Origin of the sequence: Thiohalobacter sp., assembly GCF_027000115.1 — a bacterium.
GTDB lineage: Bacteria > Pseudomonadota > Gammaproteobacteria > Thiohalobacterales > Thiohalobacteraceae > JALTON01.
In genome coordinates this window covers 1-54,109 of sequence record NZ_JALTON010000032.1, presented here as the reverse complement: position 1 = coordinate 54,109, position 54,109 = coordinate 1, and the positions used below count along the sequence as shown (strand labels likewise).

At 67.7% G+C, this 54,109-nt stretch carries 56 protein-coding genes, 1 tRNA gene, 1 other RNA gene and 2 riboswitches; of the genes, 20 read left to right on the top strand and 38 right to left on the bottom strand.

Annotated features, from left to right (window positions below; genetic code table 11):
* Positions 1 to 2,054: efflux RND transporter permease subunit (locus MVF76_RS05180; RefSeq protein ID WP_297527731.1), on the bottom strand; the 2,054-nt coding region annotated here is incomplete at its 3' end.
* A 6-nt stretch (positions 2,055 to 2,060) separates the two neighbouring features.
* Positions 2,061 to 3,230 carry an efflux RND transporter periplasmic adaptor subunit gene (locus tag MVF76_RS05175; protein ID WP_297527730.1) on the bottom strand — a complete coding sequence of 390 codons (1,170 nt, stop codon included), beginning with the start codon at positions 3,228 to 3,230 and terminating at the stop codon, positions 2,061 to 2,063.
* 129 nt (positions 3,231 to 3,359) lie between these two features.
* Between MVF76_RS05175 and MVF76_RS05170 the strand changes: the two genes are divergently transcribed.
* From MVF76_RS05170 to MVF76_RS05145, 6 genes are all read left to right on the top strand, one after another.
* A complete protein-coding gene (locus tag MVF76_RS05170; protein ID WP_297527729.1) occupies positions 3,360 to 5,726 on the top strand; it encodes an LPS-assembly protein LptD in 2,367 nt (788 codons plus the stop codon).
* Positions 5,727 to 5,745: 19 nt separating this feature from the next.
* Positions 5,746 to 7,035: a peptidylprolyl isomerase gene (locus MVF76_RS05165; protein ID WP_297527728.1), complete on the top strand. Its 1,290-nt coding sequence runs from the start codon at positions 5,746 to 5,748 to the stop codon at positions 7,033 to 7,035.
* 41 nt (positions 7,036 to 7,076) lie between these two features.
* Positions 7,077 to 8,072: a 4-hydroxythreonine-4-phosphate dehydrogenase PdxA gene (gene pdxA, locus MVF76_RS05160; RefSeq protein WP_297527727.1), complete on the top strand. Its 996-nt coding sequence runs from the start codon at positions 7,077 to 7,079 to the stop codon at positions 8,070 to 8,072.
* A complete protein-coding gene (gene rsmA / locus MVF76_RS05155; RefSeq protein WP_297527726.1) occupies positions 8,069 to 8,851 on the top strand; it encodes a 16S rRNA (adenine(1518)-N(6)/adenine(1519)-N(6))-dimethyltransferase RsmA in 783 nt (260 codons plus the stop codon). The genes pdxA and rsmA overlap by 4 nt, the downstream gene beginning before the upstream one ends.
* A 140-nt stretch (positions 8,852 to 8,991) precedes the next feature.
* Positions 8,992 to 9,156: a hypothetical protein gene (locus tag MVF76_RS05150; RefSeq protein WP_297527725.1), complete on the top strand. Its 165-nt coding sequence runs from the start codon at positions 8,992 to 8,994 to the stop codon at positions 9,154 to 9,156.
* 153 nt (positions 9,157 to 9,309) lie between these two features.
* Positions 9,310 to 9,759 carry a universal stress protein gene (locus MVF76_RS05145; protein ID WP_297527724.1) on the top strand — a complete coding sequence of 150 codons (450 nt, stop codon included), beginning with the start codon at positions 9,310 to 9,312 and terminating at the stop codon, positions 9,757 to 9,759.
* Positions 9,760 to 9,817: 58 nt separating this feature from the next.
* Here the strand turns inward: MVF76_RS05145 and MVF76_RS05140 are convergent, their stop codons facing one another.
* Both MVF76_RS05140 and MVF76_RS05135 read right to left on the bottom strand, forming a co-directional pair.
* Positions 9,818 to 10,234, bottom strand: a complete 417-nt coding sequence (locus MVF76_RS05140; RefSeq protein WP_297527723.1) for a hypothetical protein — start codon at positions 10,232 to 10,234, stop codon at positions 9,818 to 9,820.
* Between the two features lie 175 nt (positions 10,235 to 10,409).
* Positions 10,410 to 10,625 carry an acetyltransferase gene (locus MVF76_RS05135; RefSeq protein ID WP_297527722.1) on the bottom strand — a complete coding sequence of 72 codons (216 nt, stop codon included), beginning with the start codon at positions 10,623 to 10,625 and terminating at the stop codon, positions 10,410 to 10,412.
* A gap of 140 nt (positions 10,626 to 10,765) precedes the next feature.
* Here MVF76_RS05135 and pgl point away from each other — a divergent pair, with 140 nt between their 5' ends.
* From pgl to MVF76_RS05115, 4 genes are all read left to right on the top strand, one after another.
* Positions 10,766 to 11,512 carry a 6-phosphogluconolactonase gene (gene pgl / locus MVF76_RS05130; RefSeq protein ID WP_297527721.1) on the top strand — a complete coding sequence of 249 codons (747 nt, stop codon included), beginning with the start codon at positions 10,766 to 10,768 and terminating at the stop codon, positions 11,510 to 11,512.
* Complete coding sequence (glk, locus tag MVF76_RS05125; protein ID WP_297527720.1) at positions 11,509 to 12,513, top strand: glucokinase; 1,005 nt, start codon at positions 11,509 to 11,511, stop codon at positions 12,511 to 12,513. The genes pgl and glk overlap by 4 nt, the downstream gene beginning before the upstream one ends.
* A 92-nt stretch (positions 12,514 to 12,605) precedes the next feature.
* On the top strand, positions 12,606 to 12,989 hold the full coding sequence (gene apaG, locus MVF76_RS05120) for a Co2+/Mg2+ efflux protein ApaG (RefSeq protein WP_297527719.1): 384 nt from the start codon (positions 12,606 to 12,608) through the stop codon (positions 12,987 to 12,989).
* A 5-nt stretch (positions 12,990 to 12,994) separates the two neighbouring features.
* The gene (locus tag MVF76_RS05115) at positions 12,995 to 13,831 is read left to right on the top strand and encodes a symmetrical bis(5'-nucleosyl)-tetraphosphatase (protein ID WP_297527718.1); all 837 of its coding nucleotides are present in this window, start codon (positions 12,995 to 12,997) and stop codon (positions 13,829 to 13,831) included.
* An 87-nt stretch (positions 13,832 to 13,918) separates the two neighbouring features.
* Here the strand turns inward: MVF76_RS05115 and folA are convergent, their stop codons facing one another.
* From folA to MVF76_RS05080, 7 genes are all read right to left on the bottom strand, one after another.
* The gene (folA, locus tag MVF76_RS05110) at positions 13,919 to 14,407 is read right to left on the bottom strand and encodes a type 3 dihydrofolate reductase (RefSeq protein ID WP_297527717.1); all 489 of its coding nucleotides are present in this window, start codon (positions 14,405 to 14,407) and stop codon (positions 13,919 to 13,921) included.
* Between the two features lie 93 nt (positions 14,408 to 14,500).
* Complete coding sequence (locus MVF76_RS05105) at positions 14,501 to 15,334, bottom strand: thymidylate synthase (RefSeq protein WP_297527716.1); 834 nt, start codon at positions 15,332 to 15,334, stop codon at positions 14,501 to 14,503.
* A 3-nt stretch (positions 15,335 to 15,337) separates the two neighbouring features.
* Entirely contained in the window at positions 15,338 to 16,150 is an 813-nt protein-coding gene (gene lgt / locus MVF76_RS05100) for a prolipoprotein diacylglyceryl transferase (RefSeq protein WP_297527715.1), read from the bottom strand.
* A gap of 19 nt (positions 16,151 to 16,169) precedes the next feature.
* Complete coding sequence (locus MVF76_RS05095; protein WP_297527714.1) at positions 16,170 to 17,399, bottom strand: class I SAM-dependent rRNA methyltransferase; 1,230 nt, start codon at positions 17,397 to 17,399, stop codon at positions 16,170 to 16,172.
* 32 nt (positions 17,400 to 17,431) lie between these two features.
* The gene (locus MVF76_RS05090; protein WP_297527713.1) at positions 17,432 to 19,027 is read right to left on the bottom strand and encodes an ArnT family glycosyltransferase; all 1,596 of its coding nucleotides are present in this window, start codon (positions 19,025 to 19,027) and stop codon (positions 17,432 to 17,434) included.
* The gene (locus MVF76_RS05085; RefSeq protein ID WP_297527712.1) at positions 19,024 to 19,686 is read right to left on the bottom strand and encodes a TVP38/TMEM64 family protein; all 663 of its coding nucleotides are present in this window, start codon (positions 19,684 to 19,686) and stop codon (positions 19,024 to 19,026) included. Before MVF76_RS05085 ends, MVF76_RS05090 begins: the two co-directional genes overlap by 4 nt.
* A gap of 4 nt (positions 19,687 to 19,690) precedes the next feature.
* Positions 19,691 to 20,413, bottom strand: a complete 723-nt coding sequence (locus MVF76_RS05080; protein ID WP_297527711.1) for a glycosyltransferase family 2 protein — start codon at positions 20,411 to 20,413, stop codon at positions 19,691 to 19,693.
* Positions 20,414 to 20,519: 106 nt separating this feature from the next.
* On the opposite strand from MVF76_RS05080, the gene MVF76_RS05075 reads away from it, so the two are divergent.
* Entirely contained in the window at positions 20,520 to 22,616 is a 2,097-nt protein-coding gene (locus MVF76_RS05075; protein WP_297527710.1) for a thioredoxin domain-containing protein, read from the top strand.
* Between the two features lie 633 nt (positions 22,617 to 23,249).
* On the opposite strand, the gene MVF76_RS05070 is transcribed toward MVF76_RS05075, so the two are convergent.
* The 14 genes from MVF76_RS05070 to MVF76_RS05005 form a co-directional block, all read right to left on the bottom strand.
* Complete coding sequence (locus MVF76_RS05070; RefSeq protein ID WP_297527709.1) at positions 23,250 to 23,474, bottom strand: hypothetical protein; 225 nt, start codon at positions 23,472 to 23,474, stop codon at positions 23,250 to 23,252.
* Between the two features lie 316 nt (positions 23,475 to 23,790).
* Positions 23,791 to 24,279 carry a TIGR00645 family protein gene (locus tag MVF76_RS05065; protein ID WP_297527708.1) on the bottom strand — a complete coding sequence of 163 codons (489 nt, stop codon included), beginning with the start codon at positions 24,277 to 24,279 and terminating at the stop codon, positions 23,791 to 23,793.
* A gap of 9 nt (positions 24,280 to 24,288) precedes the next feature.
* A complete protein-coding gene (locus tag MVF76_RS05060; protein WP_297527707.1) occupies positions 24,289 to 25,227 on the bottom strand; it encodes a carbohydrate kinase family protein in 939 nt (312 codons plus the stop codon).
* 41 nt (positions 25,228 to 25,268) lie between these two features.
* Complete coding sequence (locus tag MVF76_RS05055) at positions 25,269 to 25,634, bottom strand: diacylglycerol kinase (protein WP_297527706.1); 366 nt, start codon at positions 25,632 to 25,634, stop codon at positions 25,269 to 25,271.
* A gap of 12 nt (positions 25,635 to 25,646) precedes the next feature.
* A complete protein-coding gene (gcvPB, locus tag MVF76_RS05050; RefSeq protein ID WP_297527705.1) occupies positions 25,647 to 27,092 on the bottom strand; it encodes an aminomethyl-transferring glycine dehydrogenase subunit GcvPB in 1,446 nt (481 codons plus the stop codon).
* A gap of 71 nt (positions 27,093 to 27,163) precedes the next feature.
* Positions 27,164 to 27,661, bottom strand: coding sequence for a thiol peroxidase (tpx, locus tag MVF76_RS05045; protein WP_297527704.1), 498 nt, complete (start codon positions 27,659 to 27,661; stop codon positions 27,164 to 27,166).
* A 35-nt stretch (positions 27,662 to 27,696) separates the two neighbouring features.
* Entirely contained in the window at positions 27,697 to 29,073 is a 1,377-nt protein-coding gene (gene gcvPA, locus MVF76_RS05040) for an aminomethyl-transferring glycine dehydrogenase subunit GcvPA (RefSeq protein ID WP_297527703.1), read from the bottom strand.
* A gap of 29 nt (positions 29,074 to 29,102) precedes the next feature.
* Positions 29,103 to 29,498 carry a glycine cleavage system protein GcvH gene (gene gcvH, locus MVF76_RS05035; RefSeq protein ID WP_297527702.1) on the bottom strand — a complete coding sequence of 132 codons (396 nt, stop codon included), beginning with the start codon at positions 29,496 to 29,498 and terminating at the stop codon, positions 29,103 to 29,105.
* A gap of 22 nt (positions 29,499 to 29,520) precedes the next feature.
* Positions 29,521 to 30,624, bottom strand: coding sequence for a glycine cleavage system aminomethyltransferase GcvT (gene gcvT, locus MVF76_RS05030; RefSeq protein ID WP_297527701.1), 1,104 nt, complete (start codon positions 30,622 to 30,624; stop codon positions 29,521 to 29,523).
* Positions 30,625 to 30,716: 92 nt separating this feature from the next.
* Positions 30,717 to 30,833: riboswitch (glycine riboswitch) on the bottom strand.
* Position 30,834: 1 nt separating this feature from the next.
* Positions 30,835 to 30,931, bottom strand: a riboswitch (glycine riboswitch).
* 50 nt (positions 30,932 to 30,981) lie between these two features.
* Positions 30,982 to 31,596 (bottom strand): nitroreductase family protein, encoded by a 615-nt coding sequence (locus MVF76_RS05025; RefSeq protein WP_297527700.1) that lies wholly within the window; start codon positions 31,594 to 31,596, stop codon positions 30,982 to 30,984.
* A 100-nt stretch (positions 31,597 to 31,696) separates the two neighbouring features.
* On the bottom strand, positions 31,697 to 32,950 hold the full coding sequence (locus MVF76_RS05020; protein ID WP_297527699.1) for a UbiH/UbiF/VisC/COQ6 family ubiquinone biosynthesis hydroxylase: 1,254 nt from the start codon (positions 32,948 to 32,950) through the stop codon (positions 31,697 to 31,699).
* Positions 32,947 to 34,182, bottom strand: coding sequence for a 2-octaprenyl-6-methoxyphenyl hydroxylase (gene ubiH / locus MVF76_RS05015; protein WP_297527698.1), 1,236 nt, complete (start codon positions 34,180 to 34,182; stop codon positions 32,947 to 32,949). The genes MVF76_RS05020 and ubiH overlap by 4 nt, the downstream gene beginning before the upstream one ends.
* Positions 34,179 to 35,489, bottom strand: a complete 1,311-nt coding sequence (pepP, locus tag MVF76_RS05010) for a Xaa-Pro aminopeptidase (RefSeq protein ID WP_297527697.1) — start codon at positions 35,487 to 35,489, stop codon at positions 34,179 to 34,181. Before pepP ends, ubiH begins: the two co-directional genes overlap by 4 nt.
* Before the next feature lie 53 nt (positions 35,490 to 35,542).
* Complete coding sequence (locus MVF76_RS05005; protein ID WP_297527696.1) at positions 35,543 to 36,109, bottom strand: UPF0149 family protein; 567 nt, start codon at positions 36,107 to 36,109, stop codon at positions 35,543 to 35,545.
* A 123-nt stretch (positions 36,110 to 36,232) separates the two neighbouring features.
* Here MVF76_RS05005 and MVF76_RS05000 point away from each other — a divergent pair, with 123 nt between their 5' ends.
* The 5 genes from MVF76_RS05000 (at position 36,233) to MVF76_RS04980 (ending at position 38,100) form a co-directional block, all read left to right on the top strand.
* Positions 36,233 to 36,442 carry a TIGR02449 family protein gene (locus MVF76_RS05000; RefSeq protein ID WP_297527695.1) on the top strand — a complete coding sequence of 70 codons (210 nt, stop codon included), beginning with the start codon at positions 36,233 to 36,235 and terminating at the stop codon, positions 36,440 to 36,442.
* Positions 36,439 to 36,753: a cell division protein ZapA gene (locus MVF76_RS04995; protein ID WP_297527694.1), complete on the top strand. Its 315-nt coding sequence runs from the start codon at positions 36,439 to 36,441 to the stop codon at positions 36,751 to 36,753. Before MVF76_RS05000 ends, MVF76_RS04995 begins: the two co-directional genes overlap by 4 nt.
* A 36-nt stretch (positions 36,754 to 36,789) precedes the next feature.
* Positions 36,790 to 36,971: non-coding RNA, 6S RNA (gene ssrS / locus MVF76_RS04990), on the top strand.
* A gap of 49 nt (positions 36,972 to 37,020) precedes the next feature.
* A complete protein-coding gene (locus MVF76_RS04985) occupies positions 37,021 to 37,617 on the top strand; it encodes a 5-formyltetrahydrofolate cyclo-ligase (protein ID WP_297527693.1) in 597 nt (198 codons plus the stop codon).
* Between the two features lie 24 nt (positions 37,618 to 37,641).
* Positions 37,642 to 38,100 (top strand): EVE domain-containing protein, encoded by a 459-nt coding sequence (locus MVF76_RS04980; protein ID WP_297527692.1) that lies wholly within the window; start codon positions 37,642 to 37,644, stop codon positions 38,098 to 38,100.
* Between the two features lie 72 nt (positions 38,101 to 38,172).
* Here MVF76_RS04980 and MVF76_RS04975 read toward each other — a convergent pair whose 3' ends face one another.
* A complete protein-coding gene (locus MVF76_RS04975; protein WP_297527691.1) occupies positions 38,173 to 38,772 on the bottom strand; it encodes a hypothetical protein in 600 nt (199 codons plus the stop codon).
* Between the two features lie 64 nt (positions 38,773 to 38,836).
* A complete protein-coding gene (gene ilvA / locus MVF76_RS04970) occupies positions 38,837 to 40,357 on the bottom strand; it encodes a threonine ammonia-lyase, biosynthetic (protein ID WP_297527690.1) in 1,521 nt (506 codons plus the stop codon).
* Positions 40,358 to 40,449: 92 nt separating this feature from the next.
* Here ilvA and rpiA point away from each other — a divergent pair, with 92 nt between their 5' ends.
* Together rpiA and MVF76_RS04960 are read left to right on the top strand one after the other, a co-directional pair.
* Positions 40,450 to 41,106 (top strand): ribose-5-phosphate isomerase RpiA, encoded by a 657-nt coding sequence (gene rpiA / locus MVF76_RS04965; protein WP_297527689.1) that lies wholly within the window; start codon positions 40,450 to 40,452, stop codon positions 41,104 to 41,106.
* A gap of 56 nt (positions 41,107 to 41,162) precedes the next feature.
* On the top strand, positions 41,163 to 41,363 hold the full coding sequence (locus tag MVF76_RS04960) for a DUF2905 domain-containing protein (protein ID WP_297527688.1): 201 nt from the start codon (positions 41,163 to 41,165) through the stop codon (positions 41,361 to 41,363).
* 309 nt (positions 41,364 to 41,672) lie between these two features.
* Here the strand turns inward: MVF76_RS04960 and MVF76_RS04955 are convergent, their stop codons facing one another.
* From MVF76_RS04955 to MVF76_RS04920, 8 genes are all read right to left on the bottom strand, one after another.
* A complete protein-coding gene (locus MVF76_RS04955) occupies positions 41,673 to 45,512 on the bottom strand; it encodes an FAD/FMN-binding oxidoreductase (protein ID WP_297527687.1) in 3,840 nt (1,279 codons plus the stop codon).
* 514 nt (positions 45,513 to 46,026) lie between these two features.
* Positions 46,027 to 47,046, bottom strand: coding sequence for a porin (locus tag MVF76_RS04950; protein ID WP_297527686.1), 1,020 nt, complete (start codon positions 47,044 to 47,046; stop codon positions 46,027 to 46,029).
* A gap of 357 nt (positions 47,047 to 47,403) precedes the next feature.
* On the bottom strand, positions 47,404 to 48,153 hold the full coding sequence (locus MVF76_RS04945; RefSeq protein ID WP_297527685.1) for a VPLPA-CTERM sorting domain-containing protein: 750 nt from the start codon (positions 48,151 to 48,153) through the stop codon (positions 47,404 to 47,406).
* 287 nt (positions 48,154 to 48,440) lie between these two features.
* Positions 48,441 to 48,514, bottom strand: a tRNA-Gln gene (locus MVF76_RS04940).
* A 37-nt stretch (positions 48,515 to 48,551) separates the two neighbouring features.
* A complete protein-coding gene (locus tag MVF76_RS04935) occupies positions 48,552 to 48,761 on the bottom strand; it encodes a four helix bundle protein (protein ID WP_297527684.1) in 210 nt (69 codons plus the stop codon).
* A gap of 166 nt (positions 48,762 to 48,927) precedes the next feature.
* On the bottom strand, positions 48,928 to 49,320 hold the full coding sequence (rpsI, locus tag MVF76_RS04930; protein ID WP_297527683.1) for a 30S ribosomal protein S9: 393 nt from the start codon (positions 49,318 to 49,320) through the stop codon (positions 48,928 to 48,930).
* 49 nt (positions 49,321 to 49,369) lie between these two features.
* Positions 49,370 to 49,798, bottom strand: a complete 429-nt coding sequence (gene rplM / locus MVF76_RS04925) for a 50S ribosomal protein L13 (RefSeq protein ID WP_297527682.1) — start codon at positions 49,796 to 49,798, stop codon at positions 49,370 to 49,372.
* A 283-nt stretch (positions 49,799 to 50,081) separates the two neighbouring features.
* Complete coding sequence (locus MVF76_RS04920) at positions 50,082 to 50,387, bottom strand: (2Fe-2S) ferredoxin domain-containing protein (RefSeq protein WP_297527681.1); 306 nt, start codon at positions 50,385 to 50,387, stop codon at positions 50,082 to 50,084.
* A 104-nt stretch (positions 50,388 to 50,491) separates the two neighbouring features.
* On the opposite strand from MVF76_RS04920, the gene coq7 reads away from it, so the two are divergent.
* Entirely contained in the window at positions 50,492 to 51,136 is a 645-nt protein-coding gene (coq7, locus tag MVF76_RS04915) for a 2-polyprenyl-3-methyl-6-methoxy-1,4-benzoquinone monooxygenase (RefSeq protein ID WP_297527680.1), read from the top strand.
* 24 nt (positions 51,137 to 51,160) lie between these two features.
* Here coq7 and speD read toward each other — a convergent pair whose 3' ends face one another.
* From speD to MVF76_RS04900, 3 genes are all read right to left on the bottom strand, one after another.
* A complete protein-coding gene (gene speD / locus MVF76_RS04910; protein ID WP_297527679.1) occupies positions 51,161 to 51,985 on the bottom strand; it encodes an adenosylmethionine decarboxylase in 825 nt (274 codons plus the stop codon).
* Between the two features lie 39 nt (positions 51,986 to 52,024).
* On the bottom strand, positions 52,025 to 52,432 hold the full coding sequence (locus tag MVF76_RS04905; protein ID WP_297527678.1) for a VOC family protein: 408 nt from the start codon (positions 52,430 to 52,432) through the stop codon (positions 52,025 to 52,027).
* 167 nt (positions 52,433 to 52,599) lie between these two features.
* Positions 52,600 to 53,019 carry an OsmC family protein gene (locus tag MVF76_RS04900; RefSeq protein ID WP_297527677.1) on the bottom strand — a complete coding sequence of 140 codons (420 nt, stop codon included), beginning with the start codon at positions 53,017 to 53,019 and terminating at the stop codon, positions 52,600 to 52,602.
* A gap of 126 nt (positions 53,020 to 53,145) precedes the next feature.
* Between MVF76_RS04900 and crp the strand changes: the two genes are divergently transcribed.
* A complete protein-coding gene (crp, locus tag MVF76_RS04895; protein ID WP_297527676.1) occupies positions 53,146 to 53,784 on the top strand; it encodes a cAMP-activated global transcriptional regulator CRP in 639 nt (212 codons plus the stop codon).
* Positions 53,785 to 54,109: the final 325 nt, after the last annotated feature.

The window sequence follows — 54,109 nt, the reverse complement described above, 5'->3', positions numbered from 1 at the left end:
ATGCCGACCTCGATGTCGGAACCGGCCGGGCCACCCTGCGGGCGCAGTATGGACATGCGCCGGATGCCCGGCACCCGCGCGATGCGATCCCGGATATCGTTGATGATGGCCTCGGTGGGGCGGGTGCGCGTGCCCTCCCGGGAGAAATTCAGGTTGACCACCGGATTGACGAAGCGCTCGATGAAGCCGCGCGGCTTCATCGGCTTGAGGTCGATGATGAGCTGTATGTATTGCGAACCCAGCCGCGATCGGTTGAAGTCGATCAGGGTGACACCGACATTGGTGAGCAGGGTGTCCAGCTCGTCCTCGTCCAGCGCTGCCATCACCACCTGCTCCAGTTCGGCGGCGAGCTGGGCCGTGTCCTCCAGGCTGTAGGTGTTGGGTGCCTCGGCATTGATGAAGAACTGGCCGATGTCGACATGGCCGAACTGCTGGTAGGGCAGTCGGGTGGCGGCATAGACCAGCGCCACCGCCAGCAGTGCGATCGACAGCAGGGCGACGAAATAACGGTTGCGCAGGCTCCAGCGCAGGATGCGCTGATAGCGCGCCAGCCAGCCCTGCCAGTCCACCCGCCGGCGCCGCGGCGCCGGGCTCACCCGCAGCAGGTCGTTGGCGTGCGAGGGCAGCACCGCGAAGGCCTCCCACAGCGAGCCGAGCAGGGCCGCGCTCACCACCACCGGGATGACCTCGATGAAGGCACCCATGGTGCCGCCGATGGCGAACATGGGCAGGAAGGCGGCAATGGTGGTGGTGGTCGAGGCCAGTACCGGCCAGAACACCTCGCGCGCGCCGCGCTCGGCGGCGAGCCCCGCCGGCGCACCCAGCTCCATGTGGCGATAGATGTTCTCGTTGACGATGATGGCGTCGTCGACGATGAGGCCGAGCGCAATCAGGAAGGCAAACAGCGACACCATGTTGATGGTGTAGCCGAGGTAGTGGATGGTCGCGACCGCGACCAGGAAGGACACGGGAATCCCCAGCGCCGTGATCAGCGCGATACGGAAGTTCAGGAACAGGTAGAGCGAGATCAGCAGCAGCACCAGGCCCACGGCGCCGGAGCTTTTCACCGTCTCCAGGCGGGTCTTGACGTAGACCGACAGGTCGGAGAACAGCCCCACCCCGAGCGAGGGCGGCAGTTCCCGGCGCAGCTCGGCGGCCAGCGCGCGCACGGCATCGGAGACATCGATGGTGGAGGCATCCGCGGTCTTGGTGACGGTCAGGTTCACCGAAGGCTTGCCATTGAAGCGGCCGAGCGTGACCGGTTCCTCCAGCCGCAGCTCGACCCTGGCCAGCTCGCCCAGCCGCAGCCGGCCGCCGGACTCGCCGGTGCGCAGCACGATGTCGGCCACCGCGTCGGGCACCGGCGGCGTGCCCATGCCGCGCAACAGGATGTCGCCCTCCCGCGCCTTGAGCGTGCCGCCAGGCAGATCGCGCAGGTTGTCGCGCAGGGCGGCGGCGACCGCGGCCAGCGGCAGGCGCGCCGCAGCCAGCCGGTCGGGATCGACCTCCACCCACAGCTCCCATTCGCGCCGCCCCGCCACGCCCACGGCCGCCACCCCCGGGATGGCCAGCATGCGCCGGCGCACATCGTCGGCGACCCGGTACAGATAACCGGGATCGACCGCGCCGTAGAGACTCATGCTGATGACCGGAAAGCGGGTCTCCAGCCGCGTCAGTTCCGGCGCCTCGGCCTCCTCGGGCAGCTCGGTGATCTGGTCCAGCGCCGTCTGCGCATCGCGCATGAACTGGTCGACATCGGCACCCGGCTTGAGCTTGAGGGTGATGACCGACCGGCCCTCGCCGCTGGCCGAGGTCATCACGTCGATGTCGGACAGGCCGTCGAAGGCTTCCTCGATGGGCAGCGTCACCTGCTGCTCGACCTCTTCCGGCGAGGCGCCCTCGAACACCGTGCTGATGCGCACCATGTCCTTTTCGACCACGGGAAACATCTCCTGCGGCATGGCCTGCCAGGACAGCACGCCCAGGATGACCACCAGCACCAGCAGCAGGTTGGTGATCAGGGGATGACGGATGGAATAGCGGATTAGCGACATCGCGGATCAGGCATCGGGCGCCAGCGGTGTCACCGGCAGCCCGTCGGCCAGCGCGGCCACGTCGCGCGCCACCACCGGGGTACCCGCAGTCACCCCCTGCTCGATGACCTGCAGGTCGCCGACCCGCGGACCGGCGGTCACCTCGACCCGGCGCACCCGACCCGCATCCACCTCGAACAGGAAGGCATGGCCCTCTTCGCGCAGCACTGCCGTCACCGGCACCACCAGCACGTCGTCCAGCGGCGCCAGCGGCAGCACCACCCGGGCCCAGTCGCCCGGCCGCGCCACCGAGCCGGGGAGCCGAATCTCCACGGCGTGGGTCAGGGTGCGTTCATCGGGATCGGTCTGCAGGCTGTGCACCCGGCCGGAGGCACTGCGCCCGTTCACCGTCACCGCGACCGCCTGGCCCAGCGCCAGGCCCCGTGCCACAGCGCCGCGCACATCGACGCGCAGCTTGAGCCGGGCCGCGTCGATATATTCGGCCACACGGCTGTTGACCGCCAGATAGTCGCCGGGCTCCGCCAGAAAGCGATTCACCCGGCCATCGAAGGGCGCCTTGATGCGGGTGCGCGCCAGATCGCGCTCGGCGCGTTGCAGGCGGGCCTGCTGCAGCCTCACCCGGGTCTCGGAGGCCGCCACCGCCGCCTCCAGCCGCGCCACCTCGGACGCCAGCTGCACCGCCTGGGCGCGCGCCTGGTCCAGCCGCGACTGCGCCACCAGCGAGCGCCCGACCAGCGATGCCTGGCGCCTCACCTCGGCCTGCTGAAGCGCGAGCCGGCGCCTTGCCAGCGCCAGCAGCTCGCGGTCGCGGGCACCCGATGCCCGTTCCAGTTCCAGTGCCGCGCGTGCCTCGGCCAGGGCATCCCGATAGTCGGCATCGTCCAGGACCAGCAGTGGCGCGCCTGCCGTCACCGGCTGCCCCGCGACCACCGGTCGCTCGCGCACCCTGCCCGCCACCTGGTTGCGCAGGGTGACCCGGCGCGCCGGCAGCAGCCGCCCGGTCAGCGTCTCGGTCGGCCGCAGGTCCCGCTGCGCGACCTCGACCACCGTCACCGCCAACGGCGCCGGTTCCGCCGGCGGTACGCTGCGATCGGGCCGGGTGGCGAGCAGAAGCCCGGCCACCAGGACCAGGGCCAGCAGTACCAGGGACTTCCGGGAGAATCGGCCAGGGGACACGTGGCGGGCAACGAAATGATTGAAGGAAAAGCCATTCTATGCGATTTTACGGGGCGCTCGCCAGCCGCCGGACGGCTGTCCGACCGGCGTCCCGAAGGGCCGCCCGCAGACCACGACAACGGGTACCGCGTGACCGATCGACCCCCCTTTCGACTGACCCTGCCGCTGCTGTGCGGCCTGGCCCTGGCCCAGCCCGCCCTGGCCGAATGGCTTTGCCGCGCCGGCGCCGACGGCCAGTGGCAGTGTGCCGGCGCGGGCGACGAACCGGTCCCCGCGCCGCGCACCCCGGCACCCACCGCCGCGCCGGCGTCGTCACCGGGCCCGACGACGCCCGTGGCGACCGCACCCGCCGCGGCGGCGGCGCCGGCAACGCCGCCCGCGCCGGCCACCCCACGCCTGTGCCGACCGCTGGCACCCCTTGCCGAACCCCTGCCCGGCCCGGGACAGACCGAAACCCGGATGGCCGCGCGCGAGGCCCGCAACGAACAGGGCAACCGCTTCCTGCTGCGCGGCGGGGCCCGCATCGAGCGTGCCGGCCAGCGCCTGACCGCCGACGAGATCCGCTACGACAAGACCCGTGGCGTGGCCGAGGCCGAGGGCCGGGTGCGACTCGACGACCCCGAACTGGCGGTCACGGGCAACCGGGCGCGACTGGCGCTGGACAGCGACCAGGGCGAGATCCATGACGTCCACTACGCGCTGCGCGGCCGCCACGCCCGAGGGGAGGCCGCGGCAGCATTCCAGGAGAGCGCCGACCGCAAGCGCTTCGAGGCCGCCACCTACACCACCTGCGACGCCGATGCCGAAAGCTGGCGCCTGCGTGCCCGCGAGGTGGTGCTCGACGAGGCCAGCGGCGTCGGCAAGGCCCGCCACGTGCGGCTCGAGGCCGGCGGCGTGCCGGTGCTCTACAGTCCCTGGCTCAGCTTCCCCATCGACGACCGCCGCAAGTCCGGCTTTCTGGTGCCCGGCTGGGGCCGTTCCGACGAAGGCGGCGTCGATATCCGCATCCCCTACTACTGGAACATCGCCCCCAATCGCGACGCGACCCTCACCCCGCGCTACCTGGGCAAGCGCGGCCTGATGATGAAGGGTGAGTACCGTTACCTCACCCGCGACAGCCGCGGGCAGCTCGACCTGGAGTACCTGCCCTCGGACGATGCCTTCGGCGGGCGCGACCGGACACTCCTCGGCATTCGCCACCAGGGCCGGCTGAGCGAGCGGCTGCAGGCCCGCGTTGACATCCGCAGCGTCTCCGATGCCGAGTACTTCGAGGACCTGGGCGACAACCTCGGTCTCAGCGCCCTCACCCACATCAACCGTGTCGCCGAACTGCGCTACAGCGCACCACAGTGGACGCTGAGCGGCCGGCTGCAGGACTTCCAGACCGTCGACCGCACCATCCCCGCCACCCGCCGCCCCTACGGGCGCCTGCCGCAGTTGCGCCTGGCTGCCCGGCCGGACTGGCATCCCGGGGGCATCGATCTGCAGTTGAACGCCGAAGTCGTGCGCTTCGACAAGGCCGATGCCGTCACCGGCACTCGCTACGATCTGACACCGACACTGAGCCTGCCGCTGGGCCGCGCCGCCTGGTTCCTCACCCCGGCACTGGCGCTGCGGCACACCGGCTACCGGCTCGACGGCGTGGCCGCGGGCGACCCCGATGCGCCGACCCGCACCAACCCGATCGCCAGCCTCGACGGCGGCCTGTTTCTAGAACGCAGCACCGAGTGGTTCGGCACCCGCTACACCCAGACCCTGGAGCCGCGCGCCTTCTATCTCTATGTCCCCGAGCGCGACCAGTCGGCCATCCCGGTGTTCGACACCAGCCTGCGCGACTTCAGCTACGCCCAGTTGTTCGCCACCAACCGCTTCACCGGCGCCGATCGCATGGGCGACGCCAACCAGCTCACATTGGCCGTGACCAGCCGCCTGCTGGACCCGGCCAGCGGTGCCCAGCGCGCCCGTTTCGCGCTGGGCGACATCCTCTATTTCCGTGACCGCACCGTGACCCTGCCGGGCAGGGCACCCGAACGCCAGGCCAGTTCCAACCTGGTGGCGCTGGCCGATCTCTCCCTGAGCCCGGCCTGGTCGCTGGCCGCCGGCCTGCAATGGGATCCCCACGAAACCAAGACCGACCGCAGCAACCTGCGCCTGCAGTACCGGCCTGGCGAGCGACGGCTGTTGAACCTTGTCTACCGTTATCGGTCCGACCGTCTGGAACAGGTCACCCTGTCCGGCCTGTGGCAGCTCACGCCGCGCTGGCAACTGGTCGGGCGCTGGAGCCATTCGCTGCCCGACAGCACCCTGCTCGAAGGGTTGGGCGGCGTCGAATACGAAACCTGCTGCTGGATTGCCCGGCTGGTGGGCCGCAGCTATATCAACAACACCGCAGGCGAGCGCAACACGGCCGTGCTGTTCCAGATCGAGCTCAAGGGTCTGACCAGCTTCGGCGATCCCGTCAGTGAAACGCTCCGAAGTGGTATCCTCGGTTACTGAAACATTCCGGCGGACTGCAATGAAAAACCTGCTTGCCAAGCTGTTCCTGATCCTGTTGTGCCTGGGCGCCCTGCCCGTCCAGGCGGCGCCTGCCGAACTCAATCGCATCGTCGCCGTGGTCAACGACGATGTCATCCTCGTCAGCGAGCTGGAGGACCGGCTGCGGCTGGTCAAGAAGCAGCTTGCTGCCCGCAAGGCCGAGCTGCCCGACGACGACACCCTGCGCCGTCAGGTGCTCGATCGGCTCATCCTGGAGCGCCTGCAGCTGCAACTCGCCGACCAGAACAACATCCGCGTCGACGACGAGACGCTCAATGCCAGCCTGCGCAACATCGCTCGCGAAAACGGCATGACCCTGACCGAATTCCGCAAGGTGCTGGAACGCGACGGGCAGAACTGGGCCCGATTCCGCGAGGACCTGCGCAATCAGATCCGCATCAACCGGCTGCGCCAGCAGATGGTCGGCAATCGCATCAATGTCACCGACCAGGAAATCGACAACCTGCTTGCCAGCCAGAGCGCCTGGGGCGACCAGGGCCGCCAGTACCGACTCGGCCATATCCTGATCGCCACGCCGGAAGGCGCCTCTCCGGAACAGATCGCCGAGACCCGCCGCGAGGCGGAGAAGGTGCTCGCGGAACTGCGTGCCGGTGCCGACTTCGCGCGCACGGCCATCGCCTACTCCGACGACCGCAACGCCCTGGAGGGCGGCGATCTGGGCTGGCGCAAGGCGGCCCAGCTTCCCAGCCTGTTTGCCGACGTGGTACGCAAGCTGAAGCCGGGCGAGGTCAGCGACCTCATCCGCAGCCCCAGCGGCTTCCACATCATCAAGCTGATCGACATACGCGGCGACGAGCGCAAGGTGGTCACCCAGACCCGGGTGCGCCATATCCTGCTCCGGCCCGACGCCCTGCAATCCCGCGACGAGGTGCTGACCCGCCTGCAGCAGCTCCGGGAACGCATCATCGGCGGCGAGGACTTCGCCACCCTGGCGCGCGCCAATTCCCAGGACAAGCTCTCGGCCTCGCGCGGCGGCGACCTCGACTGGGTCAACCCCGGTGAGCTGGTACCGCGCTTCGAGGACGCCATGAATCGCCTGCAACCCGGCGAGATCAGCCAGCCGGTGGAGACCCGCTTCGGCTGGCACCTGATCCAGGTGCTCGATCGCCGTACCCACGACAATACCGAAGACTTCCGCCGCGCCCAGGCGCGCGACTTCATTCATCGCCGCAAGATGGACGAGGAACTGGAACTCTGGCTGCGGCGGCTGCGCGACGAGGCCTACGTCGAAATCCGTCTCGACGAGTGAGCGACCGCCCACGCGCCGGCCGCAACATTCCGACCGCCCCAATGCCGCAGCCGTCCCCGCCCCGCATCGCCCTGACCCCAGGCGAACCCGCCGGCATAGGCCCCGATCTGTGCCTGATGCTGGCACAGCAGGCGTTGCCCTGCGAAGCCGTGGTCATCGCCGACCCCGGGCTGCTGCGCGATCGTGCCGCCCTGCTCGGTCTCGACATCGAGATCTGCGAGCTGGACCCCGCCAGCCCGCCGCAGCCACACCGGCCCGGCCGGCTCGCGGTCTGGCCGGTGTCGCTTGCGGCCCCCGCGCACCCCGGCCGTCTCGATCCGCGCAACGCCCGCTACCTGTTGCACTGCCTCGATGTCGCCATCGACGGCTGCCGCGACGGCCGTTTCGCCGCCATGGTCACCGGGCCGGTGCACAAGGGCGTCATCAACGAGGCCGGCGTCGCCTTCAGCGGCCACACCGAGTACCTTGCCGAACGCACCGGCACCGAACAGGTGGTGATGATGCTGGCGACCGAGGGGCTGCGGGTCGCACTGGCCACCACCCACCTGCCGCTGCGCGCGGTCGCCGATGCCATCCGTCCCGACATCCTGGCGGGAACACTGCGCATCCTAGATCGCGACCTGCGGCTGCGCTTCGGCATCGATCGCCCGCGCATCCTGGTGTGCGGACTCAATCCGCATGCCGGCGAAGGCGGACACCTTGGCCGCGAGGAGGTCGAGGTAATCGCGCCGGTGCTGGAGCAGGCCCGCGCCACCGGCCTGGACCTGGTCGGCCCGTTGCCGGCGGACACCCTGTTCACACCGCGTCACCTGGAACAGGCCGATGCGGTACTGGCCATGTATCACGACCAGGGCCTGCCGGTGCTCAAGTACCGCGGCTTCGGCAACGCCATCAACGTCACCCTCGGCCTGCCGCTGGTGCGCACCTCGGTCGACCATGGCACCGCGCTGGAACTGGCCGGCAGCGGCCGCGCCGAGGCGGGCAGCCTGCGGCTGGCGCTGGACACGGCGCTGCGCATGGTCGCTGCAGGCCAATGAAACATCGCCCGAGAAAGCGCTTCGGCCAGAACTTCCTCCACGACGCCCGGATCATCGAGCGCATCGTTGCCGCCATCGATCCGCAACCCGGCGATCACCTGGTGGAGATCGGCCCGGGCCAGGGTGCACTGACCTTCCCCCTGCTGGAACGCGCGGGGGAACTGGACGTGATCGAGCTGGATCGCGATCTCGCCGCCTGGCTGCGTGCGCAGGACACCGGCGGACGTCCCCTGCGGGTCCACGAGCAGGACGCGCTGAAGACGGCGTTCTGCGCGCTGGCCGAACCACCGCTGCGGGTGGTGGGCAACCTGCCCTACAACATCTCCACGCCGCTGCTGTTCCACCTTATCGGCCAGAGCCACTGCATACGCGACATGCACTTCATGCTGCAGAAGGAAGTGGTGACACGCATGGCCGCCGCGCCCGGAAGCGGCGATTACGGCCGGCTGTCGGTGATGGTCCAGTGGCATTGCCGCGTGGAACCGCTGTTCCTGGTCCGGCCCGGGGCCTTCAACCCGCCGCCGAAGGTGGATTCGGCCGTGGTCCGGCTGGTGCCGCACGCCCGTCCGCCGGTGGAGCTGGCCGACCCGGCCCTTTTCGAACAGGTGGTGAAAGCCGCCTTCGCCCAGCGCCGCAAGACCCTGCGCAACAGCCTGCGCGGGCTGGTGGAGACCGGCGCCTTCGAGGAGGCGGGCATCGATCCCGGCGCCCGGGCCGAGACCCTGTCGCTGGCGCAGTTCGCGACGCTGGCCAATGCCGCCAGCCGTCCGTCGCCCTGAATCCCTGTCCGCGGCCCCTGGTGCAACATGCGGGCCAGGGCAGCGGGCGCGCCGATAATCAGGATCCGGCTCAAGAAACCGGTGTACCCGCCGATTCAACCGGATAAGACACGCAATCCGGCGCTTGCCGCAGCACCCGTATGAAACAGCGCAAGAAACAGAAGCTGATCGATGCCGTCCTGGCCGCCACCGGCATCGGCCTGGTGGTGCTCATCTTCGTGCTGGCCATCAAGTTCGCACCGGACGACCCCTTCTCCGACACCGAGTTCGTGCAGGACGTCGGTCGCCGCCACGCCTATCCCTGATCCGCACCCCGATCCGGGCCGGGAACCCTGTTGGCCAGGAAATCCCCGAACCCACGGCCGGCACCTGCCGCGTGACGCACCCTTGGTGAAACGGACACGCTGGTGCACTATGCGGGATAGAGGCCGAGCCTGTTACCGCCCGGGAGGAAAGCGATGGACAACTACCGTCATGTGCTGGTGGCCGTGGACTTCATGCCGGACCACGCGCAGGTCACCGGCCGCGCCGCGGCCGTTGCGCGCCAGAACGGCGCCCGGCTGAGCCTCATCCATGTGGTGGAATACCTGCACATGGATCTGGCCGAGGAGCTGGTGTTGCCACAGGACCTGGTACTGGAGGAACAACTGATGGAGGCGGCGCGCAAGCGGCTGGACGCCATCGCCGCCACGCTGGAAGGGGGCGATGCCGTCGAGCGGCATGTGGCACTGGGCCAGACCCGCCAGGAGATCCTGCGAGTGGCGGAAGAACAGAATGCGGATCTGATCGTCCTGGGGCGGCATGGCCGCCATGGCATCGGTCGGCTGCTGGGCTCCACGGCCAACGCCGTGCTCCAGCATGCGCCCTGCGACGTGCTGGCGGTGCGCCTGCGCGAGCCGGCCGACTAGCCCGCCAGCAAATCCGCCATCATCCGCAACCCCTGGTGCAATAGGCGGGCTGGCCGCGCTACCAGCGTCGGCCGATGTTGAGATAGAGCCCGACGCGCGCCTTCCCCGGACCGCCGGTGCCCAGCAAGGCCGTATCGTCGAGGGCGCGTCGCGTTGCCTCGGCCTCGCGCCATGAAAGGCTCATGCCCAGTCGCCGCTGACGGGCCGGGACCAGGGTCAGCTGCTGATCCTCCAGCAGCTCGTTGACGGGGGCCGCGTCCAGCGGCTTCTCCAGCCAGCGCAGTTCCAGTCGATCAGCGAGGCGATGTACCGGAGCCAGCGCCATCCGTGCCCCTTGGGCCTCCAGCGCGGCGCGCGCCGGCATGGACGCAAACGGCTCGGCCGCCTGCACGCCGGTGGTCAGCACCACGCCCAGGCCTACGGCCACGGCGAGCAGCAGCATGGGGTCGGGCCTGCGAAATCGCTTCTGCAACATGTCATCCCACCTCGGGGGTCCGTTCCGGCATCGGCTGCCAGTTCACTGGCAGGATTCGGACCGGCAGCGGTTTTCTTGAGCCTGGGCACCAGCTTGCGGGATGCGGGTAGCAAAAGCTGCGAACCCCGTCACGGCGGGGGGCGCATTAGGTCACATTATTGACGGAACCGGCGACTCAGGCCTGTGCCTGACGGTAGCCCGGGTTCGTCCAGCAGGCGGGCAGCGCTTCCCCCGAAGGAAAGACCAGCTCGCTCTTGCCGAACTCGGCCGGCTCCTGCATCTCCTCGCCGGCATGGTAGCGACCGCGCACGCGCTCGGCGCAGGGATCGAACAGGGCATCCAGATCGATGATCTCGACCAGGTCTCCGGTGTGGGTATTCCTGAGATACATGACAACCTCCTCGACGATGTCCCTGCTCCAAACTATAGTCCGCCCACACGGCGCCGGGGATGACCGGCGTCAAATGCCGGCATTTCCGCCGCGACCGCTTTGTGCGAGACTCTCGCCACACCCCGCTTGGACACTCGACCATGCAGGCGCTGCTGCCCGACCAGACCCGCGTGTTCCCGGACCGCGATACACTCCATGCCCAGGCCGCGGAACGGGTGATCCGCCTGTGCGCTGACGCCATCGCGGCACGCGGCCGCTGCAACCTGGCACTGGCGGGCGGCAATACGCCACGCGGTCTGTACCGGCGCCTGGCCGAACCGGATCAGCGGGCACGCATCGACTGGCGCCGCATGCACCTGTTCTTCGGCGACGAGCGTGCCGTACCTCTGGATCACCCCGACAGCAATTACCGCATGGCGCGGGAGGTGCTGATCGACCATGTGCCCGTTCCCCCCGCACAGGTCCATCCCATGCGTGCCGCCCCGGAGACCATCGAGGCCGACGCCGGGGCCTACGCGGAACTGCTGGCACGTGAACTGCCCGATCGCGAGGGTTGGCCGGGCTTCGACCTCATCCTGCTGGGACTGGGACCGGACGGCCATACCGCCTCGCTGTTCCCTGACACGCCGGCGCTGCACGAACTGGGGCGCAGTGTCACGCCGGTCCACGTCGAACGCCTCGACAGCTGGCGCCTGACCCTGACCCTGCCGGTGATCGATCGCGCCGAACGGCTGCTGTTCCTGGTCGCCGGCGCCGACAAGGCCGCCATAGTCGCCGCCCTGCGCGCCGGTGCGCAGGGCCGGGACCCCTATCCGGTGGAGTACCTGTCGCCGCGCGGACAGGTGGAATGGCTGCTGGATGCCGAGGCCAGCGGAGGCCCCGCATGAACGAACCGCGACTGCTGGCGGGCGACATCGGGGGCACCCACACGCGGCTCCGGCTCAGCCGCTGCACCGGGCACGGCCTGGAGCGGCTGTGCGAACGTCGCTACGACAGCGCCGAACACCCCGACTTTACCGAGCTGCTGCGCGCCTTCCTCGCCGACTGCGGCGAGACCCCCGACAGCGCCTGCCTGGGCGTCGCGGGACCGGTACATGAAACCGGGGAAGACACCACCGCCGAGGTCACCAACCTGCCCTGGCGCCTGTCGGCGCGCGCCCTCTCCGAGGCCTGCGGCATCCCGCGGCTGTGCCTCACCAACGACTTCAGCCTGATCGGCCACGCCCTGCCGGCGCTGGGCGAGAATGACCTGGTCACGCTGCAGGCCGGCCGGCCGCAACCGGAGGCCATGGCCGCTGTGCTCGGCGCCGGCACCGGGCTGGGTCAGGTGCTGGTGCTGCCGGGCCCGGAACCGCGCCGGGTGTGGGCCACCGAGGGCGGCCACGTGGACTTTGCCGCGCGCACCGAGGCGGACTGGCAGATGCTGCAAACCCTCAGGCACCGCTTCGGCCACGTCTCGGCCGAGCGCCTGCTCTCGGGTCCGGGTCTGCGCTTCATCTACGGGTTTCTCGAGGAACGACAGCGGCGACCCACGCCGCCCGCCATTCGCGAGGCCCGCGACGCAGGCCGCGACATCGCGCCGGAAATCACGCGGCTGGGGTTGTCCGGCGAGGACCCGCTGGCCGCACAGGCTCTGGAGCGGTTCGTGGAACTCTATGGCGCCCAGGCCGGCAACCTGGCCCTGGCCTGCCTGCCGCGCGCCGGCCTCTACATCGCCGGTGGCATCGCACAGCACCTGCTGCCGCTGCTGGAACGCGGTCCCTTCCTGACCGCCTTTCTCGACAAGGGCCGCATGCGCCCGCTGCTGGAAACCATCCCGCTGGCGGTCGTCACCCACCCCGACCCGGGCCTGCTCGGCGCCACCCGCCTCGCCCGACTGCTATTGTGAACCCCAGGGTTTGCGTTGGCATTTGGGATCGACGCCACGGCAGGGTACCCTTTGCCCCTTCTCCATTCCAAGTGACGACCCTATCCCAAACCATGAGCCAGGATGCGCGCTACCAGGTCGACGTACAGGTCGAGACGCTCTACATCGAGGAACAGTCGCAACCCGACCAGAACCGTTACGTGTTTGCCTACACCATCACCCTCACCAACAGCGGCACGGTGGCGGCGAAGCTGCTGACGCGGCACTGGATCATCACCGACAGCAATGGACGGGTCGAGGAGGTGCGCGGCGAGGGTGTGGTCGGCAAGCAGCCCTACCTGCGCCCCGGCGAAAGCTTCCGCTACACCAGCGGCACCCTGATCCAGACGCAGGTGGGCAGCATGCGTGGCACCTATCACATGATCGCCGACGACGGTGTCGAGTTCGAGGCGCAGATCCCCGCCTTCACCCTGTCCATACCTCGCGTTCTCCACTGATCCCCATGGCCGTCTACGCCATCGGCGATGTCCAGGGCTGTTACGACGAACTGCGACGCCTGCTCGACCGCCTCGGCTTCGAGCCGGGCAGGGACCGGCTCTGGTTTGCGGGTGATCTGGTCAATCGCGGCCCGCAATCGCTGGCCGTGCTGCGCTTCGTCATCGGCCTGGGCGAGGCCGCGGTCACCGTGCTCGGCAACCACGACCTGCACCTGGTCGCTGCCGCCCATGACCGGCGCCGGCTGCACCGCAAGGACACACTCGCCGAAATCCTGGACGCACCGGACAGCGCCGCCCTGGTCGACTGGCTGCGCCGCCGCCCGCTGCTGCATCACGACCCGGCACTCGGCTACACCCTGATCCATGCCGGGCTGCCGCCGCAGTGGGATCTCGCCACCGCCCGCGCCTGCGCCGCCGAGGTCGAGGCCGTGCTCTCCGGCGACGACTGGGGCAGCTTCATGGCAGTGATGTACGGCGATCGCCCGGACCGCTGGGACGAAGGCCTGCAGGGTGTGGATCGCCTGCGCTTCATCACCAACTGCTTCACCCGGCTGCGTTACTGCACGCCCGACGGCCGGCTGGGGCTGAAGTACAAGGGCCCGCCCGGCAGCCAGCCGGCGCCCTACCGGCCCTGGTTCGAGATCCCGGATCGGCGCTCGGCTGACCTGCGCATCCTGTTCGGCCACTGGTCCACGCTGGGCGAGACGGATGCGCCCACTATCTTCCCGCTGGATACCGGCTGTCTCTGGGGCGGCCGTCTCACCGCCCTGCGCCTGGACAGCGCGCCGCCGCAACGCACCCGGGTCGACTGCCCCGGCGCCCGCAGGCCGGGCGGGGACTGAAGGGAAAGAGCGCCACGGACGACACGGAAGGCACAGACAGGGCGTGCCATTGGGCCGTCGCAGTGGAACGGTAGTGCAATATGCGGGCTAGCGCTTGCGCCGCTGCAACATGCAGAAGGCATAGGGCCAGGGATTGCGTTCGTCGGCCTCGTGCGGCTCGCAGGCCACTTCCAGCCATTCGCGGGGGTCGAGTTCCGGAAACCAGGCATCGCCCTCGAACTCGGCGTCGACGCGGGTGAGATAGATGCGCTCGGCCAGCGGCAGGAAGGCCTGGTAGAGCTGGGTGCCACCGATGACCATCAGCTCGTCGACCGCGCCGGCGGCGGCAATGGCTTCCTCCGGCGAAGCGACGCGGGTGGCGCCCGGGAATTCGCCCTGGCCCCGGGTGACCACGATATTGTGCCGCCCGGGCAGGGGTCGGCCGATCGACTCCCAGGTGCGACGCCCCATGACGATGGGCTTGCCCAGGGTGATGCGCTTGAAGTGCGCCAGGTCGGCCGGCAGGTGCCAGGGCAGGCGATTGCCGGCCCCGATGAGGCGGTTGCGATCCATGGCCACGATCAGGGATATGCGCATCGACGTAAGCCTTGCATCAGCCACGGCCTTCGGAAAGCGGCCTCGGCGATACAGGCCGCGCCCAGCTGCCGCTGGCGTGGTGAAACAGCCGGATCAGACCGCCACCGGCGCCTTGATGTGCGGGTGACATTGGTAATCCAGCAACTCGAAGTCTTCGAAACGGAACGCGAACAGATCGCGCACCTCCGGATTGAGCCGCATTCGCGGCAGCGGGTAGGGCTCGCGCGCGAGCTGGGTTTCCACCTGCTCGAGGTGATTGAGATACAGGTGCGCATCGCCCAGCGTATGGATGAACTCGCCCGGTTCCAGACCGCAAACCTGGGCCATCATCATCGTCAACAGCGCATAGGAGGCAATGTTGAAGGGCACGCCTAGAAAGATGTCGGCCGAACGCTGGTAGAGCTGGCAGGACAGCCGGCCCTCGGCGACATAGAACTGGAAGAAGGCATGACAGGGCGCCAGTGCCATGCGCCCCGCACGCACGTTGTCCTGCGGGCTGATGCGCTCATCGGGCAGATCGGCGACGTTCCAGGCCGAGACGATGATGCGGCGCGAATCCGGGTTGCTGCGCAGCTGCCCGATCACCTGCCTGATCTGGTCGATGTGACGGCCATCGGGCGTCGGCCAGCTGCGCCACTGGGCGCCGTAGACAGGTCCGAGGTCGCCCTTCTCGTCGGCCCACTCGTCCCAGATGCTGACGCCGTGTTCGTGCAGATAGCCGATGTTGGTCTCGCCGCGCAGGAACCAGAGCAGCTCGTGGATGATGGAACGCAGGTGCAGCTTCTTGGTGGTCACCAGCGGAAAACCCTGCGCCAGATCGAAGCGCATCTGGTAGCCGAACACGCTGAGCGTGCCGGTGCCGGTTCGATCCCCCTTCTGCACGCCCTGGTCGCGCACATGGCGCATGAGATCGAGATAGTTTCGCACCCTTCAGTGTCCTCCAGCAGATGAGGTGCCGGCTGTCTGCGGGCGCCGGTGGGCCAGCAGCAGCAACAGCAGTCCGAACAGGATCATGGGCAGCGACAGCAGGTGACCCATGGTCATCCAGCCGAACGCGATGAATCCGAGATGGGCGTCCGGCTCGCGCACGAACTCGACAGCGAAGCGGAACACCCCGTAACAGAACAGGAACAGGCCGGACACCGCCATGGTGGGCCGCGGCCGCGACGAATAGACCCAGAGAATGACGAACAGCACCAGCCCTTCGAGCAGCGCCTCGTAGAGCATGGAGGGGTGGCGCGGGCGGGCATCGACGAAGGGAAACACCATGCCCCAGGGCAGATCGGTGGGACGCCCCCAGAGTTCGCCGTTGATGAAGTTGCCGATGCGCCCCGCGCCCAGCCCCACCGGCACCAGCGGCGCGACGAAGTCGCTGACCTGGAAGAAGCCACGGCCGGTGCGGCGACCATACAGCCACATGGCAACCAGCACACCGATCAGGCCACCATGGAAGGACATGCCGCCCTGCCAGATGCGCAGCAGCACCAGCGGGTCTTCCAGGAACAGATCCAGGTTGTAGAACAGGATGTAGCCGATGCGTCCGCCCAGCACCACGCCGAGCGCGACGTGGAACAGCAGGTCGCCCACTTCTTCCGGCTGCCAGCCCGAGTCCGGCCGCGCGGCACGGCGCCGGCCCAGCCACCAGCCACCGAGAAAGCCGATCAGGTACATCATGCCGTACCAGTGGATGGCAAAGTCGCCGATGCGAACGATGGCGGGATCGATATCGGGATAGGTCAGCATGCGGAATCGCTTCGATGGATCACTCGCGAAGAACGCGGCAATAGAGGGCCTTCAGGTATTCCGTCTCGGGCATGGCGGCATGCACCGGGTGATCGGCGCCCTGGCGCCCGGTTTCCAGGACCTGCAGGCCGCGGCCGGCATGGCGGGCGGCACGCTGCAGCAGGCGCTGAAAGTCGGTCAGCGGGAGATGATGCGAGCAGGAGGCCGATACCAGAAAGCCGTCGCGGCCGATCATCTGCATGGCGAGCAGGTTGAGGCGCTGGTAGGCCTCGCTGCCGGCAGCCAGATCCTTGCGCCGCTTGATGAAGGCGGGCGGATCGCAGATCACCACATCGAAGCGCTCGCCGGCCTCGCGCAGCGCCTTGAGCACCTCGAAGGCATCGCCCTGGCGCACCGACAACTGCGGCTGGACGCCGTTGAGTTCGGCATTGCGCATGGCCTGCGCCAGGGCATCCCCGGAGCTGTCCACGCAGACCGCCTCGGCTGCGCCCTGCTTCAGCGCGGTGATGGCCCAGCCGCCGGCGTAGCTGAACAGGTCCAGCACCCGGGCGCCCTGCACATAGCGTCGCAGGCGCTGGCGGTTGTCGGCCTGGTCGAAGAACCAGCCCGTCTTCTGGCCATGCACGAGCGAGGTTTCGAACTGCACCTCGCCTTCCCGGAACGACACCCGATCGGGCACCTCACCGAGCACCTCGACGGCCGTGTCCAGTCCTTCCTGCCGCCGGGCCGGGCTGTCGTTGCGCAGCACCAGGCCGCGGGGTGACAGCACCCGCTGCAGTGCCTCCAGCACCGGGCCGCGCACCTGTTCCATGCCGGCGGTGTTGAACTGTACCGACAGCCAGTCGCCATAGCGGTCCACCACCAGCCCCGGCAGGCCGTCGCCCTCGCCGTGCACCAGCCGGCAGGCACGCTGCGGATACAGGCGCTCGCGCAGCGCCAGCGCGATCTTCAGCCGATGGACCAGCAGCGAACGGTCGAGTACGTGGCGCAGGCCGCGACTGACCAGGCGCGCGGCGATCAGGGAATGCGGGTTGACGTAGCCGGTGCCGAGTGGCCTGCCGTTGGACGCCTCGATGCGCACCGCCTCGCCCGGCTCGAAGGCGGTCAGGGGCGTGGCGCGGGTATCGACCTCGTTGGAATAGACCCACAGATGTCCCGCGCGCAGCCGCCGGTCCTCGCGCTTCTTCAGGCGCAGTGGCGGCAGGGTCTGGCCGGGCAGGGCTTCGGGCTGGGTGGCAGTGTCGGTCATATCTCGGCACGGTCTGGATGCAGGCGCCCAGTCTACCGGCTCGCGGCCGGGTCCGCAGCCAGCAACTCGCGGGCCGCCACCAGCGCCAGGTCCTCGGCATCGCCGCGATAGTCCTGCAGCCAGGCCAGCTCCGCCGGGTGCGGCCCCTGCCAGTGGCTGAACTGCAGCACCAGGTAGCCCTCGGGATGGGCCCGCGCCCAGTCCAGCGCCGTCCATACCGGCACCACCGCGATGGGTCGGGTGAGCCGGCCGAGGAAATGGAACTGGCCATGGTACTTGCCGACATGGGCCACCGGCACGCCGGCCGCCTGCAGGCGCGCGATCTCGCGCGACAGGGGCGCCAGATCATAGGCGGGCGCCGCCGCACGAACCACTGCCAGATGCAGCAGCACGACTATCAGGGCGCTGGCCGCGGTCACCGCTCGCAGCCGGCCCCAGGCGCCGAGGGGCAGCCACGCGAGCGCCGCGGCCAGTGCCAGCGCAACCAGGCCCCAGGCCCCCTGCACGTCCGCCATCCAGGGGGCATGACCCAGCCGCGGCAACAGCAGCAGTGCCACCCCCGTGACCAGCAGCAGCGCCGCCGCCGGCCAGGCCCGCGCCGGCCGCGCCGGCAGCCGCGCCCAGCCCAGCGCCGCCAGCAGCAGTGCCGCCGGCAGCAGCGGCAGCAGATACTTCACCTGCTTGCCGCTGACCAGCGAGAAGCCCGCCAGCACCAGCAGCAGCCAGACACCGAGAAAGCGCACCGGCCGCGTGCGGCACTGCGCGGCATCGAGCACCGGCGCCCACAGCCGCGGCCAGGCCAGCCAGGGCAGCAGCATCAGCGGAAACACCGGCAGATACCACCAGAAGGGCTGCCGATGGGCGAAGGAATCCACCACCCGGTTGGCGGTCTGGCCCCAGAAGATGGCCTCGCGGTACTCGGGGCCGCCGGCGATCGCCGCGGGTACGGCCCAGGCCAGTACCAGGGCCGCGCCGCCGAGCAGGCTCAAACCGATCCGGCCGTACCAGGCGGCCCAGCCTCGCGCAGGCCGCTCCGCCCACAGGGGCGCGGCCAGCGCCAGCGGCAGCAGATGAAGCAGGATCACCGGCCCCTTGGCCAGCAGCCCCAGACCCAGCGCCAGCGTCAGCCACAGCCAGCCGCGTGCCTGCCCGGCAGCGGCCTGCCACAGGCCCAGGGCACCGAGCAGGACGCAGAACACCAGCAGCATGTCGAACTGGGTGAGGGTGAAGAAGCCGGTCCAGATCAAGCTGCCGAACAGCAGCCAGGCTATGGCCACCCCGGCACCTGCGTCCGGCCACAGGGCGCGCGCCAGGCGCGCGGCCAGGAACAGGCTGGCCAGCGACACCAGCGGCGCCACCAGCCGCCCCCAGGTCTCGCTGACGCCGAACAGCGCCCAGCCGGCGTGGATGAGCCAGAACAGCAGCGGCGGCTTGTGGGCGTAGGGCTCGCCGTTGAGGTGCGGCACCAGGAAATCCCCACGCTGCCACATCTCCCAGGCCACGGCCAGATAGCGGGTCTCGTCCACCGGCAGCAGCGGCCGCGTCAGCAGCGCCGTCACCAGCACCGCCAGCCACAGCAGCCCCAGCTCCAGCCAGCGCCGGAAATCGCTGCCGGCGCCGCCGCTCATGACGCGCTGTCCAGCTCGCTGTCCAGGCTCACGCCGTGGCGGTAGCGGCGATAGAGATACAGGCTGAGCAGACTCATGAGCACGAAGGCCACTACCGCGACGCCGATGCGCAGCGCCGGGTCCACGTTCACGCCGCTGCCGACCAGCGCGAAGATGGCCGTCTGCGGCAGGTAACCGAGCGCCGATCCGGCGAGGAAGGGCAGCGCGCGCACGCTGGACACGCCAGCGGCGAGATTCACCGCCAGGTTGTTGCCCACCGGCAGCAGCCGGATCAGCAGGGTCATGCTGAACGGGTTGTCGTGGATGAAGCGGTCGATGCGTGCCAGCCGCTCGCCCATGCGTCCGCTCACCCAGCGCCGACCGAGCAGCCGCGCAGCGAGGAAGGCCAGCGCGCAGCCCAGCGCGGAGGCGGCCAGCGCCAGCGCGGTACCGGCCAGGAAACCGAAGGCATAGCCACCGAGAAAGGAGACGAACTGGCGCGACACCCCGGCCGCCACCAGCAGGCCGCCGACGCTCAGATACAGCAGCTCGCCGGCCAGGCCGTGGCCGCGCACGCGGGCGTCGATCCAGGCCTCGTCCACCAGTCCGCCGAGCAGATAGCCGACGGCCACGAACAGGGCGATCACGCCCAGACCCCGGAGGATGAAGCCCCAGCGCATGGGCTCAGTCGATCTCGCTCACTTCGGGCCGGCAGGCGCGGCGCTGCAGCCAGCCGACGCCGAACAGGTCGACGATGCCCACCCACAGCCGGTTCCAGACCCCGTACTTGCTCTGGCCGCGCTCGCGCGGCCGGTGGTGCACCTCGACCGAACGCACCTGGCCACCGGCGCGCAGCACCAGCGCCGGCAGGAAACGGTGCATGTGATCGAAGTAGGGCAGATCCAGGAACACATCACGCCGGAACACCTTCAGGCCACAGCCGGTGTCCGGGGTACGGTCGCGCAGGATGCGGCTGCGCACGCCATTGGCAATCCTCGATGACAGGCGCTTGACCCAGGAATCGCGCCGGGTCCTGCGCCAGCCGGCGATCAGCCACAGGTCGCGCGGGGCATCGGCCGCGGTCGCCGCCGCAAACAACGCCGGCACATCGGCAGGATCATTCTGGCCGTCGCCGTCGAGGGTGGCGATCCAGGGCGCGCGCGCCGCCTTAACGCCGGTGCGTACCGCGGTGCTCTGGCCGCAACTGCAACGGTGGCTGAGGATGCGCAGGCGATGGAAGCCGGCGCGCGCCTTTTGCAGACGCGCGAGGGTATCGTCGGTACTGCCGTCGTTGACGTAGATGACCTCGTACTCCAGCCGGCCGTCGAGGGCGGCGCGGATTTCGTCGATCAACGGCTGGATGTTTTCGGCCTCGTTGTGGACCGGAATGACCAGGGAAAGATCCATGAAAGGTGCGGTTTCCTGCGGTTGAGCGCGGTGACGGGCGCCCGTATAGTCGACGTCCGCATCCCGGACCCGCCGGCGCGGGCCATCCACCACATGGGCCGAGAGCGTGGCAGATCAGCGCGACTATACCAATCATCTGGCGGGCCAGACCAGCCCCTACCTGCTGCAGCACCTGCACAACCCGGTGGACTGGTATCCCTGGGGACCGGAGGCACTGGCACTGGCCCGGCGCGAGGACAAGCCCATCCTGCTGTCGATCGGCTACTCCGCCTGCCACTGGTGCCACGTCATGGCCCATGAGTGCTTCGAGGACCCCGAAGTCGCCGAGGTCATGAACCGGCTGTTCGTGAACATCAAGGTCGACCGCGAGGAACGGCCGGACCTCGACCGCATCTACCAGACGGCGCACTCGCTGCTGGCGCAGCGCGCCGGCGGCTGGCCGCTCACCGTCTTCCTGATGCCGGAGGACCAGACGCCCTTCTTCGCCGGCACCTATTTCCCGAAGGAGCCGCGCCACGGCCTGCCGGGTTTCGTCGACCTCTTGCAGCGGGTGGCCGGCTTCTACCGCGAGCGCCGTGCCGATCTGGAGGAACAGAATCATTCCGTGCGCGCCGCGCTGGCCCGGCTCGCCGCGCCGCCGGTGCCGGCGGAGGCGCGCCTGGATCCCATGCCGCTGGACCTGGCCCGCAACCAGCTCGGCCAGCAGTTCGACCCCGCCCACGGCGGCTTCGGACGTGCGCCCAAGTTTCCCCACCCCGCCAACCTGGAACGCCTGCTGCGCCACTGGCTGCGCTCGCGGCGCGCCGGCCAGCCCGATCAGGGCGCGCTGGACATGCTCGGCCTGACCCTGACCCGCATGGCCGAGGGCGGCCTGTTCGACCAGGTCGGCGGCGGCTTCTGTCGCTATTCGACCGACGACCAGTGGATGATCCCCCACTTCGAGAAGATGCTCTACGACAACGGCCTGCTGCTCGCCGTCTATGCTCAGGCCCATGCCGCGACCGGCGTCGGCGACTTTGCGCGTACCGCGATCGCCACCGGGGAATGGGTACTGCGCGAGATGCAGTCGCCCGGGGGCGGCTACTGGTCGAGCCTGGACGCCGACTCCGAGGGCGAGGAAGGTCGCTTCTACTGCTGGACACCCGACGAGGTGCGCGGGCTGCTCGACGACAGCGAATACGACCTGTTCGCCCGCCGCTACGGCCTGGACCGCGAGCCCAACTTCGAGGGCAAGTGGTATCCGCACGGCTACCTCGGCATGGAGGCCGTGGCGGACGCACTGGGGCTCGAGATCACCGAGGCACGCGAACGGCTGGAGCGGGCCCGGCGCAAGCTCTACCAGGCCCGCACGCAGCGGGTCTGGCCGGGCCGCGACGACAAGATACTCACCGCCTGGAATGCGCTGATGATCCGCGGCATGGCCATCGCCGCCCGCCTGCTCGGCCGCGACGACTTCGGCGAATCGGCGCGCCGGGCGCTGGATTTCCTGCGCGCGCGCCTCTGGCGCGACGGCCGCCTGCTGGCAACCTGCAAGGACGGCCACGCCCACCTCGATGCCTACCTGGACGACCACGCCTACCTGATCGACGCCATCCTCGAACTGCTGGCCTGGCGCTGGCGGGACGGCGACCTGGACTTCGCGGTTGAAGTCGCCGAGGTCCTGCTGGCGCATTTCAGCGACCCCGCCGGCGGCTTCTTCTTCACCGCCGACGACCACGAACGGCTGGTACAGCGGCCCAAGCCCGCCCATGACGACGCCCTGCCCTCGGGCAACGGCATTGCTGCCCAGGCCCTGCTGCGCCTTGGTCACCTGCTGGGCGAGACGCGCTACATCGAGGCCGCCGAGGGCACCCTGCGCGCACTCTGGGGGGTGATCGAGGAAAGCCCCTGGGCCTGCGGCAGCCTGCTGGACGCGCTGGAACTCGCGCTGGAGCCGGGACCGACCGTCATCGTCCGCGGCCGGGAAGCGGAACTGGCCCCGTGGCGTGCGGCGCTGCAGGCCGACCCGGACCCGCGCCGCCTGGCCCTGTTCATCCCCCCCGAGGCCAGGCTGCCGCCGGCCCTGGCCGAACGTTCGGCCCGGGAGACACCGGTCGCCTGGCTGTGCGAGGGCATGACCTGCCAGCCACCGCTGGACGCCCCGGAGGCGCTGCGCGAGGCGCTGGGCCACATGGGAGACGAGGCGGACACATCAACAACCTGACAGGCAAGAGCGCCACGGACGACACGGAAGGCACGGATCCAATGAACTGCCGAGCGGGCCGCCAAGCAGGTGTAGGATGGGCAAAGCGAAGCGTGCCCATCAGACCCCCGCAAGAGCGCCACGGACGACACGGAAGGCACGGACAGAAGAATGATGCCGGGCTGGCCGGCAGCCAGACCGGCCACCGACCCGGGTTCCGGTCCCCTCTGCCGCCCCGAGCATCGCAGCGGGACGCGGATCAGGCCGCGCGAGTGTCTGAGCGCAGCGAGTTGCTCGCGGCCCCGCGGCCCGCGAGAAGCGCAGGGCACCCGAAGGGGGCGACAGCGGGGCGGCCTTTCTTTTGGTTACTTTTCTTTGGCCGGGCAAAGAAAAGTAAGCCGCCCGGCAGGGGCGGAAGAAAGCGCGGCTCCCGCCCATCCTGTAGCCCGGACGCAGGCCCACAGGGCCGTAATCCGGGAAACGCGGTTGTCCCCGGGTTGCGCTCCGCTCCACCCCGGCTACGGCGTCAGCTGCGAGAGCCTGGCAGTTCATTGGATCCGTGCCTTCCGTGTCGTCCGTGGCGCTCTTGCAGGTTTTGTCCGATGGGCACGCTGCGCTTTGCCCATCCTACGCGGGGCGAGCGGGTGCTCCTGCCTACTGCCCCGTCTGCGCCTCGATGGCCTGGCGCTGCTGCTCGGCGGCGTCCTTTATGGTCTGCTCGACGCCCTCGGCACGTTCCAGTGCACGCACCTGGTCACTGAAGACATTGGAATCCGGCACCCGGCTCTGGCCCTGCGCCGGTGGTGTCGGTTCCGGTTCTTCCTGTCCGGAGCAGCCGCCGAGAACCAGCAGCGCGGCAATGACGAGAATCTTCTTCATGGTGGATCTCCCTTTCCGTGGCAGATGAATGATGACGGACAGGCCCTGCCCCCGTCGCCTAGCCCGCATATTGCACCAGGGGCTGCGGATGATGGCGGATTTGCAGCCGGGCTCGGGGAGGGCTGGAACGAAAGCCGTAGCCGTCGCTACGGCTTGAGTGAAGCACCCCCGAGGCCGAGCGAAAATCCGCCAGGGCCGCAGCAGGAAGCGGGCGGGCACAAATCGTACTCCGGGCCATGGGCAAAAAATCCGGTTCATTACGTACCAGGACAACAAGTTGGCTCCCGCCCGCTTCCGACCTGGTGCAATATGCGGGCTAGTGCTTGGTCAGCCGGTCCATGTACACCACCAGCAACGCCGACACCACGAAGGTCAGGTGCAGGATGACATACCACATCAGCTTGTCGTTCTCGATATGCTCGGCGTTGACGAAGACGCGTAACAGATGGATGGACGAAATGGCAACGATGGAAGCCGCGACCTTGGCCTTGAGGGTGCCGGCGTCCAGCTTGCCCAGCCAGCCCAGCTTTTCCTTCTCCTCGGCGACGTCGATCTGGGAGACGAAGTTCTCGTAGCCCGAGAACATCACCATCACGATCAGGCTGCCCACCAGCGCCAGATCGACCAGCGCCAGGAGGGTCAGCACCAGGTCGGCCTCGCTCTTTTCCAGCACCAGCGGCAACAGGTGGAATATCTCCTGGAAGAACTTGATGCCCAACGCCAGCAGCGCCAGGCTCAGACCGAGAAAGACAGGCGCCAGAAGCCAGCGCGCGGCGTACAGCGAAGTTTCGATCAAGCGTTCCATACCCCGGCCTCACCAGCACAGGTTGCGGCCAAAGGCCTCGTGATAGCGCGCCTCGAATCCGGCGCGATCGATGCGGTGGTTCTGCGTGCCGTGATGCTCGATCTTGATGGCGCCCATCAGCGCCGCGATACGACCGGTGGTCTCCCAGTCCAGATCGTGCATCAGGCCATACAGCAGCCCGCCCCGGTAGGCATCGCCACAGCCGGTGGGATCCAGCAGCTCCCGAGCCGGCGCCGGCGGGATGTCGATGCGGTGCTCGGGCAAATAGATCTCCGAACCCTTGGCACCGCGGGTGATGATCAGCGCCTGCAGGCGCTCGGCCATTTCGTGCGGGGACAGGCCGGTTCGCTCCTGCAACAGCTCTGCCTCGTAGTCGTTGACGCAGACCCAGGTGGCCAGATCGATGAACCGGGTCAGTTCCTCGCCGCCGAACAGCGGCAGGCCCTGGCCCGGATCGAAGATGAAGGGAATGCCCGCCTCGGCGAACTGGGCGGCGTGTTCGAGCATGCCGTCTCGGCCGTCCGGCGAGACCATGCCGATGGTCACGCCGCTGGCATCCTCGACCCGGTTGCGATGCGCATGATCCATGGCGCCGGGATGGAAGGCTGTGATCTGGTTGTCGTCCATGTCGGTGGTTATGAAGGCCTGCGCCGTGTAGGTGCCTTCCACCGTGGTGACATGGGTGCGCGGAATGCCCTGGGCGTCCATCCATTCGGCATAGGGGCCGAAGTCCTCGCCCACCGTGCCCATGGGCAGGGGATCGCCACCGAGCAGTTTCAGATTGTAGGCGATGTTGCCTGCGCAACCGCCGAACTCGCGGCGCAGATCGGGCACATGGAAGGCCACGTTCAGGATGTGGACCTTGTCCGGCAGGATGTGATTCCTGAACCGGTCGTGGAACACCATGATGGTATCGAAGGCGAAGGAACCGCAGATCAGTGCCGACATTCGGGTACTCCCTGACAGAGGATGGCCGCGATTATACCGGCTCAGGTGAACAACAGGATGCCCCACACCGCCGCGGCATCGAGCAACGCCAGCAGTACGGCCGCCGAGCCCATGTCCTTGGCGCGACCGGACAGCGCGTGGGGCTCGTCACCGATACGATCGACCACGGCCTCGATGGCCGAATTGAGCAACTCGACCAGCGGCACCAGCAGCCAGCTACCGAGCAGCAGCGCCTTTTCCACGGCGCCCTCGCCCAGCCACAGGGCCAGCGGTACCAGCAGCAGCGAGGCCAGCAGTTCCTGGCGGAAGGCCGCCTCGTGCCGGGCCGCTGCCCGCAGGCCCTGCCAGGAGAAAACCGCCGCCCGGACCAACCGGCGCAGCCCCCTGTCTTCCTCCGGCCCGGCCATGCTGTTCCCGGCTCAGCCCAGCGGGTGGGCCAGATTCAGTTCGCGCGCGGCGCGGACGTCATCGAGCCGGCGCACCGGCAGGGTATGCGGCGCCTCGTGCAGGATCTCCGGCGACTGTTCGGCCTCGCGGCGGATCGCCACCATGGCCTCGACGAAGCGGTCCAGTTCCTCCAGCGACTCGGTCTCGGTGGGCTCGATGAGCAGGCATTCCGGCACCAGCAGCGGGAAGTAGGTGGTCGGCGCATGGATGCCGAAGTCCAGCAGCCGCTTGGCGAAGTCCATGGCCGTGACGCCCAGCTCCTTCTTTTCGCGCTTGAGGGTGACGATGAACTCGTGGGTCGCACGCCGCTCGGGAAAGGCCAGGGTGAAACCGGCATCGCGCAGTCGCGCCATCAGGTAGTTGGCGTTCAGGGTCGCGAAGTCGGCCACCCGGTGCATGCCCTCGCGGCCCAGCATGCGCGCATAGATGTAGGCGCGCAGCAATACGCCGGCATTGCCCATGAAGGCCGACAGCCGGCCGATGCTCTGCGGCCGCTCGCGCTCGGTAATCCAGAGATAGCGTTCGCCGTCGAAGCCCACCATGGGTACCGGCAGGAAGGGTTCCAGTCGCGCCGACACGCCCACCGGCCCGGCACCCGGCCCGCCGCCACCATGGGGCGTGGAGAAGGTCTTGTGCAGGTTCATGTGGATGACGTCGAAGCCCATGTCGCCGGGCCGCACCTTGCCGAGAATCGCATTGAGGTTGGCGCCATCGTAGTAGAGCAGCCCTCCCGCCGCGTGCACCTGCCGCGCGATCTCGCGAATGCGCCGCTCGAACACGCCCAGCGTGGAGGGATTGGTGAGCATGATGCCGGCCGTCTGCGGACCGAGGGCCGCTTCCAGCGCCGCCAGGTCCACGTCGCCCTGGGCATCGGTGGGAATCTCGCGCACCTGGTAGCCGCACATGGTGGCCGTCGCCGGGTTGGTGCCGTGTGCCGCATCCGGCACCAGGATCTCGGTCCGCGCACTGTCACCGCGCGACTCGTGATAGGCACGGATCATGGCCACGCCGGCGAACTCCCCCTGCGCCCCGGCCGCCGGCGTCAGCGACACCGCCCGCATGCCGGTGACTTCCTTGAGCATCTCCTGCAGCTCATGCATGCAGGCCAGAAATCCCTGGCCCGCGGACTCGGGCGACAGCGGGTGGCGGGCAAGGAAGCCCGGCAGCATGGCGTAGCTGTTGCAGGCCCGCGGGTTGTATTTCATGGTACAGGAACCCAGGGGGTAGAAATGGGTGTCGATGGAGAAGTTCTTCTGCGACAGCCGCGTGTAATGGCGCACCGCCTGCAGCTCCGACACCTCCGCCAGCCGCGGCGCGGCCTCGCGCAACAGGGATGCCGGAAGATCATCGACCGGCTCTGCGGGCGGCATCTGCGCCTCGGCATGACGGCCCCTGCGGGATTGTTCGAATATCAGCATGTGATCAGGGTTCCGGTTACAGGTAACAGACCGCGCAGCCCGGATGCAGGCTGCGCGCGGTCCCTCAAGCCTCAAAGTGCCGCCAGCGCCTTGTCGTAGTCCGGCTCCTGAGCGATTTCGGGCACCAGCTCGGCGTGCACCACCTTGTCGTTCTCGTCGAGCACTACCACCGCGCGCGCGGTGATGCCGGCCAGCGGGCCGTCGGTGATGAGCACGCCGTAGTCCTTGGCGAAGTTGCGGTCGCGCATCATCGACAGCGGAACGACCTTGTCCACGCCCTCGCCGGTGCAGAAACGGGCCATGGCGAAGGGCAGGTCGGCGGAAATGACCAGCATCACCACGTCATCGCGGCCGGCGGCAAACTCGTTGAACTTCTTCGTGGAGGTCGCGCACACCGGGGTATCCAGGCTGGGCACGATGTTGAGCAGCTTCTTCTTGCCCTTGAAGTCGGCCAGCGAGACATCGTTCAGGTCCTTGTCGACCAGCTTGAAGTCGGGTGCCTGGCTGCCGACGGCCGGCAGTTCGCCGTTGGTGTGAATGGGATTTCCCTGCAACGTGATCTCGGCCATATCGGATCTCCTCGATTCATCCTGGGTTTGACGGTTCAGGCGGCGGTGCTCCGCCGCTCGATGATGCGATCCAGCTGATCGCCGTAATGATCGATGTCGGCCTCGGTCCGCGCCTCGGTGGCGCAGACCAGCAGGCCGTTCTCGAGTTCGGGATAGTCCTGTGCCAGCGGATAACCGGCAAGCAGCTTCTGCGCCGCCAGCGGCTCCAGCACGCCATCCAGCGGCAGTTTGAAGCGCAGGGCCACCTCGTGGAAGAAGGGGCGGTCGAACAGGGGTTCCACCTGGTCGTTGCGCGTCAGCCGGTCAAGCAGCCGGCGGGTGTTGGCATGGCTGGCAGTGGCCACGCGGCGCAGCCCCTCGCCACCGAGGATGGCCATGTAGATGGTCGCCGCCGTCACCAGCAGGCCCTGGTTGGTGCAGATGTTGGAGGTCGCCTTGGAGCGGCGGATGTGCTGCTCGCGCGCCTGCAGCGTCAGGGTGTAGCCGGTGCGGCCGTCACGGTCCAGGGTGCGCCCGACCAGCCGGCCCGGCATCTGCCGCACATGCTGCTGACGGCAGCACATGAAACCGAAGTAGGGCCCGCCCGAGGACAGGGGCACGCCCAGCGGCTGGCCCTCGCCCACCACGATGTCGGCGCCCTCGCTGCCCCACTCGCCCGGCGGCTTGAGCAGTGCCATGGCCGTCGGATTGACCACGGCGATCGCCAGCGCGCCGTTGGCGTGCGCCCAGTCGGTCAGGGCATCGACCTCCTCGATGACGCCGAAGAAGTTGGGCTGCGGAATGACCAGTGCCGTGATGTCCTCACCGGCATGCTCGGCCAGCGCCTCCACCGGGGTGTGCCCGCCCAGCGGGTCGTAGGGCACCTCCACCAGCTCGATACCCTGGTTGTGCACGATGGTACGGGTGGTGGCGCGATAATTGGGATGTACCGCGCGCGGCAAAAGGATGCGCCGCGACTTCGACTTGCGGTTGGCGCGCACCGCCATCAGCACCGCCTCGGCCAGTGCCGATGCGCCGTCGTACAGCGAGGCATTGGACACGGCCATGGCCATCAGCCGCGTCATCATGGTCTGGTATTCATAGATGAGCTGGAGCGTGCCCTGGCTGGCCTCGGCCTGGTAGGGGGTATAGGCGCTGTAGAACTCGCCCCGGGTGGTGATCTCCCAGACCGCGGCCGGTATGTGGTGCTCGTAGGCCCCGGCGCCGATGAAGCTCAGGGGGCGGCCGTCGCGCTCGGCCCGTTCGGTCATCAGCCGGGCCACGGCCTGCTCGCCGAGGCCCTCGGGCACGCCCTCGAGTCCCCGGATGCGCAGCTCGGGCGGAATCTCGTCGAACAACTGCTCGATGCTGTCGACGCCGATGGCGGCCAGCATGTCGCGGATGTCGGCTTCGGTGTGCGGAATGAAGGGCATGGTGTCGGTTTCGTCCGGTAATGCGGGCCTCAGTGCGCCTCGCTTTCGATGAAGGCCTTGTAACCCTCGGCATCCAGCAGGCCGTCGAGTTCACCGGCATCGGCCGGCTTCATGCGCAGCAGCCAGCCGTCGCCATAGGCATCCTGGTTGACCAGTTCGGGGGCATCGGCAAGCTGGGCGTTGACCTCGGTGATCTCGCCGCCAACGGGACAGTACACGTCCGAGGCCGCCTTGACCGACTCCACCACGGCACAGGCATCCCCCGCGCCATAGCTGGCACCCACCTCGGGCAGCTCGACATAGACCATGTCGCCGAGCTGGTCCTGGGCATGGTCGGTAATGCCGACGGTGACGCTGCCATCGTCTTCCACCCGCACCCACTCGTGGCTGCGGCTGTACCTGAGTTCAGCGGGGATCTCGCTCATGACTCGAATCTCTCCAGTGTGTTCAAACGGAAACCAGTGCCTTGCCGTGGCGCACGAAGGGCGGCCTGACGATGCGTGCCGGTACCCTGCGGCCGCGCAGGTCGACCTCGATGCGCTCGCCCGCGAAGGCCGCCGGCAGCCGGGCCAGGGCGATGGCCGTGCCCAGCGTGGGCGAGAAGCTGCCGCTGGTGATCTCGCCGGGGCCGGCGTCGGTCTGCAGCGGCTGGTGGTTGCGCAGCACGCCCTTGCCCTCCAGCACCAGGCCGACGAAGCGCCAGGGCACGCCGGCCTCGCGCTGGGCCTCGAGCGCGGCGCGGCCGACAAAGTCGCGATCCGCCGGCTCCCAGGCCACCGTCCAGCCCAGCCCGGATTCCAGCGGCGTGGTGTCCTCGGTCATGTCCGTGCCGTAGAGGTTCATGCCCGCCTCCAGGCGCAGGGTGTCGCGCGCCCCCAGGCCGATGGGTCGCACGCCGGCATCGGCCAGCGCCTTCCAGAAGCGCTCGGCATCGTTCGCCGGCAGCATCACCTCGAAGCCGTCCTCGCCGGTATAGCCGGTGCGGGCCACGAACCAGGCATCGGGGTCGGGTCCGCCGGCAACGGCATAGAAGGGACGCAGCTCGCGGGCCGCATCGCGCAGGGTGGCCGGCAGGCAGTCCAGGGTACGCTCACGGGCGCTGGGTCCCTGGACGGCGATCATGGCCAGCCCGGGGCGCTCGGTGACGCTGACGCCGAAGGGTTCGGCCTGCGCCCGCAGCCAGGCGAGATCCTTGTCGCGGGTGGCGGCATTGACCACCATGCGGAAACGGGTGTCGTCGAGCCGGTAGACGATGAGGTCGTCGATCACGCCGCCGCGCTCGTTGAGCATGCAGCTGTACAGCGCCTTGCCCGGCTCGCGCAGGCGATCGACGTCATTGGCCAGCAGGTGGCGGAGGCAGTCGCGTACCCGCTCGCCGGCGAGGTCCACCACCGTCATGTGCGAGACATCGAACATGCCGGCGTCGCGGCGCACCGCATGGTGTTCCTCGATCTGGGAACCGTAGTGGATGGGCATGTCCCAGCCGGCGAAGTCCACCATGCGCGCACCGGCGCGGACGTGGGCATCGTGCAGGGGGGTGTGCTGGCTCATGCGGGTCTCCGGAGTTCGCTGCCTGCCGCGTCGAACCGATGACGACGACGGGATACCGGTCCGCCACGGCCTCTGCCGCGACATCGGACCACCGTCGCCCCTCTGTCCGAAAAGCCGCCCCACCTGCGCGGCTTCAACCTGAGAGTTTCGGCCCTGACCGGGCCTGGCCCCTTCGGTGGGTCGCACCCGCGACCGCTCTCCAGAGTCGACGTGCCCGCGGCGGTCCTTGTGCCTGAGCGTTTCCGGGCGAGTTGCGCCTTCGGCGTTCCTCCGGCCTGGGCCGGGGACCCTCTCCCGCAGCGGGATGTGCGTCGAGGGAGCGACTATAACCGCTGCCCCCGGGCAAGCCAAGCCCGTTCAGTCGTCCGCGGGAAAGCGGTCCTCGAACACCACCTCGTCCGCGGACAGCCGGCCGCCGCGGGGCCAGACCGGCTCGCGCTGGCGGCCGATGGCCACGATCAGGCCGATCACATGGTCCTCCGGCAGGGCGATCAGCTCGCCCACCCGCTCGAAGTCGAAGCCGTCCATGGGGCAGGTGTCATAGCCCAGCGCCTGTGCCGCCAGCATCAGGTTCATGGCCGCCAGCCCGCAGGAGCGCATGGCCTCGTCGCGCTCCATGTCCGGGCGACCGCGGTAGAAGTCCTGCATGGAACGCACGATCAGCTCGCGGAACGCCGCCGGCGCATGCGCCCAGTAACGCTCCGGCTGGCGCTTCCAGGCCTTGAGGTCGGCGCAGATCACCACCAGCAGGCTGGCCTCGGTCATCTGGGCCTGATCCCAGGCCGCAGCGCGGATGCCGGCCCGGATCTCGGGATCGCGCACCTTGACGAAGCGCCAGTTCTGCATGTTGAAGGCCGTGGGTGCCAGCCGCGCGGCATCCAGCATGCGCCGCTCGTCCTCGGGACGGATCTTGGCCTCCGGGTCGAACAGCTTGACGGCACGGCGTTTTTCTATGGCTTCGAATACGTTCATGGAGGGGTTCTTTTGTCGGGAGCTGTCATTTCGCGAGCAGGCAGGACTCAGTGCGGGATACAAGATCCAAGGGGCAAGATACAAGCGGGTGGTCGCGAACTCACTTGTATCCTGCCTCTTGCATCTTGCCTCTGTGGTATCGCGCATCCGCCATCCGCGGCAGGTCACCGGCGAGCCCCATGGCCTGGCGCATGAGCGGGGTCTTCAGCGGGCCGGCGCGATCGACCAGGCCCAGGCCCAGGTTGCGCGCGCCCGCGAGCAGGGGGTTGCGGCTGCCGAACAGGCGCTTGAAGCCGTCCATGGCCCACATCATGGCGAGGTTGTCGCCCCGCCGCCAGCGCTCGTAGCGACGCAGGCCGTGCAGGCGCCCCGGATCGCGGCGCCGGCGGCGGGTGTCGGCCACGATCTCGGCCAGTGCGGCCGCGTCCAGCAGGCCGAGATTGACGCCCTGGCCGGCCAGCGGATGAATGACATGGGCGGCGTCGCCGACCAGCGCGATCCGCTCGGCGACATAGTGCTCGGCATGCTGGCGGGCCAGCGGGAAGGCGACCCGTTCGCCGACCGCGGTGATGGCACCCAGCCGATGCTCGAAGGCCGCCCCCAGCCGTTCGGCGAAGCTCGCCTCGTCGAGCGCCAGCAGCACCTCGGCGTCCTCGGGCGTGGTCGACCAGACGATGGAACAACGGCCCCGCCGCAGCGGCAGGAAGGCCAGCGGCCCGGTGGGCAGGAAGCGCTGCCAGGCCGTGGCCTGGTGCGGGCGCTCGGTCTCCACCACGCAGACGATGGCCTGCTGGCGGTAGTCGTGGGCGTCGACGCCGATGCCGGCGAGCTGGCGTACCCGCGACGCGCGGCCGTCGGCGCCGACCAGCAGGGTCGCCTCCCGCCAGCGGCCGTCGTCGAGCCGCACGCGGACGGCATCCGGCTCGCGGGCCAGATCCGTGACCCGGGCGGGCCGCTCGACTGTCAACGCCTCGCTGCGCTGCGCCAGCCCCTCCAGCGCCCGCACGATCACCCGTTCCTCGATGATGTGCCCCAGCACCGGCTCGCCGATGTCGGCGGCATCGAAGCGGATCTCGCCGCCACCGCCGGCATCCCACACCTGCATGCGCTCGTAGGGGCAGGCGCCCGCGTCGAGGATCTCGTCCCAGATCCCGAGGTGTTCGAAGATGGCCTGGGAGGCGCGGCTGATGGCGTACACCCGCAGGTCGACGCTGTCCGCGGCCCAGGGGCCACGCGGCGGCTGCGCCTCGATCAGGGTGGTGGCCACCCCCGCCTGCGCCAGGGCACAGGCCAGGGTGCCGCCGACACAGCCGCCGCCGGCGACCAGCACCTCGCTGCGCGAGAGCGCACTCACGCGCACACCTCGCCCAGCGGCAGGCCGCGGGCCAGGCGCGGCAGGCGGCCGGCGCGGCCCATGGCCAGCCGCCCGAAGCCCCGCTTGGCGACCGGCAGCAGGTCAAGCGCCAGCATGCCCAGATCACGCGCGCAGGCCACCGGCGGCAGCGGATTGGCGAACAGGCGGTTGAGGCCATCGGTGAAGGCGACCACCCGGCGCTGGTCGGCCTGGCGCCAGCGCGCATAGCGCGCCAGCACCTCCGGCGCGCCGGGGTCCTCGCCGGCGCGGCGCGCCTCGGCCAGCACCTCGGCCAGGGCCGCGACGTCGCGCAGCCCGAGGTTGAAACCCTGGCCGGCAATGGGATGCAGGGTGTGCGCGGCATTGCCGATCAGCGCCAGCCGCGGCCCCAGTGCCGCCTTCGCGCGCACCAGCCGCAGGGGATAGGCGCTGCGCCGGCCGACCCGCTCCAGCCGCCCCAGCCGCTGGCCGAAGCGCGCCTGCAGGCCATCCAGAAAGGCCGCATCGTCCAGCGCCATCACCGCCTCCACCCGGTCGGCCGGCACCGTCCACACCAGCGCGCAGCGCCCCTGGCTCATCGGCAGCAGGGCCACCGGGCCGGTGTCGGTGAAGCGTTCGTAGGCGACGCCTTCGTGCGGCAGCTGCGGCGTGACGTTGGCGATCACGGCACTCTGGCCATAGTCCCATTCGGTGGTGGCGATACCGAGCTGGTCGCGCAGTGCCGAGCGGGTACCGTCGGCGGCCACCACCAGCCGCGCCTCGATCGTCTGCGTGCCGCCGCCGGTGTCCAGGGTCAGCCGCGCGCCCTCGCCGTCGACGCCGAAGTCCGCCACCCGGGCCGGGGCAAACAGGGTGACCTCATCCAGATCCGCGAGGCGTTCCAGCAGCACCGCACCCAGGTCGCGCGCCAGCGCCACCTGGCCCAGCGCCGGCACGCCCTCGTCGGCGGCGTCCAGGCGCACGAAGCCGAAGCGACCCCGGTCGGAAACATGGATGCGGCGGATGGGGGTGGCGGCATCGGCCAGCGCCGGCCACAGGCCCATGCCCGCGAAGATGCGCTGCGAGCCGGCGGCCAGCGCGATGCCCCGGTCGTCATAGCCGGGCAGGTCCGCAACCTTCAGCGGCTGCGCCTCGACCAGCGCCATGCGCAGCCCCTGGCCGGCCAGCGCGCACACCAGGCTGGCACCCACCAGCCCGCCGCCGACCACCACCAGGTCGAAACGCTCGCTCATGCCTCGCCCGCCATCAGCGCCTCGATGGCGTCCGGGTCCTTGGGCACGCCGTCGCTCAACACCTCGCAGCCGTCGCGGGTCACCGCCACGTCGTCCTCGATGCGGATGCCGATACCCCACCACTTCTTCGCCACGCCCTTGCTGCCGGGCGGGATGTAGAGGCCGGGCTCGACGGTGAGCACCATGCCCGGCTCCAGCACCCGCCACTGGTCGCCGACCTTGTAGTCGCCGACATCGTGCACGTCCATGCCCAGCCAGTGCCCGGTGCGGTGCATGTAGAAGCGCCGGTAGGCTTCCTTGCGGATGAGCGTGGCCGGATCGCCCTTGAGCAGGCCCAGCTTCACCAGGCCGCGGGTGAGCACGCGCACTGCCGCCTTGTGGGGATCGTTCCAGTGGTTGCCGGGACGAACCTTGGCGATGGCGGCCTTCTGCGCCGCCAGCACCAGTTCGTACAATGCCCGCTGGGGCTTGCTGAAACGGCCGTTGACCGGAAAGGTGCGGGTGATGTCCGAGGCATAACAGTCCAGTTCGGCACCGGCATCGATCAGCAGCAGGTCGCCGTCGCGCAGTTCGGCGCTGTTCTCGGTGTAGTGCAGGATGCAGGCGTTCTCGCCGCCGCCGACGATGGGCGGATAGGCATGCTCGCAGCCGGCGCGGCGAAAGGCCCAGGCGAACTCGGCCTCGATCTCGTGTTCCATCATGCCGGGACGACAGACCTGCATGGCCCGGCAGTGGGCAGCGGCGCTGATGCGCGCGGCCTTGCGCATGACCCGCAGCTCGGCCGCGCTCTTGTACAGCCGCATGTCGTGCACCAGGTGTTCCAGCGCGATGAACTCGTCCGGCGTGCGCTGGCCGGCGCGGGCACCGCCGCGCAGGCGATTGATCCAGCCGATCAGCTTCTGGTCGAACTCGGGCTGCACGCCCATGGTATAGAACACCCGGTCACGCCCCTCGAGCATGCCGGGCAGGATGTCGTCGATGTCGGTGACGGGAAAGGCGTCGTCGGCGCCGTAGCGCTCGATGGCGCCCTCGGGGCCGGCCCGGCGGCCGGTCCAGGTCTCGCGCTCCGGGTCGCGGTCGCGGCAAAAGAGCACGCACTCGCCCTCCCTGCGCCCGGGCATGAGGACCAGCACGGCCTGCGGCTCGGGAAAGCCGGTGAGGTAATAGAAGTCGCTGTCCGGGCGGAAGGGATATTCCACGTCGCGGTTGCGGATGTGCTCGGGGGCGGTGGGCAGGATGGCGATCGCATCCTTGCCCATCATCCGCATCAGCTGACGCCGGCGGCGCGCGAATTCCTTGATATTCATCGAGAGACTGGCCTGAACCGAAGGATGCGGGAGATGATGCCGCGCGGCCCCGGCTACTGCAAATGCCGGGGCGCGGTCAGCGGCTGCAGCGTCTCGCAGAGGAAGAAGACGCCGACACGAACATACTCGGCGATCTCGGCATAGGCCTGTTCGTCGGCCTCGTCACCGCTCTCCCCTTCCAGCCCGGCGCGCGCGATCTCGCCGAGATCACGCAACAGGTCGCGGACTTCCTCGGCCTGGACCCTGTCCTCGGACACGCCACCCAGCCCGAGTCCGGCGAGGAAGGCCTCGCACCAGGCACCCAGTGCCTCGGCCCGGTCGCCCAGCGGGGCCTCGTCGGCGGGCAGGAGCAGACGGAAGTTGAGTTCGCCGTCGAACAGGGCATTGCGAATGCCCTCGGCCAGCCGGCGCAGGGTCTTGTCGGCCTGCTGCACCGCGACATTGCGGCTGTCGAAGTCGTCGCCGAACACCTCCGGCTGCCACTGCGCCGGTTCGATTCGACCGGAGGCGCAGAACAGGCCGCACATCAGCGCCTGGGTTTCGGCGGCATCGAGGTCGGCGCCGGCGCGGCCGAGCGTGGCCTCGAGATCTTCGTAGCTGGGCTGGGTGGTTTCCGACATGGCGGACCTCGAACAGCAGGAAAACGCCCGGGAGGGCGGGCGCATTATCGCACAGACCGCGGATTGACCGGCCGCAGGGTGCGATCTATAGTGGTGCGCATGGCCAAGGACACCGCACAACAGATGGCAGAACAGGAACTTAAGCGCCTGGAGGTGCGTATCGACGAACTCATTCGCACCGTCGAGCGCCTCAAGGAAGAGAACCGTTCCCTGCGCGCCCAACAACAGATGCTCACCTCCGAACGCGCCCAGCTCATCGAACGCAACGAGCTGGCCCGCTCCCGGGTGGAGGCCATGATCAACCGCCTCAAGGCCATGGAGCAGAGCGCATGAGCAGCAAGCCGCGCGGGGTCACCATCCGCATCCTCGAAAAGGAATACCAGGTCGCCTGCGAGGACGACGAGCGTGACGCCCTGCTGGCTTCCGCGGAACTGCTCAACAGCCGCATGCGCGAGATCCGCGACAGCAGCAAGGCCGTGGGCATGGACCGCATCTGCGTCATCGCCGCCCTCAACATGGCCCACGAACTGCTCCAGCACCAGAACCGCAAGAACGACTACCAGCAGACCATCAGCGCCCGCATCCGCAGCATCCAGGAAAAGATCGAGATGGCCCTGAACAAGGGCAACCAGCTCGAATTCTGAACCCTGTCCCCCCGCTTCCGGTATACTGTCCACAGGCACCTTCTGGCCTGCAGGTCAGCGGCCCTGTAATCCTTGAGCCGACAATCGTCGACCTTGGGGGTCATCCCGCGTCGCCCGTGTGCATGACCGCGCGAACGGTAAGCCTGACGGCGGCGGGGCCACTCCCACCTGAACCCACGGTTCAAGGTCGATCGCCGCAACGGCAGGGTGGAGGGTGCCACCTGTTTCCGACGCCACCATCGATGCGACCCTGCCCGTGACTGCCCCATGACCGACCGCGCCCGACTGCGCCGCGAACTGCGCGCCCGGCGCCGGACCCTGCCGGCGCATGAGCGCCGCGCCCTGGCCGAGCGCATGGCCCGCCATGTCGCCCACGACCGGCGTTTTCGCAATGCCCGCCATGTCGCGGTCTATCTCGCCGCCGACGGCGAAATGGACCCCGGACCGCTGATCCTGCGCGCGCGGGCCATGGGCAAGGCACTGTATCTGCCGGTCCTGCTGCCGGCCGGCGCCAACCGGCTCTGGTTCGCGCCCTGGCGGGAGGACGAGCCGCTGGTCCCCAACCGCTTCGGCATCCCCGAACCCGCCCGCGCCGCCCGCACCCGAATACCACCGCAGCGCCTGGACCTGGTGCTGACACCGCTGGTGGCCTTCGATGCCCGGGGCCACCGGCTGGGCATGGGCGGCGGCTACTACGACCGCACCTTCGCCCACCTGCTGCGGCACCGGCACTTCCTGCGCCCGCGCCTGATCGGGCTCGCCTACGGCTTCCAGCGCCAGCCCGCCCTGCCGGCGCAGCCCTGGGATGTGCCGCTCGCCGCAATCGCCACCGAGGAAGGCATCCTCGATGTACGCAACGACTGATCAACCACCGATGGACCTGACATCATGAACTACTGGCTGATGAAATCCGAACCCGATGTCTTCGGCATCGATGACCTGAAACAGGCGCCCGGCAAGCGCGACCACTGGGACGGCGTGCGCAACTACCAGGCGCGCAACATGATGCGCGACCAGATGAAGAAGGGCGACCTGGTGTTCTTCTACCACTCCAACTGTGACGAGCCCGGCATCGTCGGCATCATGAAAGTGGTGCGGGAAGGCTACCCGGATCACACTGCCTTCGATCCGAGCGAAAAGTACTACGACCCCAAGAGCGACCCGGACAACCCGCGCTGGTACATGGTGGACGTGCAGTATGTGCGCAAGCTCAAGCGCAACATCCCGCTGTCCGAGCTGAAGACCTACGATGAGCTGGCGGACATGCCGCTGGTGCGCAAGGGCAACCGCCTGTCGATCATGCCGGTCACGCCGGAACAGTGGTCGTTCATCCTGTCGCTGGAGTAACGCGGCGGCGTCTCGGGCAGCCCGGCTGCAAGTCCGCCATCATCCGCAGCCCCTGGTGTAGACAATGCGGCTTCAGGGCATATCTCTCAGAGCCTTGTAGTCGATGGCCTCGGCATAGGCCTTGAGGTCCTCCAGCGCCGCACCCTGCCCCTCTATGGTAACCAGGAACCTCCCGTCCACGACGATATTGATTTCACCGGAGCTGTCGCCGTCCTCGTACTGAACGATGGCCCTCTGGCGCTTGATGCGCTCCAGCCTGCCACCCCCGGAGGCGGCGAACATGGGGTTGGTCAACATCGCCATCATGCCCTGCATGAGCGGCGAGTCGGTGACGATACGCACCGTCACGCTGGCATTGCCCTTGCGGTACTCGCGCTCCGCGGTCACGCCGCCACCGAACACGGCGGCACCGGCTGCCTGCGAGGACGAATCCTCGGCCTGCCAACCCGCCAGAGGCTCGGGCAACAAGGCTTCAAGGGTCTGGCCCTTCTTCTGCTGGATGAGTTGCACCGCGTAATTGAGGCTCTCCACGGCATCCCTGAACGCCCCCTCCTTGTAGAGTTCCAGAGCTTCCTTTATGGATTCCTCCACATCGTCCGCCCGGGCGGACACGGAAGCTGACAGCAGGCCGGCAACCAGCAGGGCGGACATCATTGTCTTGGTCGTGAACATTCCGATTCTCCTCTGCCGTTCAGGAAGCACACCGGGACGCCCTGGTGCAATATGCGGGCTGGCGTCAGCCGCCACCGAGGAACAGGGCATAGGCCGGATTGTCGGCTTCATTCCAATACATATAGCCGAGCTCGTCCAGGAAACGCTGAAACCCGGCACGATCCGCCGGCGGCACCTGGATGCCGGCCAGCACCCGTCCATAGGCGGCGCCGTGATTGCGATAATGGAACAGGCTGATGTTCCATTTCGCGCCGATGGCGGTCAGAAACCCGAGCAGGGCGCCGGGCCGCTCCGGGAATTCGAAACGGTAGAGCAGCTCGTTCTCCAGCCCCGGCGCGTGGCCGCCCACCAGGTGGCGGACGTGCAGCTTGGCGAGTTCGTTGTCCGTCATGTCCACCACCGGATAGCCCTCTTGCCGAAGACGCTCGATGATCGCGAGCCGTTCCTCGTCACCGCCCGTCAGCTCCACGCCGGCGAACACATGCGCCTCGCTGGTATCGGCGTAGCGGTAATTGAACTCGGTGATACTGCGCTGGCCGAGGGCCTTGCAGAAACGCCGGAAGCTGCCCGGCCGCTCGGGGATGGTGACGGCCAGCAGCGCCTCGCGCCGCTCGCCCAGCTCGGCCCGCTCGGCCACATGGCGCAGGCGGTCGAAATTGATGTTAGCGCCGCTGTTGATGGCCACCAGATCGGCGTCGCGCAGGCCCTTCGCCTCGACGTACTTCTTGAGACCTGCCACAGAGAGCGCGCCCGCCGGCTCGACGATGGAACGGGTGTCGTCATAGATGTCCTTGATGGCCGCGCAGATCTCGTCGGTACTGACCAGGATGACCTCGTCCACGAACTTGCGCGCCATGCTGAAGGTCTCCTTCCCCACCCTGCGCACCGCGGCGCCATCGGCGAAGATACCGACCTGCTTGAGGGCGACGCGCCGCTTGCGCGCGAGCGCCGTATACAGGCTTGGGGCATCGTCCGGCTCCACGCCGATCACCCGTATGCCGGGCCGCAGGGCCTTGACGTAGGCGGCAACGCCCGCGATCAGCCCGCCGCCGCCCACGGGCACGAAGATGGCGTGCAGGTCGCCCGTGAACTGGCGCAGGATCTCCATGCCCACGGTGCCCTGGCCCGCGATCACCAGAGGATCGTCGAAGGGATGGATAAATACCATGCCCCTGTCCTCGGCGAGCTTTCGGGCGTGCTCGTAGGCCTCGTCGTAGCTGTCGCCGTGCAGCACGATGCGCGCACCCAGGGCCCGCACCGAGGCCACCTTGATCTGCGGCGTGGTCCTGGGCATCACGATCAAGGCCTTGACGCCGCGACGGCTGGCGCCCAGCGCCACACCCTGGGCGTGGTTGCCGGCCGAGGCCGCGATCACGCCGCGTTCGCATTCTTCGGCATCGAGGTGGGCGATCTTGTTGTAGGCACCGCGCAGCTTGAAGGAAAAGACCGGCTGCAGATCCTCGCGCTTCATCCAGATGCGGTTGCCGCAACGCCCGGACAGCAGCGGCGCCCGCTCCAGCGGCGTCTCCCGCGCCACATCGTAGACGCGCGCGTTCAGGATCATCTTCAGGTATCGTTCCGGCATCCTGCCGATGATAGCAGTTTATCGGTTTTTCCTCCTCACTCCTCACCCGTAGTATCATCTGCCGCAAACAAGACAACGACGGAGGCATCCCAATGAACCAGGACGAACTCAAGCGGCAGGTGGCCGAGGCGGCGCTGGAATACGTGGTGCCCGGCACCATCATCGGGGTCGGTACCGGCTCCACGGCCAACATGTTCATCGACGCCCTGGCCCGCATCAAGGGCAAGATCGAGGGCACGGTGGCAAGCTCGGTGGCCAGCGCGGAACGGCTCAAGCGCCATGGCATCCCGGTCCTGGACCTCAACGACGCCGGCGAGCTGTCGGTCTATATCGACGGGGCCGATGAGTCCAACAGGCATCTTCACCTGATCAAGGGCGGCGGTGGCGCGCTGACCCGGGAGAAGATCGTCGCCGCCGCCTCGGAAAAGTTCGTGTGCATCGCCGACCAGTCCAAGCTGGTGGACGTGCTGGGCGCCTTCCCGCTGCCCATCGAGGTCATCCCCATGGCCCGCGGCCTCGTGGCCCGCGAGCTGGTCAAGCGCGGCGGCCGACCGGTGCTGCGCGAGGGCTTCACCACGGACAACGGCAACATCATCCTGGACGTGCATGACCTGGAAATCATGGAACCGGCGAAGCTGGAGGATGAACTGAACAACATTCCCGGCATCGTCACCGTCGGCATCTTCGCCCTGCGCCCCGCCGACGTGCTGCTGCTGGGCACCGCCGAGGGCGTGAAGGTGATGACCTGAGCGGCATTGTCGCCGGGCGTGCCGCATCGGACGTCGACTGACCCGGGTATGACGCCATGTCCCGTTGGCTGATCGTTGCAGGCATCGTTCTGGTCGTCCTCGGCCTGCTCTGGCCCTGGATCTCCAGGCTCGGTCTCGGCCGGCTACCCGGCGACATTGTCATCGAGCGCGACGGCTTTCATTTCTACTTTCCCGTCACCACCGCCATCCTCGTCAGCCTGGTACTCAACCTGATCATCTGGCTGCTGCGCCGGTAGCCGTGTACCCGGGCCTCGGCAACACAACACAAAGGTCGCCGGGACGCTGGGGGCACGAAGGATGAAGAGCCCTGAGCCCGCGCCCTCACGTGGACGCGGTACCTTTGCCGGTGCTGCATTGGGAGGCGATTGATGGGCACGCTTCGCTTTGCCCATCCTACCCGCCTCCACCGGCAGGATGGGCAAAGGCCCGAAGGGCCGTGCCCATCGATCCGTTACCCCTCGTGCGGACCCGCCACGTTCGTTGGTTCTGGATCGGGAGGCCTTCGCTTTGGCCATCCTACCCGGCTGTCCGGCGATCCGGGCGCGTCAGAGCAGCACCCGCTCGATGCCACCCGCGCGCACGGCGTCGATGAACCGCGCCTGCCAGTCCTCGCCGAGCCTGTGCCGGGCCAGCTCGACCACGATGTAGTCGGTCTCCAGGCCCGTGTCATCGGCATAGCGTGACAGGCCCTGCTGGCAGGCGGGACAGCTCGTGAGCAGGCGCACCCTGCCGTCGCGGGCGCGATCCTCGCCGGTGAGCGAACGGATGCCGGCCTGCAGCTCCTCCTGCTTGCGGAAGCGGATCTGGGTGGCGATGTCGGGCCGGCTCACGGCCAGGGTGCCGGCCTCGCCGCAACAGCGGTCGGAGAGCTGCACCGGCTCGCCGAGCAGGCGACTGGCGACATCCATCGGCGCGTGGGTCTTCATGGGCGTGTGGCAGGGATCGTGATACAGGTACTGCACGCCTTCTACGCCGTCGAGCTTCACGCCCTTCTCCATCAGGTATTCATGGATGTCGAGCAACCGGCAGCCGGGAAAGATCTTCTCGAACTCATAATCGAGCAACTGGTCCATGCAGGTACCGCAGGAGACGATGACAGTGCGGATGTCCATGTAGTTGAGGGTGTTCGCCACCCGGTGGAACAGCACCCGGTTGTCGGTGGTGATCCTGCGCCCCTTGTCGCCCTGCCCGCCCGCGGTCTGCGGATAGCCGCAGCACAGGTAACCCGGCGGCAGCACCGTCTGCGCACCGACCTCGTGCAGCATGGCCAGGGTCGCCAGCCCGATCTGGCTGAACAGGCGCTCGGAACCACAGCCGGGGAAGTAGAACACCGCGTCCGATTCCTCGCTGACCTTTGCCGGATCGCGCAGGATGGGCACCATGCGACTGTCCTCCAGGCCGAGCAGCGCGCGCATGGTCTGCTGCGGCATCTTGTCCGGCAGCGGCTTGCGCACGAAGTTCACCACCTGCTCGCGCACCGGCATGCGGCCGGTGGTGGCGGCCGGCAGCGCCTTCGGCTTCATCAGCGGCAGCCGGCGCGCAAACCGCCAGGCCGCGCGCTGGGCACGATAGCCCCATTCGATCATCGCCTTGCGCATGATGCGGACGGTGCGCGGGTCGGTGATGTTGAGGAAGGTCATGGCCGCCCAGGTCGCCGGCGAGCTGCGCTTCTGGCCACGGCTGCGCAGGATGTTGCGCATGCGCACGGTGACATCGCCGAAGTCGATGTTCACCGGGCAGGGCGCCAGGCACTTGTGGCAGATGGTGCAGTGGTCGGCGATATCGTTGAGTTCGTCGAAATGGCGGGTGGAGATGCCGCGCCGGGTCTGTTCCTCGTAGAGGAAGGCCTCGATCATCAGCCCGGTGGCCAGGATCTTGTTGCGCGGCGAATAGAGCAGGTTGGCGCGCGGGATGTGGGTGTTGCAGACCGGCTTGCACTTGCCGCAGCGCAGGCAGTTGCGCACGTCGTCGTTGAGATCGCCGAGCTCGCTTTCCTCCAGCAGCAGCGCCTCCTGCTGCACCAGCCGCAGCGAAGGGGTGTAGGCATTGTCCAGCCCGGAACCCTTGCGCAGCTTGCCGCGATTGAAACGGTCTTCGGGATCGACGCGGCGCTTGTAGGCCTCGAAGGCCTCGATGGCCTCGGGTTCAAGGTACTGGATCTTGGTCAGACCGATGCCGTGTTCGCCGGAGATGACACCGTTCAGCGAGCGCGCCAGCGCCATGATGCGATCGACGATACGCTCGGCCTCGTGCAGCATGGCATAGTCGTTGGAATTGACCGGGATGTTGGTGTGCACGTTGCCGTCGCCGGCATGCATGTGGGTGGCGACGAACAGGCGGCTGGAACGGATCTCGCCATGGATGGCATCCAGCCGCTGCACCACCGGCTCCCACTCGCGCCCGGCGAAGATCTCCTTCAGCGGCCGCTCGACCTCGCGCCGGTAGGAGATGCGCAGGTCGCGCCGCAGCAGCAGGTTCACCAGCCGGTCGCCGGGACGGATGCAATCGCGCACCGCTTCCGGCAACTGCTCGCGCAGGGCCTCCGCGGGCTCGTCGAGGCGATCGAGCAGCATCTGCCAGTACTCGCGCCGGGCTTCGAGATGCGCCACCGCGGCCTCGATCTTGGCCCGGTCGATGGCCCGGCTCTCCTCGCTCTCGGGTTCGTCGGGCGAACGCAGCTCCGGCAGCTCGCCGCGCAGGTAGTCGAGCACAGTGGCGATCATGTCCAGCTTGTTGCGCGTGGAATACTCGATATTGATGCGCTCGATGCCTTCCTCGTAGTCGGCCAGGCGCTCCAGCGGGATGACCACGTCCTCGTTGATCTTGAAGGCATTGGTGTGCGCGGCAATGGCGGCAGTGCGCGCGCGGTCGGCCCAGAACCGGCGCCGTGCCTCGGGACTGACGGCAATGAAGCCCTCGGCGCCACGGGCGTTGGCCATGCGCACCACCTGCGAGGCGGCCTCGGCCACGGCAGCCTCGTCGTCGCCGGAGATGTCGGCCAGCAGCACCATCTTGGGCCACTCGCGGCGCGGCGCCTTGGTGCTGTAGTCGACGGCGCGGACGTAGCGCTCGTCCAGATGCTCCAGCCCGGACAGCACCACGTCGGGATGCGCATCCAGGTAGTCCTTGGTCTCGACGATGGCCGGCACCGCGGCGCGCAGGTCGCTGCCGAAGAACTCGAGACAGACGGTGCGGGTGAACCTCGGCATGCGGTACAGCACGAAACGCGCGGAGGTGATGATGCCGTCGCAGCCTTCCTTCTGCACGCCGGGCAGGCCGCGCAGGAACTTGTCGGTCACGTCCTTGCCCAGGCCCTCCTTGCGCAGCGCCCGGCCGGGCATTTCCAGGATCTCGGGTTCGCCCTCGGGGGTGACGCCGTCGGCCTGGTAGCGGGTGATGCGGAAGCGCACCCGCGCCTGTTCGTGGATCTTGCCCAGGTTGTGGTCGAGCCGCTCCACCTCCAGCCAGCGGGCATCGGGCGTGACCATGCGCCAGGACACCAGGTTATCCAGCGTGGTGCCCCACATCACCGCCTTCTTGCCGCCGGCGTTCATGGCCACGTTGCCGCCGATGGTGGAGGCGTCCTGCGAGGTGGGATCGACCGCGAACACGAAGCCGGCAGCCTCGGCGCGCTCGGACACGCGGCGGGTGACAACACCCGCGCCGGCGCGGATGGTGGCCACCGGCTCGGCCACGCCGGGCAGGCTGCGCTTCTCGACCGCGCCCAGCGCCTCCAGCTTTTCGGTGTTGATGACCACCGACTCGCCATCCAGCGGTACGGCGCTGCCGGTATAGCCGGTGCCGCCGCCGCGGGGGATGATGGACAGGCCCAGCTCCAGGCAGGCGGCGACCAGCTCACGCACCTCCTCCTCGCGGTCGGGCGTGACCACCACGAAGGGCATCTCCACGCGCCAGTCGGTGGCGTCGGTGGCATGGGAGACCCGCGCCAGCCCCCCGAAGTCGATGTTGTCGCGGCGGGTGATGCGCGACAGCCGCCTGAGCACCCGGCGACGCAGCTCGCGCATGCGTGGGAACTGCGCCTCGAAGCGCTGCACTGCCTCGCGCGCCCGCGCCGCCAGGGCCAGCGCCTTGTCGTTGCCCTCCGCACGGGCAACGATCTGGTCCAGGCGGTGGTTCAGGGCATGGATCAGGGAGGCCAGGCGACGGGCGTTGTCCAGCAGGTCGTCCTGGATGTAGGGGTTGCGGTCCACCACCCACATGTCGCCCAGCACCTCGAACAGCATGCGCGCGGAGCGCCCCGTCCTCCGTTCGCCGCGCAGCTCGTTGAGCAGGTCCCACATGGGCGCGCCGAGATAGCGGATGACGATCTCGCGATCCGAAAAGGAGGTGTAGTTGTAGGGGATTTCGCGGATGCGCGACAGCATGGTGCGGGCCTGCCCGGAAACGAGGGGCTATTCTAGCAAAAGCGGCGGGCGGGTTTGATCGGGAATAACGGGGAAAAGAGCGCCACGGAAGCCACTGAACCCACGGAAAGGAACCCTGGTGCGTGAAATGGCCCGAATGAAGCGAAGTGAGATGCGAAGTTTCCGCATTGCCCCGTTGTGTCCCTTTCCGTACGGGCTATCCTGTGGCCAGTCTCAGAATTGTCTGAACATGGAAGTCCTGTGAATTTGTAGGATGGGCAAAGGCCGGAAGGGCCGTGCCCATCATGGCGGTCACGGGATGCTGATGGGCACGTCGCTGCGCGCCTTTGCCCATCCTACCGGGTCCGCCACGATCAGACAGAGCGTGTTCAGACAATTATGGGACTCCTGATACCCTTCCGTGGATTCAGTGGCTTCCGTGACGCTCTTTCAGCAACGCAGGCCGACGGGGCACAACAAAAGAAAACGGGGCCCGAAGGCCCCGTTCCAAGGTCCGTCGATCGTCGAGACGATCTCAGAACTTGTGCTTGATGCCGATGGTGACGTTGTCGATCTCGCCACTGGCGTCATAGTCCTGGTTGTTGTAACCGGCATAGATCATGGTGCGCTTGCTGAAGCTGTGTGCGCCGGCGAGCGTCCAGGTATCATACTCGGTGTTGGCAGCGCTGCTGTCGTCGTCACCCTGGCCATAGGCGAAGTACAGCATGTTGCTGCCCATGGTGTAGGTGCCACCGATGTGCCAGACGTCGGCCCCGTCCACGGTTCCGCCGCTCTTCTGGGAGATCAGGCCGCCGTCGTTCTCGTACTGGGCGAAGACCTTGGCGTCACCGAAGGCATAGGAGCCACCGATCTTCCAGGCGTCGTCCTTGCCGCCGCGGTCGTTGGTCAGGTACGAGCCGTAGACCAGCGCCGGGCCGTTCTTGTAGACGCCGGTGATACCCCAGGGGTTGTCGTTCTCGCCGTCGGCCTCGGAGCCGTCGAACACATAGTCGACGATGACCTTGAAGCCGTTCAGGTTCGGCGAGTCATAGCGGACGTGGTTGGTCATACGGCCCTGGCCTTCCTCGCCGGCGCCGGAATGCAGGTTGGACTGCAGGCCCATGTCACGCGCCTGGACCACGGTGCGATACAGGGGGTCGATCATGGCGCCGGTGCTCTTGTAGCCGGAGCTGATGGAACCGAACTTGACCTCGCCGAAGTTGCCGGCCAGGCCGATCCACTGATCGCGGTCGGTGATGGCTCCCCGCTCAACGGTGGTATCGGCATCATTATTGACCCGATTACGATTGTTCATGTCGTACTGGAAGTCCAGCTTGAACTTGACCTTCAGGCCGTTGCCCAGGTCCTCGGTGCCCTTGAAGCCGACCGAGCAGGTGGTGCAGCGCAGGTTGATGTCGTCGCCGCCGCCGTCGACGTCCCAGGCCAGGATCGACTGGTCGATGTGGCCGAAGATGGTGGTGCCGGCATTTGCGCCGAATGCCATGGTGCCGGCCAGTGCGCCGGCGATTGCGGTGGAGAGAAGCTTCTTGTCCATTTGTAAATCCCCTTATCCAAATATCAGGACTGGTTTCGAGAACCGGAGCTACCCTACCCCAGTTCTGACGGGCATGCAACAGGTTTTCTCAAAAAAACCACAGCCACTGCTTACTGTTGTTCTGATACAACACCGAGGGCTTGTGCCACGTCCCCGCGAAATCGGCAGGCATCCCAGGATATTGAGTTTACGGAGATCGGAATATTTTATGATGAAATAGAAATTCTCATGGGAAAGGTGCCGAGACACACGCAAGCGTCGCCAGGGCGCAACAGAGGAGCCGCCAGGACAGGGCCTCGAAAAGAACAACGGCGGCCAGGGGCCGCCGTCCGGATTCCGGGGACAGGAAGGCTGCCGTCAGCGCCGGCGGGCAACACCGACCAGGCCGGCGAGACCGGCGCCGAACAGCCAGAGGGCGCCGGGGAGGGGCACCACGGCCGTGGTCGCCACGGACACCGTGATTTCGCTGCCCACGGCCTTCTTCTGGATCATGGCGCTTTCGCCGGAGACGGTACTGATGGCCGTAAGGGTGTTCTGCAAGGTCAGGCCAACGTGATCGCGGCCATCCCAGGTCGGCGTCGTGAGGTCGAAACCGCCCTGACCGGTCCAGTTGTGAAGGTTGCCGTCGGCGATGGTGAGATCGCCGGAGATGGCCAGGGTGGCGGTCTCCTCGGTACCGAAAAACGGGGTCGGATCGAACCAGTCGAATACCCGCAACCAGCCATCGACGTCCACGCCGGTACCCGTGCCACCCACCATCCTGTAGTCGCCGATCTCGCCCACATTGATGGCGTCGAGGACATAGCCGGGCTTGGCGACAACCTGAATGGTACCGGTTGCACTGGTGACGACCGTGCCCTGGGCATCGGTGGACTCGGCCTTGAAGCTGGTCGGGGTCACGAAGACATTGTCGCCCGAGACCTGCAGGGTGCCGAACAGGGGGTCGACGTTTGCGGGATCATAGACGAAGCAGACGGTGGAACCTTCGAGCACGGTCAGCCCGCTGCCGCCGTAGGGGTCACAGACCGCCGCAAGAGCGGTCGCGGGGGCCAGCACGATTGCCGCGGCCAGCAGCCGCGCCGGCGCGGATACCTGGGCATTCTCCATGGTCAACTCCTCCTGCCTGTTTGTTATGTTCGGCATCCTCGCTTCTTTTTCTGGATTGACTCCAGATGCCGATGCCCCGATGCTAGCAGGCGACATGCCCCGCTGCAACTGACACCAACTGCCCGCTCGGGACGGCAACCGGACGATTCGAGCCCTGCCCGGGTAAAGGAAATCAGGATACCTCGGTTGCGGGCCGCCTCCCTCCGGTCGGGTGTCGAACCTGGCTAGCTTCTCACCCCTCGACCTCCAGCCAACAAAAAGCCCCGCCATGTGGCGGGGCCTTTTATTGGCTGGGGGACTAGGATTCGAACCTAGATTGACGGAGTCAGAGTCCGCTGTCCTGCCGTTAGACGATCCCCCAATAATCATGCGCTGCGCGGCGCATGAAGATACAAGATTCAGGATGCAAGATACAAGTGTCGGCTCCCTGCGTCCGCATCCGCCCGGCTGACGCTCTCGATCAGGCCGTGCAGCATACGCGACAACTGCCAGGCTTCGGCAATCAGGCGCTTTCCGTGTGCCGGCTGAATGGAGCCGATTCGATTGCCAATATAGCGCTGGGTACGCAGTTCGCCGCAGGAACCCTTCGCCATTCGCAGAAAACGCATGAATTCGCGCTTCGAATCGCGCTCGCAGCCCTCGGCTATATATTTGGTTGTGAAGGTACGGACAACGCGGATCGCGTCACCTGATCCTTGAAGCCCGCATCCCTGGCAACGACTTGTATCTTGTCTCTTGTATCCTGCAACTGGCCGCGCGAAGCGCAGCCGCGGATCAGCGCTTGCTGAACTGGGTGGCGCGACGTGCCTTGCGCAGGCCGACCTTCTTGCGCTCGACCTCGCGGGCGTCGCGGGTGACGAAGCCGGCCCGGCGCAGCGCCGGCCGCAGCGACTCGTCGTGCTTGATCAGGGCGCGGGTGATGCCGTGACGAATGGCACCGGCCTGGCCGCTCATGCCGCCGCCGGTGACGGTGACATGAATGTCGAAGGCGTCATTCAGTTCCGTGGTATCCAGCGGCTGACGCACGACCATGCGTGCGGTCTCGCGGCCGAAGTACTCGTCCAGCGGGCGCTTGTTGACCATGATGTTGCCGCTGCCCTTGCGGAGAAAGACCCGGGCCGTGGAGGTCTTGCGACGGCCGGTGGCGTAAACCTGTTCCTGAGCCATGAGCTGTTCCGATTCGTGATCTATATGGAATGTTCTATGAATGCCGCGCTCAGATGTCCAGCGGCCTGGGCTGCTGGGCCTGATGCCGATGCTCGGGGCCGGCGTAGACCTTGAGCTTGCGGTACATGGCGCGGCCCAGCGGGTTCTTGGGCAGCATGCCCTTGACCGCATTCTCGATGATCCGCTCCGGCGCCTTGGCGCGCAGCTTGCCGAGGCTGATGGACTTGAGGTTGCCGATGTACCCGGTGTGATGGTGGTACATCTTGTCCTGTTCCTTGCGGCCCGTCACGGCGACCTTGTCGGCGTTGACGATAATGATGTAGTCACCGGTGTCCACGTGCGGCGTGTACTCGGCCTTGTGCTTGCCGCGCAGTCGGCGCGCAACCTCGGCGGCCAGGCGACCCAGGGTCTTGCCCGTCGCATCCACGACGTACCAGTCGCGCTTCACGGTTTCCGGCTTGGCGCTGAAAGTCTTCATGTCGAGCCTGCTCCACAGACCATCGTTCGGAAAGGTGCGGAATACTACAGAATGCGCCCGCAAGATACAAGCGCCTGCCGCTTCAACGGCTTTTGGCGGCAACGGGAAACAGGCAAAAAAAAGCGCGGCGCCAGAGGGAGGGTTGCCGCGCTCAATAACCACCAAAGGAGGATGGAGGAGTACCGACTTGCCGGCTATGAGGGGGGACCCGGCAAATCAGTATGTAAGCATGTTCTTATATTAATTCCCGGTTGTCAACCCCTGTCGACGAAAAAATTTCGGGCTAGATCTTCAGGCGTTCCACCGGGCGGCCATGGACCAGGTGCTCGTCAATGATTTCGTCGATATCTTCCTGATCCACATAGGAATACCAGACACCCTCCGGATAGACCACAAGTACCGGACCCTCGCCGCAGCGGTCCAGGCAGCCGGCAGTGTTGACGCGCACGCCGCCCGGCCCGGCGATGCCCAGCGCCTTGGTCCGCGCCTTGGCATGATCGCGCATGGCCCGGGCATCGAATCGCTGGCAGCAGGGACGGCCGTCCTCGCGGAGGTTGGTGCAGAAGAAGACGTGGTGCTTGTAGTACATGAGAGACAAGATACAAGATGCCAGAGACAAGTAAATACCGCTCTCACGCCTCACCCAGCAAGACCCTTGCCCCCCGATTTCCCCCTCCTGTATCGTCGCCTCCCATGAGCGAGCGCAGCTACACCCCCTTCGACCACCTGATCGCCAACTTCGACCAGGCCCTGCGCACGCTGTTCGGCCGTCCCCTGGTCACCGAGCGCCCCTACCCCGCCGAGGACATCCCGGAAGCGGAACTGTCCGAGGCGGAGCGCACCGAGGCGGCGCGACTGATGCGGGTCAACCACACCGGCGAGGTGTGCGCCCAGGCGCTCTACCAGGGCCAGGCGCTGACGGCGCGGCTGGATGCGGTGCGCGACAGCATGGAGCGGGCCGCGCAGGAGGAGAACGATCATCTGGACTGGTGCGAACGGCGGGTTCAGGAACTGGGCAGCCGCACCAGCCTGCTCAATCCCCCCTTCTACCTCGGCGCCTTCACCCTGGGCGCGCTGGCCGGTGCCGCGGGCGACAAGTGGAGCCTGGGCTTCGTGGCCGAGACCGAGCGCCAGGTGGTGGAACACCTGGATGGACACCTGCGTCGGCTGCCGCCGCAGGACGCGCGCAGCCGCGCGATCCTGGAACAGATGAAGATCGACGAGGCCCATCACGGCACCACCGCGTTGGAGGCCGGCGGCGCCCCGCTGCCCGCGCCGGTGCGCGCGTTGATGCGGCTCGGCTCGAAGGTGATGACGGGGACGGCCTACTGGACCTGAGCCGCGCCCGGCCGGGCCGCGCGCCTACTTCCAGCCCTTGAAGCCCTTCATGTTGCGGCCGTAGAAGATCTCGTACATCTCGCGCTGCAGGCGCGAGCGGATCTCCCTTTCCTCTGCGGCGCTCAGCTCGTCGACACCGGTTCCGAACAGGTAGTTGTCCAGATCGAACTCCTTGAGAATCATCTTGGTGTGAAAGATGTTCTCCTGATAGACGTTGACGTCGACCATCTGGTAGCGGTCACGGGTGCCGCGGTCGAGGAAGTTCTGGATGGAAGTGATCTTGTGGTCGATGAAGTGCTTCTTGCCGCGGACGTCGCGGGTGAAGCCGCGCACCCGGTAGTCGATGGTGACGATGTCCGACTCGAAGGAGTGGATGAGAAAGTTCAGGGCACGCAGCGGTGAAATGCGCCCGCAGGTGGACACGTCGATGTCGGCGCGAAAGGTACTGATGCCGTTGTCCGGGTGACTCTCCGGATAGGTGTGCACCGTGATGTGGCTCTTGTCCAGATGTGCCACCACGGCATCGGGCAGGGGGCCGGGCCGCTCGCTGGTGGAGAGTTCCTCCTCGGACAGTACCGGTTCCTCGGAAATGAGCATGGTCACGCTCGCGCCCTGGGGGTCGTAGTCCTGGTGGGCGATATTGAGAATGTTCGCCCCGATGATGTGGGACACCTCGGTCAGGATCTGGGTCAGCCGCTCGGCGTTGTAGGCCTCGTCGATGTACTCGATGTACTCGGAACGCTGCCTGCGCGTCTTGGCATAACAGATGTCGTAGATGTTGAAGCTGAGTGTCTTGGTCAGGTTGTTGAAGCCGTGCAGCTTCAGCTTCTTCATCGAGGATCGGACCATGGCACCCCACTCCGAACGAGCGAACGGGAAAGCGGCCGATTATCCCACATTTCCGGCAATCGGAGGATGGTGGATCAATTGCACCAGGTTGCCCTCGGGGTCCTCGCAGTAGAAGCTGCGGGCGCCATCCCGGTGAGTGCGCGGGGCGACGCGGATGGTCACCCCCTGGCCGACCAGGAAATCGTGCCAGGCATCCACCGCCGCCGCGTCGGGCAGGATGAAACCCAGGTGATCCAGCACCGTCTCCGGCCCACGCGGGCGGTCGGCGGCGCGCCGATGCAGGGCCAGGTTGTCCTGGCCGGCCGTGGTCAGATAGATGTTGTCGGGGTCGGGATGCCACTCCACCTCCATGCCCAGCAGATCGACATAGAATCGGGTACAGGCCTCGACATCGTCGACGTGCAGGGCCAGGTGGCGGAGACCGAGGGTTCGGCCGGGTCGTTGCATGGGAACCTCCGCGTGATAATGGAATCAGGAGAATACCCGCTCGCAGGCCTTTTGCCAGCCGCTTTTCGTTCAGCGCCGGCAAGGCGCCATGATCGCCTTCGTCGCAGGGCATGAGCCGGCCCGTCGAAACGCGCCTGCGCTGACGAGACCGCGGCCAGGCTCCGCGCTCATTCCGCCTCGCGGATTTCGTAGTCGTGGCTGATCTCGGCGGCCTTGCCGAGCATGATGGACGCCGAGCAGTACTTCTCGGCCGAGAGCGCCACCGCACGCGCGACCTGCTTCTCCGACAACCCCTTGCCCGTGACGATGAAGTGCACATGGATGCGGGTGAACACCTTCGGCGGCTCGGCCGCGCGCTCGGCCTCCAGCTCGACCACGCAATCGGTCACCGGCTGGCGCTGGCGGCCGAGGATGTAGACCACGTCGAAGGCGGTACAGCCGCCCATGCCCAGCAGCAGCATCTCCATCGGCCGCACGCCCAGATCGCGACCGCCGCTGTCGGGCGGGCCGTCCATGACCACGGCATGGCCGCTCCCCGATTCACCGATGAAGGTCGCCTGCTCGACCCATTTCACTCTTGCTCGCATGCCATCTCCCTCGCCGGGGTGTGCCAACTTTTTGTGAAGCCTATCACAGATCGGCTGCCACCCCCGGCCGGTTCGGCCTAGAATATGGTAAAGGATTCACGGCATTCTGCCGCTTAGAAGGACGCTATGGAAACCAGACTGCCCAAGGGCACCGGCAATCCCTCGATCGATCGTTTTCTCGAGCACTGCCACCGCCGCAAGTATCCGAGCAAGAGTGTCATCATCTACGCCGGTGACGCCCCGGACGTGCTCTACTACATCATCTCCGGCTCGGTCAGCGTGCTCATCGAGGACGAGAACGGCCACGAGATCGTGCTCGCCTATCTCAACAAGGGCGACTTCTTCGGCGAAATGGGCCTGTTCGGCGAGAATGCCACCCGCAGCGCCTGGGTGCGCGCCCGCAGCGAATGCGAGGTCGCCGAGATCAGCTACGCGAAGTTCCGCCAGCTCGCCCACGAGGACCCGGAAATCCTGTTCGCCCTGTCCACCCAGATGGCGGCCCGCCTGCGCACCACCAGCCGCAAGGTCTCCGACCTCGCCTTCCTGGACGTGACCGGCCGCGTGGCCCGCACCCTGCTCGACCTGTGCAAGCAGCCCGATGCCATGACCCACCCCGACGGCATGCAGATCCGCATCACCCGCCAGGAGATCGGCCGCATCGTCGGCTGCTCGCGGGAGATGGTCGGGCGGGTGCTGAAGAACCTGGAGGAACAGGGCCTCATCACCGCCCGTGGCAAGACCATCGTCGTCTTCGGCACGCGCTGAATCGCGAACAGCGAAGAGCGCCACGGACGGCACGGAAAACACGGACGCTTCTGTTCAAGCCAGCCTTTCGGCTACCAACGCAGCACGCGTAGGATGGGCAAAGCGCAGCGTGCCTATCGAGCTGTCGTGTCCTTGAACGAAGAGGCCGCAAAGACGCCGAGTACACGGAGTGGTGCCTTGCGTGTTACACGATCGACATCCGTAATGGTATGGACTCCCCCTCCCCTAAACGGCATCGATGTGCCAGATTGGTAGTGATTAAGTCCAATCGAACAGAGGAGGAAGAGTCCATGAGCGAGATTACCCGAGTTGGCGTAGATTTGGC

Coding starts and splice junctions, on each gene's coding strand:
- MVF76_RS05165 (WP_297527728.1), top strand. CDS start 5,746: ATGAAAAACCTGCTTGCCAAGCTGTTCCTGATCCTGTTGTGCCTGGGC.
- pdxA (WP_297527727.1), top strand. CDS start 7,077: ATGCCGCAGCCGTCCCCGCCCCGCATCGCCCTGACCCCAGGCGAACCC.
- rsmA (WP_297527726.1), top strand. CDS start 8,069: ATGAAACATCGCCCGAGAAAGCGCTTCGGCCAGAACTTCCTCCACGAC.
- MVF76_RS05150 (WP_297527725.1), top strand. CDS start 8,992: ATGAAACAGCGCAAGAAACAGAAGCTGATCGATGCCGTCCTGGCCGCC.
- MVF76_RS05145 (WP_297527724.1), top strand. CDS start 9,310: ATGGACAACTACCGTCATGTGCTGGTGGCCGTGGACTTCATGCCGGAC.
- MVF76_RS05140 (WP_297527723.1), bottom strand. CDS start 10,234: ATGTTGCAGAAGCGATTTCGCAGGCCCGACCCCATGCTGCTGCTCGCC.
- MVF76_RS05135 (WP_297527722.1), bottom strand. CDS start 10,625: ATGTATCTCAGGAATACCCACACCGGAGACCTGGTCGAGATCATCGAT.
- pgl (WP_297527721.1), top strand. CDS start 10,766: ATGCAGGCGCTGCTGCCCGACCAGACCCGCGTGTTCCCGGACCGCGAT.
- glk (WP_297527720.1), top strand. CDS start 11,509: ATGAACGAACCGCGACTGCTGGCGGGCGACATCGGGGGCACCCACACG.
- apaG (WP_297527719.1), top strand. CDS start 12,606: ATGAGCCAGGATGCGCGCTACCAGGTCGACGTACAGGTCGAGACGCTC.
- MVF76_RS05115 (WP_297527718.1), top strand. CDS start 12,995: ATGGCCGTCTACGCCATCGGCGATGTCCAGGGCTGTTACGACGAACTG.
- folA (WP_297527717.1), bottom strand. CDS start 14,407: ATGCGCATATCCCTGATCGTGGCCATGGATCGCAACCGCCTCATCGGG.
- lgt (WP_297527715.1), bottom strand. CDS start 16,150: ATGCTGACCTATCCCGATATCGATCCCGCCATCGTTCGCATCGGCGAC.
- MVF76_RS05095 (WP_297527714.1), bottom strand. CDS start 17,399: ATGACCGACACTGCCACCCAGCCCGAAGCCCTGCCCGGCCAGACCCTG.
- MVF76_RS05090 (WP_297527713.1), bottom strand. CDS start 19,027: ATGAGCGGCGGCGCCGGCAGCGATTTCCGGCGCTGGCTGGAGCTGGGG.
- MVF76_RS05085 (WP_297527712.1), bottom strand. CDS start 19,686: ATGCGCTGGGGCTTCATCCTCCGGGGTCTGGGCGTGATCGCCCTGTTC.
- MVF76_RS05080 (WP_297527711.1), bottom strand. CDS start 20,413: ATGGATCTTTCCCTGGTCATTCCGGTCCACAACGAGGCCGAAAACATC.
- MVF76_RS05070 (WP_297527709.1), bottom strand. CDS start 23,474: ATGAAGAAGATTCTCGTCATTGCCGCGCTGCTGGTTCTCGGCGGCTGC.
- MVF76_RS05065 (WP_297527708.1), bottom strand. CDS start 24,279: ATGGAACGCTTGATCGAAACTTCGCTGTACGCCGCGCGCTGGCTTCTG.
- MVF76_RS05060 (WP_297527707.1), bottom strand. CDS start 25,227: ATGTCGGCACTGATCTGCGGTTCCTTCGCCTTCGATACCATCATGGTG.
- MVF76_RS05055 (WP_297527706.1), bottom strand. CDS start 25,634: ATGGCCGGGCCGGAGGAAGACAGGGGGCTGCGCCGGTTGGTCCGGGCG.
- gcvPB (WP_297527705.1), bottom strand. CDS start 27,092: ATGCTGATATTCGAACAATCCCGCAGGGGCCGTCATGCCGAGGCGCAG.
- tpx (WP_297527704.1), bottom strand. CDS start 27,661: ATGGCCGAGATCACGTTGCAGGGAAATCCCATTCACACCAACGGCGAA.
- gcvPA (WP_297527703.1), bottom strand. CDS start 29,073: ATGCCCTTCATTCCGCACACCGAAGCCGACATCCGCGACATGCTGGCC.
- gcvH (WP_297527702.1), bottom strand. CDS start 29,498: ATGAGCGAGATCCCCGCTGAACTCAGGTACAGCCGCAGCCACGAGTGG.
- gcvT (WP_297527701.1), bottom strand. CDS start 30,624: ATGAGCCAGCACACCCCCCTGCACGATGCCCACGTCCGCGCCGGTGCG.
- MVF76_RS05025 (WP_297527700.1), bottom strand. CDS start 31,596: ATGAACGTATTCGAAGCCATAGAAAAACGCCGTGCCGTCAAGCTGTTC.
- ubiH (WP_297527698.1), bottom strand. CDS start 34,182: ATGAGCGAGCGTTTCGACCTGGTGGTGGTCGGCGGCGGGCTGGTGGGT.
- pepP (WP_297527697.1), bottom strand. CDS start 35,489: ATGAATATCAAGGAATTCGCGCGCCGCCGGCGTCAGCTGATGCGGATG.
- MVF76_RS05005 (WP_297527696.1), bottom strand. CDS start 36,109: ATGTCGGAAACCACCCAGCCCAGCTACGAAGATCTCGAGGCCACGCTC.
- MVF76_RS05000 (WP_297527695.1), top strand. CDS start 36,233: ATGGCAGAACAGGAACTTAAGCGCCTGGAGGTGCGTATCGACGAACTC.
- MVF76_RS04995 (WP_297527694.1), top strand. CDS start 36,439: ATGAGCAGCAAGCCGCGCGGGGTCACCATCCGCATCCTCGAAAAGGAA.
- MVF76_RS04985 (WP_297527693.1), top strand. CDS start 37,021: ATGACCGACCGCGCCCGACTGCGCCGCGAACTGCGCGCCCGGCGCCGG.
- MVF76_RS04980 (WP_297527692.1), top strand. CDS start 37,642: ATGAACTACTGGCTGATGAAATCCGAACCCGATGTCTTCGGCATCGAT.
- MVF76_RS04975 (WP_297527691.1), bottom strand. CDS start 38,772: ATGTTCACGACCAAGACAATGATGTCCGCCCTGCTGGTTGCCGGCCTG.
- ilvA (WP_297527690.1), bottom strand. CDS start 40,357: ATGCCGGAACGATACCTGAAGATGATCCTGAACGCGCGCGTCTACGAT.
- rpiA (WP_297527689.1), top strand. CDS start 40,450: ATGAACCAGGACGAACTCAAGCGGCAGGTGGCCGAGGCGGCGCTGGAA.
- MVF76_RS04960 (WP_297527688.1), top strand. CDS start 41,163: ATGTCCCGTTGGCTGATCGTTGCAGGCATCGTTCTGGTCGTCCTCGGC.
- MVF76_RS04955 (WP_297527687.1), bottom strand. CDS start 45,512: ATGCTGTCGCGCATCCGCGAAATCCCCTACAACTACACCTCCTTTTCG.
- MVF76_RS04950 (WP_297527686.1), bottom strand. CDS start 47,046: ATGGACAAGAAGCTTCTCTCCACCGCAATCGCCGGCGCACTGGCCGGC.
- MVF76_RS04945 (WP_297527685.1), bottom strand. CDS start 48,153: ATGGAGAATGCCCAGGTATCCGCGCCGGCGCGGCTGCTGGCCGCGGCA.
- MVF76_RS04935 (WP_297527684.1), bottom strand. CDS start 48,761: ATGCGTTTTCTGCGAATGGCGAAGGGTTCCTGCGGCGAACTGCGTACC.
- rpsI (WP_297527683.1), bottom strand. CDS start 49,320: ATGGCTCAGGAACAGGTTTACGCCACCGGCCGTCGCAAGACCTCCACG.
- rplM (WP_297527682.1), bottom strand. CDS start 49,798: ATGAAGACTTTCAGCGCCAAGCCGGAAACCGTGAAGCGCGACTGGTAC.
- MVF76_RS04920 (WP_297527681.1), bottom strand. CDS start 50,387: ATGTACTACAAGCACCACGTCTTCTTCTGCACCAACCTCCGCGAGGAC.
- coq7 (WP_297527680.1), top strand. CDS start 50,492: ATGAGCGAGCGCAGCTACACCCCCTTCGACCACCTGATCGCCAACTTC.
- speD (WP_297527679.1), bottom strand. CDS start 51,985: ATGGTCCGATCCTCGATGAAGAAGCTGAAGCTGCACGGCTTCAACAAC.
- MVF76_RS04905 (WP_297527678.1), bottom strand. CDS start 52,432: ATGCAACGACCCGGCCGAACCCTCGGTCTCCGCCACCTGGCCCTGCAC.
- MVF76_RS04900 (WP_297527677.1), bottom strand. CDS start 53,019: ATGCGAGCAAGAGTGAAATGGGTCGAGCAGGCGACCTTCATCGGTGAA.
- crp (WP_297527676.1), top strand. CDS start 53,146: ATGGAAACCAGACTGCCCAAGGGCACCGGCAATCCCTCGATCGATCGT.